This is a genomic window from Escherichia sp. E2586 (assembly GCF_005781105.1).
Lineage (GTDB): Bacteria > Pseudomonadota > Gammaproteobacteria > Enterobacterales > Enterobacteriaceae > Escherichia.
Genome location: NZ_VATN01000002.1, coordinates 1 through 57,671 on the forward strand (window position 1 = coordinate 1; position 57,671 = coordinate 57,671).

Annotated in this window: 50 protein-coding genes, 7 tRNA genes and 3 pseudogenes (1 of these 60 running past the window's edge); 43 read left to right on the forward strand and 17 right to left on the reverse strand. The window is 51.0% G+C overall.

Annotation, left to right across the window (positions count from 1 at the left end; genetic code table 11):
• Window positions 1-72: 72 nt before the first annotated feature.
• Window positions 73-273, reverse strand: a pseudogene (locus FEK50_RS01295) (DcrB-related protein); the annotation flags it as partial.
• An 811-nt stretch (window positions 274-1,084) separates the two neighbouring features.
• Entirely contained in the window at window positions 1,085-1,291 is a 207-nt protein-coding gene (locus FEK50_RS01300) for a YbfA family protein (protein WP_000424924.1), read from the reverse strand.
• A gap of 312 nt (window positions 1,292-1,603) precedes the next feature.
• Between FEK50_RS01300 and kdpF the strand changes: the two genes are divergently transcribed.
• The 7 genes and pseudogenes from kdpF to FEK50_RS24675 form a co-directional block, all read left to right on the forward strand.
• Window positions 1,604-1,693, forward strand: coding sequence for a K(+)-transporting ATPase subunit F (kdpF, locus tag FEK50_RS01305; protein ID WP_131162595.1), 90 nt, complete (start codon window positions 1,604-1,606; stop codon window positions 1,691-1,693).
• Window positions 1,693-3,366 (forward strand): potassium-transporting ATPase subunit KdpA, encoded by a 1,674-nt coding sequence (kdpA, locus tag FEK50_RS01310; protein WP_131162594.1) that lies wholly within the window; start codon window positions 1,693-1,695, stop codon window positions 3,364-3,366. Before kdpF ends, kdpA begins: the two co-directional genes overlap by 1 nt.
• Before the next feature lie 22 nt (window positions 3,367-3,388).
• Window positions 3,389-5,437 carry a potassium-transporting ATPase subunit KdpB gene (kdpB, locus tag FEK50_RS01315; protein WP_131162593.1) on the forward strand — a complete coding sequence of 683 codons (2,049 nt, stop codon included), beginning with the start codon at window positions 3,389-3,391 and terminating at the stop codon, window positions 5,435-5,437.
• Between the two features lie 8 nt (window positions 5,438-5,445).
• A complete protein-coding gene (kdpC, locus tag FEK50_RS01320) occupies window positions 5,446-6,018 on the forward strand; it encodes a K(+)-transporting ATPase subunit C (protein ID WP_131162592.1) in 573 nt (190 codons plus the stop codon).
• Window positions 6,011-8,695, forward strand: a complete 2,685-nt coding sequence (kdpD, locus tag FEK50_RS01325) for a two-component system sensor histidine kinase KdpD (RefSeq protein WP_131162591.1) — start codon at window positions 6,011-6,013, stop codon at window positions 8,693-8,695. Before kdpC ends, kdpD begins: the two co-directional genes overlap by 8 nt.
• Window positions 8,692-9,369: a two-component system response regulator KdpE gene (gene kdpE, locus FEK50_RS01330; RefSeq protein WP_000186067.1), complete on the forward strand. Its 678-nt coding sequence runs from the start codon at window positions 8,692-8,694 to the stop codon at window positions 9,367-9,369. The genes kdpD and kdpE overlap by 4 nt, the downstream gene beginning before the upstream one ends.
• A 2-nt stretch (window positions 9,370-9,371) precedes the next feature.
• Window positions 9,372-9,479: pseudogene (locus FEK50_RS24675) on the forward strand (hypothetical protein); the annotation flags it as partial.
• 54 nt (window positions 9,480-9,533) lie between these two features.
• Here FEK50_RS24675 and pgm read toward each other — a convergent pair.
• Together pgm and seqA are read right to left on the reverse strand one after the other, a co-directional pair.
• Window positions 9,534-11,174, reverse strand: coding sequence for a phosphoglucomutase (alpha-D-glucose-1,6-bisphosphate-dependent) (gene pgm, locus FEK50_RS01335; RefSeq protein WP_001295675.1), 1,641 nt, complete (start codon window positions 11,172-11,174; stop codon window positions 9,534-9,536).
• A 28-nt stretch (window positions 11,175-11,202) separates the two neighbouring features.
• Window positions 11,203-11,748 (reverse strand): replication initiation negative regulator SeqA, encoded by a 546-nt coding sequence (gene seqA, locus FEK50_RS01340; RefSeq protein WP_130209830.1) that lies wholly within the window; start codon window positions 11,746-11,748, stop codon window positions 11,203-11,205.
• A 184-nt stretch (window positions 11,749-11,932) separates the two neighbouring features.
• Here seqA and ybfF point away from each other — a divergent pair, with 184 nt between their 5' ends.
• From ybfF to fur, 5 genes are all read left to right on the forward strand, one after another.
• Window positions 11,933-12,697, forward strand: coding sequence for an esterase (gene ybfF / locus FEK50_RS01345; protein WP_130209828.1), 765 nt, complete (start codon window positions 11,933-11,935; stop codon window positions 12,695-12,697).
• Window positions 12,698-12,836: 139 nt separating this feature from the next.
• Window positions 12,837-13,130, forward strand: a complete 294-nt coding sequence (gene ybfE, locus FEK50_RS01350; RefSeq protein ID WP_064528940.1) for a LexA regulated protein — start codon at window positions 12,837-12,839, stop codon at window positions 13,128-13,130.
• Between the two features lie 139 nt (window positions 13,131-13,269).
• On the forward strand, window positions 13,270-13,800 hold the full coding sequence (gene fldA / locus FEK50_RS01355) for a flavodoxin FldA (protein ID WP_010346538.1): 531 nt from the start codon (window positions 13,270-13,272) through the stop codon (window positions 13,798-13,800).
• A gap of 209 nt (window positions 13,801-14,009) precedes the next feature.
• Entirely contained in the window at window positions 14,010-14,096 is an 87-nt protein-coding gene (uof, locus tag FEK50_RS01360; RefSeq protein WP_010380762.1) for a fur leader peptide, read from the forward strand.
• The gene (gene fur / locus FEK50_RS01365) at window positions 14,089-14,535 is read left to right on the forward strand and encodes a ferric iron uptake transcriptional regulator (protein WP_000131706.1); all 447 of its coding nucleotides are present in this window, start codon (window positions 14,089-14,091) and stop codon (window positions 14,533-14,535) included. The genes uof and fur overlap by 8 nt, the downstream gene beginning before the upstream one ends.
• Before the next feature lie 256 nt (window positions 14,536-14,791).
• On the opposite strand, the gene chiQ is transcribed toward fur, so the two are convergent.
• The 4 genes from chiQ to nagE form a co-directional block, all read right to left on the reverse strand.
• Window positions 14,792-15,118 (reverse strand): ChiQ/YbfN family lipoprotein, encoded by a 327-nt coding sequence (gene chiQ / locus FEK50_RS01370; protein ID WP_131162590.1) that lies wholly within the window; start codon window positions 15,116-15,118, stop codon window positions 14,792-14,794.
• Window positions 15,119-15,167: 49 nt separating this feature from the next.
• Window positions 15,168-16,574: a chitoporin gene (chiP, locus tag FEK50_RS01375; protein WP_131162589.1), complete on the reverse strand. Its 1,407-nt coding sequence runs from the start codon at window positions 16,572-16,574 to the stop codon at window positions 15,168-15,170.
• Between the two features lie 578 nt (window positions 16,575-17,152).
• A complete protein-coding gene (glnS, locus tag FEK50_RS01380; protein WP_130209822.1) occupies window positions 17,153-18,817 on the reverse strand; it encodes a glutamine--tRNA ligase in 1,665 nt (554 codons plus the stop codon).
• Window positions 18,818-19,020: 203 nt separating this feature from the next.
• On the reverse strand, window positions 19,021-20,967 hold the full coding sequence (gene nagE / locus FEK50_RS01385; RefSeq protein WP_131162588.1) for a PTS N-acetyl glucosamine transporter subunit IIABC: 1,947 nt from the start codon (window positions 20,965-20,967) through the stop codon (window positions 19,021-19,023).
• A 333-nt stretch (window positions 20,968-21,300) separates the two neighbouring features.
• Here nagE and nagB point away from each other — a divergent pair, with 333 nt between their 5' ends.
• From nagB to nagD, 4 genes are all read left to right on the forward strand, one after another.
• On the forward strand, window positions 21,301-22,101 hold the full coding sequence (gene nagB, locus FEK50_RS01390) for a glucosamine-6-phosphate deaminase (RefSeq protein WP_001237072.1): 801 nt from the start codon (window positions 21,301-21,303) through the stop codon (window positions 22,099-22,101).
• 61 nt (window positions 22,102-22,162) lie between these two features.
• Window positions 22,163-23,311 (forward strand): N-acetylglucosamine-6-phosphate deacetylase, encoded by a 1,149-nt coding sequence (nagA, locus tag FEK50_RS01395; protein WP_131162587.1) that lies wholly within the window; start codon window positions 22,163-22,165, stop codon window positions 23,309-23,311.
• 8 nt (window positions 23,312-23,319) lie between these two features.
• Window positions 23,320-24,540, forward strand: coding sequence for a DNA-binding transcriptional regulator NagC (nagC, locus tag FEK50_RS01400; RefSeq protein ID WP_130260227.1), 1,221 nt, complete (start codon window positions 23,320-23,322; stop codon window positions 24,538-24,540).
• Window positions 24,541-24,587: 47 nt separating this feature from the next.
• Window positions 24,588-25,340 carry a ribonucleotide monophosphatase NagD gene (nagD, locus tag FEK50_RS01405; RefSeq protein ID WP_000153129.1) on the forward strand — a complete coding sequence of 251 codons (753 nt, stop codon included), beginning with the start codon at window positions 24,588-24,590 and terminating at the stop codon, window positions 25,338-25,340.
• Window positions 25,341-25,390: 50 nt separating this feature from the next.
• Here the strand turns inward: nagD and FEK50_RS24680 are convergent.
• A pseudogene (locus FEK50_RS24680) lies at window positions 25,391-25,489 on the reverse strand (hypothetical protein); the annotation flags it as partial.
• Window positions 25,490-25,745: 256 nt separating this feature from the next.
• Here FEK50_RS24680 and asnB point away from each other — a divergent pair.
• Window positions 25,746-27,410: an asparagine synthase B gene (gene asnB / locus FEK50_RS01410; protein WP_131162586.1), complete on the forward strand. Its 1,665-nt coding sequence runs from the start codon at window positions 25,746-25,748 to the stop codon at window positions 27,408-27,410.
• Between the two features lie 41 nt (window positions 27,411-27,451).
• Here the strand turns inward: asnB and FEK50_RS01415 are convergent, their stop codons facing one another.
• Window positions 27,452-27,889, reverse strand: coding sequence for a hypothetical protein (locus tag FEK50_RS01415; protein WP_131162585.1), 438 nt, complete (start codon window positions 27,887-27,889; stop codon window positions 27,452-27,454).
• A 331-nt stretch (window positions 27,890-28,220) separates the two neighbouring features.
• Between FEK50_RS01415 and FEK50_RS01425 the strand changes: the two genes are divergently transcribed.
• The 7 genes from FEK50_RS01425 (at window position 28,221) to FEK50_RS01455 (ending at window position 28,923) form a co-directional block, all read left to right on the forward strand.
• Window positions 28,221-28,297: transfer RNA gene (locus FEK50_RS01425), tRNA-Met, on the forward strand.
• A gap of 7 nt (window positions 28,298-28,304) precedes the next feature.
• A tRNA-Leu gene (locus FEK50_RS01430) sits at window positions 28,305-28,389 on the forward strand.
• 23 nt (window positions 28,390-28,412) lie between these two features.
• Window positions 28,413-28,487 (forward strand) — tRNA-Gln (locus FEK50_RS01435).
• 34 nt (window positions 28,488-28,521) lie between these two features.
• A tRNA-Gln gene (locus tag FEK50_RS01440) sits at window positions 28,522-28,596 on the forward strand.
• A gap of 15 nt (window positions 28,597-28,611) precedes the next feature.
• Window positions 28,612-28,688, forward strand: a tRNA-Met gene (locus tag FEK50_RS01445).
• A 48-nt stretch (window positions 28,689-28,736) separates the two neighbouring features.
• Window positions 28,737-28,811 (forward strand) — tRNA-Gln (locus tag FEK50_RS01450).
• Between the two features lie 37 nt (window positions 28,812-28,848).
• Window positions 28,849-28,923, forward strand: a tRNA-Gln gene (locus tag FEK50_RS01455).
• Window positions 28,924-29,076: 153 nt separating this feature from the next.
• On the opposite strand, the gene ubiF is transcribed toward FEK50_RS01455, so the two are convergent.
• Window positions 29,077-30,252: a 3-demethoxyubiquinol 3-hydroxylase gene (gene ubiF / locus FEK50_RS01460; RefSeq protein ID WP_130260229.1), complete on the reverse strand. Its 1,176-nt coding sequence runs from the start codon at window positions 30,250-30,252 to the stop codon at window positions 29,077-29,079.
• Between the two features lie 145 nt (window positions 30,253-30,397).
• Here ubiF and miaB point away from each other — a divergent pair, with 145 nt between their 5' ends.
• From miaB to lnt, 5 genes are all read left to right on the forward strand, one after another.
• The gene (miaB, locus tag FEK50_RS01465; protein WP_000162740.1) at window positions 30,398-31,822 is read left to right on the forward strand and encodes a tRNA (N6-isopentenyl adenosine(37)-C2)-methylthiotransferase MiaB; all 1,425 of its coding nucleotides are present in this window, start codon (window positions 30,398-30,400) and stop codon (window positions 31,820-31,822) included.
• Window positions 31,823-32,149: 327 nt separating this feature from the next.
• Window positions 32,150-33,190 (forward strand): PhoH family protein, encoded by a 1,041-nt coding sequence (locus FEK50_RS01470; RefSeq protein ID WP_001018040.1) that lies wholly within the window; start codon window positions 32,150-32,152, stop codon window positions 33,188-33,190.
• The gene (ybeY, locus tag FEK50_RS01475) at window positions 33,187-33,654 is read left to right on the forward strand and encodes an rRNA maturation RNase YbeY (protein WP_130206518.1); all 468 of its coding nucleotides are present in this window, start codon (window positions 33,187-33,189) and stop codon (window positions 33,652-33,654) included. The genes FEK50_RS01470 and ybeY overlap by 4 nt, the downstream gene beginning before the upstream one ends.
• Before the next feature lie 89 nt (window positions 33,655-33,743).
• Window positions 33,744-34,622 (forward strand): CNNM family magnesium/cobalt transport protein CorC, encoded by an 879-nt coding sequence (gene corC / locus FEK50_RS01480; protein ID WP_001278605.1) that lies wholly within the window; start codon window positions 33,744-33,746, stop codon window positions 34,620-34,622.
• A gap of 24 nt (window positions 34,623-34,646) precedes the next feature.
• The gene (lnt, locus tag FEK50_RS01485) at window positions 34,647-36,185 is read left to right on the forward strand and encodes an apolipoprotein N-acyltransferase (protein ID WP_131161046.1); all 1,539 of its coding nucleotides are present in this window, start codon (window positions 34,647-34,649) and stop codon (window positions 36,183-36,185) included.
• 126 nt (window positions 36,186-36,311) lie between these two features.
• On the opposite strand, the gene FEK50_RS01490 is transcribed toward lnt, so the two are convergent.
• Window positions 36,312-38,189 (reverse strand): rhomboid family intramembrane serine protease, encoded by a 1,878-nt coding sequence (locus FEK50_RS01490; RefSeq protein ID WP_131161045.1) that lies wholly within the window; start codon window positions 38,187-38,189, stop codon window positions 36,312-36,314.
• A 454-nt stretch (window positions 38,190-38,643) separates the two neighbouring features.
• Between FEK50_RS01490 and gltI the strand changes: the two genes are divergently transcribed.
• The 6 genes from gltI (at window position 38,644) to hscC (ending at window position 44,668) form a co-directional block, all read left to right on the forward strand.
• Window positions 38,644-39,552 carry a glutamate/aspartate ABC transporter substrate-binding protein GltI gene (gltI, locus tag FEK50_RS01495; RefSeq protein ID WP_001177085.1) on the forward strand — a complete coding sequence of 303 codons (909 nt, stop codon included), beginning with the start codon at window positions 38,644-38,646 and terminating at the stop codon, window positions 39,550-39,552.
• 169 nt (window positions 39,553-39,721) lie between these two features.
• Entirely contained in the window at window positions 39,722-40,462 is a 741-nt protein-coding gene (gltJ, locus tag FEK50_RS01500) for a glutamate/aspartate ABC transporter permease GltJ (RefSeq protein ID WP_000020950.1), read from the forward strand.
• Window positions 40,462-41,136, forward strand: coding sequence for a glutamate/aspartate ABC transporter permease GltK (gene gltK, locus FEK50_RS01505; protein ID WP_000272828.1), 675 nt, complete (start codon window positions 40,462-40,464; stop codon window positions 41,134-41,136). Before gltJ ends, gltK begins: the two co-directional genes overlap by 1 nt.
• Window positions 41,136-41,861, forward strand: a complete 726-nt coding sequence (gltL, locus tag FEK50_RS01510; protein ID WP_000631384.1) for a glutamate/aspartate ABC transporter ATP-binding protein GltL — start codon at window positions 41,136-41,138, stop codon at window positions 41,859-41,861. The genes gltK and gltL overlap by 1 nt, the downstream gene beginning before the upstream one ends.
• 117 nt (window positions 41,862-41,978) lie before the next feature.
• Complete coding sequence (rihA, locus tag FEK50_RS01515; protein WP_131161044.1) at window positions 41,979-42,914, forward strand: pyrimidine-specific ribonucleoside hydrolase RihA; 936 nt, start codon at window positions 41,979-41,981, stop codon at window positions 42,912-42,914.
• Window positions 42,915-42,997: 83 nt separating this feature from the next.
• Entirely contained in the window at window positions 42,998-44,668 is a 1,671-nt protein-coding gene (hscC, locus tag FEK50_RS01520; protein WP_131161043.1) for a molecular chaperone HscC, read from the forward strand.
• Between the two features lie 75 nt (window positions 44,669-44,743).
• On the opposite strand, the gene FEK50_RS01525 is transcribed toward hscC, so the two are convergent.
• Entirely contained in the window at window positions 44,744-46,195 is a 1,452-nt protein-coding gene (locus FEK50_RS01525; RefSeq protein WP_131161042.1) for a J domain-containing protein, read from the reverse strand.
• Window positions 46,192-46,899: a DUF1266 domain-containing protein gene (locus tag FEK50_RS01530; protein WP_131161041.1), complete on the reverse strand. Its 708-nt coding sequence runs from the start codon at window positions 46,897-46,899 to the stop codon at window positions 46,192-46,194. Before FEK50_RS01530 ends, FEK50_RS01525 begins: the two co-directional genes overlap by 4 nt.
• 101 nt (window positions 46,900-47,000) lie before the next feature.
• Here FEK50_RS01530 and FEK50_RS01535 point away from each other — a divergent pair, with 101 nt between their 5' ends.
• Window positions 47,001-47,555, forward strand: a complete 555-nt coding sequence (locus FEK50_RS01535; RefSeq protein WP_130206501.1) for a tetratricopeptide repeat protein — start codon at window positions 47,001-47,003, stop codon at window positions 47,553-47,555.
• A 9-nt stretch (window positions 47,556-47,564) separates the two neighbouring features.
• Here the strand turns inward: FEK50_RS01535 and FEK50_RS01540 are convergent, their stop codons facing one another.
• Together FEK50_RS01540 and FEK50_RS01545 are read right to left on the reverse strand one after the other, a co-directional pair.
• Complete coding sequence (locus tag FEK50_RS01540) at window positions 47,565-48,992, reverse strand: J domain-containing protein (protein ID WP_131161040.1); 1,428 nt, start codon at window positions 48,990-48,992, stop codon at window positions 47,565-47,567.
• Window positions 48,989-49,696: a DUF1266 domain-containing protein gene (locus FEK50_RS01545; RefSeq protein ID WP_131161039.1), complete on the reverse strand. Its 708-nt coding sequence runs from the start codon at window positions 49,694-49,696 to the stop codon at window positions 48,989-48,991. The genes FEK50_RS01540 and FEK50_RS01545 overlap by 4 nt, the downstream gene beginning before the upstream one ends.
• Window positions 49,697-49,859: 163 nt before the next feature.
• On the opposite strand from FEK50_RS01545, the gene FEK50_RS01550 reads away from it, so the two are divergent.
• Window positions 49,860-50,837, forward strand: coding sequence for a tetratricopeptide repeat protein (locus FEK50_RS01550; RefSeq protein ID WP_131161038.1), 978 nt, complete (start codon window positions 49,860-49,862; stop codon window positions 50,835-50,837).
• Window positions 50,838-50,906: 69 nt separating this feature from the next.
• Here FEK50_RS01550 and FEK50_RS01555 read toward each other — a convergent pair whose 3' ends face one another.
• Window positions 50,907-51,389 carry a zinc ribbon-containing protein gene (locus tag FEK50_RS01555; protein ID WP_001044880.1) on the reverse strand — a complete coding sequence of 161 codons (483 nt, stop codon included), beginning with the start codon at window positions 51,387-51,389 and terminating at the stop codon, window positions 50,907-50,909.
• A gap of 235 nt (window positions 51,390-51,624) precedes the next feature.
• Between FEK50_RS01555 and leuS the strand changes: the two genes are divergently transcribed.
• The 6 genes from leuS to rsfS all read left to right on the forward strand — a co-directional run.
• The gene (gene leuS, locus FEK50_RS01560; protein ID WP_131161037.1) at window positions 51,625-54,207 is read left to right on the forward strand and encodes a leucine--tRNA ligase; all 2,583 of its coding nucleotides are present in this window, start codon (window positions 51,625-51,627) and stop codon (window positions 54,205-54,207) included.
• Between the two features lie 14 nt (window positions 54,208-54,221).
• Window positions 54,222-54,800, forward strand: coding sequence for an LPS assembly lipoprotein LptE (gene lptE / locus FEK50_RS01565; protein WP_130206491.1), 579 nt, complete (start codon window positions 54,222-54,224; stop codon window positions 54,798-54,800).
• A complete protein-coding gene (gene holA / locus FEK50_RS01570) occupies window positions 54,800-55,831 on the forward strand; it encodes a DNA polymerase III subunit delta (protein ID WP_131161036.1) in 1,032 nt (343 codons plus the stop codon). The genes lptE and holA overlap by 1 nt, the downstream gene beginning before the upstream one ends.
• 1 nt (window position 55,832) lies before the next feature.
• Entirely contained in the window at window positions 55,833-56,474 is a 642-nt protein-coding gene (gene nadD, locus FEK50_RS01575) for a nicotinate-nucleotide adenylyltransferase (protein ID WP_064528967.1), read from the forward strand.
• Window positions 56,475-56,497: 23 nt separating this feature from the next.
• Window positions 56,498-57,109: an adenosylcobalamin/alpha-ribazole phosphatase gene (locus FEK50_RS01580; RefSeq protein WP_131161051.1), complete on the forward strand. Its 612-nt coding sequence runs from the start codon at window positions 56,498-56,500 to the stop codon at window positions 57,107-57,109.
• Window positions 57,110-57,368: 259 nt separating this feature from the next.
• Window positions 57,369-57,671: the 5' portion of a ribosome silencing factor gene (rsfS, locus tag FEK50_RS01585; RefSeq protein WP_001161662.1), read on the forward strand. 15 nt of this gene lie beyond the right edge of the window; the window shows 303 of its 318 coding nt (coding positions 1-303); its start codon is at window positions 57,369-57,371; its stop codon lies off the right edge, out of view.

Sequence of the window (57,671 nt, forward strand, 5' to 3'; positions counted from 1 at the left end):
CGACGTATGCAGCAGGGCATCACCCTGTCTTGCCGCCCAGAATGCATCTTCCATGTCCCGTTCCCTGTGTGATTAATTCGTCCTGGCTTCCTGCCGCATCCTGAAGCGCAGATTCTTTTTAATTTCAGCCCAGCGCGTCATATCTGCCGGGGTCAGCGGTGTGGTTCTGGCGTAGGTGAAGGCCATCATGACCCGCTCACCCGGCAATACAAATGCCACCTGACACTGGTATACATGCTCGTTACCCCGGAGAAACTGGCTCTGTATTTCCAAACAGTCCCATTGAGATAATATTCCGTCATAATGGAAATAGTCCGTTTTAATAAATGAATTATTTATTGACAGGTTCTGTTTTTTTAATCATGAATGTAATACCCATCACCGCTTTACAGCACACTTTATCTTTCCAGCCATAATCACTAATAATATTAAGCGATCACCAATATTTACAACGCCCAGAACGGATACATAGTTATGTATTTAACAATTCCAACATATTCACCATACCAATAAAATTAAGAGTAACATCCACGCTACCGCCTCCATATAAAAAATGGACAGCTTATAAAATTGCATCTTGCATAGAAAGGGCTGAGATATCGGATGTATTATAATTATCAACTATAAATCTTGAATATTTTCATTAACAGCAACATATCTTATCCCATTAGATATGTTAACAATCAATTATTCTTAACATATCACTAAAGTATATATTACTCTCTTTACTATCTGTTTTTATTGCGGTAGCGATACTAATAGCAAAATTCGGAATTTATTTAGATGCTGGAATGAGAAAAAGGGATGGCGACTTTATCACCTTACCCTGAAGTTTCAGGAAAGTGTGTAAGGAAGTATGCAACCTAACTGGAGATTTCTGATGATCTAGTCGCTTAGAGCGACAATGAAGGTGACCGCATCCTGGATTGTCCTTTGAAAGGATACTATCGAAACTTGATGCTAAAACAGTGATGAAATGAATAACACGATGGAAACGTCTTCCATGTTAATTATCATGGAAGACGTTGATGTAAAACACCTAAACCAGCCCCCTGATACGAGGCTGGCTTAAGCGCGCAGGCAATCAGTAAAAATCGCCGGTTGCCTTTTCGGCCTGATCCATCCACACCGGTTTATCGCTGGTTTTCGACCAGACGCGATGCAGGTAGCTGTAAAAGCGGGCGCGGTCTTTCCAGAAAAGCATGAAAGGCAGCGCCAGAACGCCCGCTGCAACCGCATAAGTACGGCGTAAAAAGATAAGCCATGCAGGATATTCTCTGTAGAGTTCCATACTTTTCTCCCCCTTTTGTATCTACCCGGTGAATGGCACCGGAAAAATGAATTTGTTTATCTGATGAAAATAGTACCGCCTTTTGTGTAATTTTGCTACTCATCCGACCACTTATTTTTGCTTATTGATGGTTTATTTACATTCACCATGTAATTAAGTTACATAAAAGTTAAATTAATACTAATCATTAGTTAAGTCATGGCTTTTGCCATTTTTATACTTTTTTTACACCCCGTCCGCAGATTTTTGCGAAATCTTTGCAGCCAGAATTCTACCCTTCCGGTATCACTTTTAGGCCACTGGAGGTGCACTGTGAGTGCAGGCATGATAGCTGGCGTGTTGCTGGTGTTTTTATTACTGGGTTATTTAGTTTATGCCCTGATCAATGCGGAGGCGTTCTGATGGCTGCGCAAGGGTTCTTACTGATCGCCACATTTTTACTGGTGTTAATGGTGCTGGCGCGCCCTTTAGGCAGCGGGCTGGCACGATTGATTAATGACATACCTCTTCCCGGTACAGCGGGTGTTGAACGCGTACTCTTTCGTGTACTTGGCGTCTCTGACCGTGAGATGAACTGGAAGCAGTATCTCTGTGCCATTCTCGGCCTGAACATGCTGGGACTGGTAGTGCTGTTTTTTATGTTGCTCGGTCAGCACTATCTGCCACTTAATCCACTGCAGCTGCCGGGGCTGTCGTGGGATCTGGCGCTGAATACCGCCGTCAGCTTTGTCACTAACACCAACTGGCAATCTTATAGCGGTGAAACCACGTTGAGCTATTTCAGCCAGATGGCGGGCTTAACGGTGCAAAACTTTCTTTCTGCCGCCAGCGGGATTGCGGTGATTTTTGCCCTCATCCGTGCATTTACCCGCCAGAGCATGAGCACACTTGGGAATGCCTGGGTCGATCTGCTACGCATCACGTTATGGGTGTTAGCCCCTGTGGCGTTGTTGATCGCGCTGTTTTTTATTCAACAAGGTGCGTTGCAAAACTTTCAGCCTTATCAGGCCGTAACGACCATTGAAGGAGCACAACAGCTGTTACCAATGGGTCCGGTGGCTTCTCAGGAAGCGATCAAGATGCTCGGTACTAACGGCGGTGGCTTCTTTAATGCCAACTCGTCGCATCCGTTTGAAAACCCAACCGCACTGACCAACTTCGTGCAGATGCTGGCGATCTTCTTGATCCCAACAGCACTGTGTTTTGCCTTTGGCGAAGTGGCGGGCGATCGCCGTCAGGGGCGCATGTTGCTGTGGGCGATGTCGGTGATTTTTGTCATCTGCGTAGGCGTGGTGATGTGGGCAGAAGTTCAGGGTAATCCTCATCTGCTGGCACTGGGCGCGGACAGCAGCATCAATATGGAAGGTAAAGAGAGCCGTTTCGGCGTGCTGGTCAGTAGCCTGTTTGCGGTTGTGACCACGGCGGCTTCCTGCGGCGCGGTGATTGCGATGCATGATTCGTTTACCGCTCTCGGTGGCATGGTGCCGATGTGGTTGATGCAAATTGGTGAAGTGGTATTCGGCGGTGTCGGTTCTGGCCTTTACGGCATGATGCTGTTTGTCCTGCTGGCGGTGTTTATTGCCGGGCTGATGATTGGTCGTACACCGGAATATCTGGGTAAAAAAATCGATGTACGCGAGATGAAATTGACCGCGCTGGCGATTCTGGTCACCCCGACGCTGGTGCTGATGGGCGCGGCGCTGGCAATGATAACCGACGCCGGACGTAGCGCCATGCTCAACCCTGGCCCGCATGGTTTTAGCGAAGTGCTGTACGCCGTGTCGTCCGCCGCTAACAACAACGGCAGCGCCTTTGCCGGATTAAGCGCCAACTCTCCGTTCTGGAACTGTTTGCTGGCGTTCTGCATGTTTGTCGGTCGCTTCGGGGTGATTATCCCGGTGATGGCAATTGCCGGTTCGCTGGTGAGTAAAAAGAGCCAACCCGCCAGCTCCGGCACGCTGCCAACGCACGGCCCGCTGTTTGTTGGACTATTAATCGGCACCGTGTTGCTGGTTGGCGCACTGACCTTTATCCCTGCCCTGGCGCTTGGTCCGGTGGCGGAATATCTCTCCTGATGATATTGAGTGAGCACTGAATATGAGTCGTAAACAACTGGCGCTATTCGAACCAACACTTGTCGTTCAGGCGCTGAAAGAAGCGGTGAAAAAATTAAACCCGCAAGCGCAATGGCGCAATCCGGTGATGTTTATCGTCTGGATCGGCAGTTTGCTGACCACCTGTATTAGCATCGCGATGGCAAGCGGCGCGATGCCTGGCAATGCGCTGTTTAGCGCGGCAATTAGCGGCTGGCTGTGGGTCACCGTACTGTTCGCTAATTTCGCCGAGGCGCTGGCTGAAGGCCGCAGTAAAGCGCAGGCCAACAGTCTGAAAGGGGTGAAAAAAACTGCCTTTGCCCGCAAGCTGCGTGAGCCGAAATATGGCGCTGCGGCGGACAAAGTTCCCGCCGATCAACTGCGTAAAGGCGATATCGTGCTAGTAGAGGCAGGCGATATTATCCCCTGCGATGGTGAAGTCATTGAAGGGGGCGCATCGGTCGATGAAAGCGCCATCACCGGGGAATCGGCACCGGTGATCCGTGAATCTGGCGGTGATTTTGCCTCCGTCACCGGCGGCACGCGTATTCTTTCTGACTGGCTGGTGATTGAGTGCAGCGTTAACCCCGGCGAGACGTTTCTGGATCGGATGATCGCGATGGTGGAAGGCGCACAGCGACGTAAAACGCCGAACGAGATTGCCCTGACCATTCTGCTGATTGCCCTGACTATCGTCTTTTTACTGGCAACCGCCACGCTGTGGCCGTTTTCCGCGTGGGGCGGTAATGCAGTCAGTGTTACGGTACTGGTAGCGCTGCTGGTCTGTCTGATCCCAACCACTATTGGCGGCCTGTTGTCAGCGATCGGCGTCGCCGGGATGAGTCGGATGCTGGGCGCGAATGTGATTGCCACCAGCGGACGTGCAGTTGAAGCGGCAGGTGACGTTGACGTCCTGTTGCTGGATAAAACCGGCACCATCACGCTGGGTAACCGTCAGGCATCGGAGTTTATCCCCGCGCAGGGCGTAGAGGAAAAAACGCTGGCTGACGCCGCACAACTGGCTTCGCTGGCTGATGAAACGCCGGAAGGCCGCAGTATTGTGATCCTCGCCAAGCAGCGTTTTAACCTGCGCGAGCGCGATGTGCAGTCGCTCCATGCCACCTTTGTACCGTTTACTGCGCAAAGCCGGATGAGCGGGATCAACATCGACAACCGCATGATCCGTAAAGGTTCTGTCGATGCCATTCGCCGCCATGTTGAGGCTAACGGTGGTCACTTCCCTGCCGATGTCGATCAAAAAGTCGATCAGGTTGCGCGTCAGGGAGCCACGCCGCTGGTGGTGGTGGAAGGTTCTCATGTGCTGGGCGTTATTGCGCTGAAAGATATCGTCAAAGGCGGTATTAAAGAGCGCTTCGCCCAGCTGCGTAAAATGGGCATTAAAACGGTGATGATTACCGGCGATAACCGTCTGACTGCCGCCGCGATAGCTGCGGAAGCGGGTGTCGATGATTTTCTCGCCGAAGCGACACCGGAGGCCAAGCTGGCATTGATTCGTCAATATCAGGCGGAAGGTCGTTTGGTAGCGATGACCGGCGACGGCACCAACGATGCTCCAGCGCTGGCGCAGGCAGATGTCGCGGTGGCGATGAACTCCGGTACTCAGGCGGCGAAAGAAGCGGGCAATATGGTGGATCTCGACTCTAACCCGACCAAGTTGATCGAGGTGGTGCATATTGGCAAACAGATGCTGATGACCCGTGGCTCGCTGACCACCTTCAGCATTGCCAACGATGTGGCGAAATACTTCGCCATTATTCCGGCGGCGTTCGCGGCAACGTATCCGCAGTTAAATGCGCTGAATATCATGCGCCTGCATTCGCCCGACTCCGCCATTCTCAGTGCGGTCATTTTCAACGCCTTGATTATCGTCTTTTTGATTCCCCTGGCGTTAAAAGGCGTGAGTTATAAACCGCTTACCGCTTCTGCCATGTTGCGCCGTAACTTATGGATTTACGGTCTGGGTGGGCTGCTGGTGCCGTTTATTGGTATCAAAGTCATTGATTTACTGCTGACCGTTTGCGGTCTGGTGTGAGGTTTACCATGCGTGGATTACGTCCGGCATTATCGACATTTCTCTTTCTGTTATTGATTACTGGCGGCGTTTACCCGCTGCTGACTACTGCGCTGGGGCAATGGTGGTTTCCCTGGCAGGCCAACGGTTCGTTGATCCGTGAAGGTGATATGGTGCGTGGCTCGGCATTAATCGGGCAGAATTTTACCGGCAACGGCTATTTTCAGGGTCGCCCGTCGGCAACGGCAGAAATGCCCTATAATCCACAGGCTTCTGGCGGGAGCAATCTGGCAGTCAGTAACCCGGAGCTGGATAAACAGATAGCCACACGCGTTGCTGCATTACGGGCCGCTAACCCGGATGCCAGCACGAACGTTCCGGTTGAACTGGTGACGGCGTCGGCAAGCGGGCTGGACAATAACATCACCCCGCAAGCGGCGGCCTGGCAGATCCCACGTATCGCGAAAGCGCGTAATCTCAGCGTTGAACAGCTCACTCAGCTGATCGCAAAATACAGCCAACAACCGCTGGTGAAATATATCGGCCAGCCGGTCGTCAACATTGTCGAACTCAATCTGGCACTGGATAAGCTTGATGAATAACGAACCCTTACGTCCCGACCCCGATCGTCTGCTGGAACAAACTGCCGCGCCGCATCGGGGGAAGCTGAAAGTTTTCTTCGGTGCCTGTGCTGGCGTTGGGAAGACCTGGGCGATGCTGGCAGAAGCCCAGCGACTGCGGGCGCAAGGGCTGGATATTGTGGTTGGCGTGGTAGAAACCCACGGGCGGAAAGATACCGCCGCAATGCTGGAAGGGCTGGCTGTTCTGCCGTTAAAACGCCAGGCGTACCGTGGGCGGCATATCAGCGAGTTTGATCTCGATGCCGCCCTCGCCCGCCGTCCGGCGCTGATCTTAATGGACGAACTGGCGCACAGTAATGCGCCAGGTTCCCGTCATCCTAAACGCTGGCAGGACATCGAAGAGCTGCTGGAAGCGGGCATTGATGTTTTCACAACAGTCAACGTTCAGCATCTGGAAAGCCTGAACGATGTGGTCAGCGGCGTCACCGGAATTCAGGTACGGGAAACCGTGCCCGATCCTTTTTTCGATGCCGCCGACGACGTGGTTCTGGTGGACTTGCCCCCGGACGATCTGCGCCAGCGGCTGAAAGAAGGCAAAGTCTATATTGCCGGGCAGGCGGAGCGCGCCATTGAACATTTTTTCCGCAAAGGCAATCTAATCGCCCTGCGCGAGCTGGCACTGCGCCGTACTGCCGATCGCGTAGATGAACAAATGCGCGCCTGGCGGGGGCATCCTGGCGAAGAGAAAGTCTGGCACACGCGCGACGCGATCCTTTTATGCATCGGGCATAACACCGGCAGCGAAAAACTGGTCCGCGCGGCGGCGCGGCTGGCGTCACGGCTGGGAAGCGTCTGGCACGCGGTGTATGTTGAAACCCCTGCCCTGCACCGCTTACCGGAGAAAAAACGTCGGGCAATTCTCAGCGCCTTACGTCTGGCGCAGGAGCTGGGCGCAGAGACGGCAACACTCTCTGATCCAGCGGAAGAAAAAGCGGTAGTGCGTTATGCCCGTGAACATAATCTCGGCAAGATTATTCTCGGTCGCCCGGCCTCGCGCCGCTGGTGGCGTCGGGAAACGTTTGCTGACCGACTGGCGCGCATCGCCCCCGATCTCGATCAGGTTCTGGTCGCACTTGATGAGCCACCCGCCCGCACGATTAACAACGCGCCGGATAGCCGCTCTTTTAAAGACAAGTGGCGGGTACAGATTCAGGGATGCGTGGTTGCCGCCGCGTTATGCGCCGTTATCACCTTAATTGCCATGCAGTGGCTGATGACGTTTGATGCCGCCAACCTGGTGATGCTGTATCTGCTTGGCGTGGTGGTGGTGGCGCTATTTTATGGACGCTGGCCTTCGGTGGTTGCCACCGTCATTAATGTGGTGAGTTTTGATCTCTTTTTTATCGCCCCACGCGGCACGCTCGCCGTCTCTGATGTGCAATATCTACTGACCTTCGCGGTGATGTTAACCGTCGGGCTGGTGATCGGGAATCTTACTGCTGGCGTGCGTTATCAGGCGCGGGTAGCCCGTTACCGCGAACAACGCACACGGCACTTATATGAAATGTCCAAAGCTCTGGCTGTGGGCCGCAGTCCGCAGGACATCGCCGCCACCAGCGAACAATTTATTGCCTCCACGTTTCATGCCCGCAGTCAGGTGTTGTTGCCCGATGACAACGGTAAATTGCAGCCGTTAACACATCCGCAAGGAATGACGCCGTGGGACGATGCCATCGCGCAGTGGAGTTTTGATAAGGGCCTGCCCGCGGGCGCGGGCACCGACACGTTACCCGGCGTACCGTACCAGATTTTGCCGTTAAAAAGCGGCGAGAAAACCTACGGACTGGTGGTGGTGGAACCGGGGAATCTGCGCCAGTTGATGATCCCGGAACAACAGCGCCTGCTGGAGACATTTACGTTGTTAGTCGCCAATGCCCTTGAGCGGCTGACGCTGACCGCCAGCGAAGAACAGGCGCGGATGGCAAGCGAACGTGAACAGATCCGCAACGCCCTGCTGGCGGCGCTTTCGCATGATTTACGCACTCCGCTTACGGTGCTGTTCGGTCAGGCAGAAATCTTAACGCTCGATCTGGCAAGCGAAGGATCGCCTCACGCCCGCCAGGCCAGCGAAATTCGTCAGCATGTGCTGAACACTACCCGACTGGTGAATAATCTACTGGATATGGCGCGAATTCAGTCCGGCGGCTTTAATTTGAAGAAAGAGTGGTTAACGCTGGAAGAAGTGGTCGGCAGTGCGCTGCAAATGCTGGAACCAGGTTTATCGTCGCCCATCAATCTTTCTCTGCCAGAACCGCTGACCTTAATCCACGTTGACGGGCCACTCTTTGAACGGGTGCTGATTAATCTGCTGGAGAACGCGGTGAAATACGCGGGTGCGCAGGCCGAAATTGGTATTGATGCCCACGTTGAGGGCGAAAATCTACAACTGGATGTCTGGGATAACGGCCCCGGTCTTCCACCAGGCCAGGAGCAGACGATTTTCGATAAGTTTGCTCGCGGGAATAAAGAGTCGGCGGTACCAGGTGTAGGGCTTGGACTGGCAATTTGTCGGGCGATTGTGGATGTACACGGCGGCACCATTACCGCGTTCAACCGACCGGAAGGTGGTGCTTGTTTTCGTGTTACACTTCCCCAGCAAACTGCCCCTGAACTTGAAGAATTTCATGAGGATATGTGACAAACGTTCTGATTGTTGAAGATGAACAGGCTATTCGTCGCTTTCTGCGCACGGCGCTGGAGGGCGACGGTATGCGCGTCTTTGAAGCCGAAACGCTGCAACGGGGGCTGCTGGAAGCGGCGACTCGTAAGCCAGATTTGATTATTCTCGATCTCGGCCTGCCCGATGGCGATGGAATTGAGTTTATCCGCGACCTGCGCCAGTGGAGCGCGGTGCCGGTGATTGTGCTTTCCGCACGTAGCGAAGAGAGCGACAAAATCGCCGCGCTGGATGCCGGAGCGGATGATTATCTGAGTAAGCCGTTTGGCATTGGCGAATTGCAGGCCCGTCTGCGCGTCGCTTTACGCCGCCACTCCGCCACCGCCGCGCCCGATCCGCTGGTGAAATTTTCCGATGTTACCGTCGATTTAGCCGCCCGCGTGATTCACCGGGGTGAGGAAGAGGTGCATCTCACCCCGATTGAATTCCGCCTGCTGGCGGTGCTGCTCAACAATGCCGGAAAAGTGCTCACCCAGCGCCAGCTTCTTAACCAGGTGTGGGGGCCAAACGCGGTCGAACACAGTCATTATTTGCGTATTTATATGGGACATCTGCGACAAAAACTGGAACAGGATCCCGCTCGCCCCCGCCATTTCATTACTGAAACCGGGATTGGGTATCGGTTTATGCTTTAGGGGTCTGAATTGCCGGATGCGGCGTAAACGCTTTATATGGCCTACAAAATCGCGCAAATTCAATACATTGTACCATCCGCGTAGGCCTGATAAGCGTAGCGCATCAGGCAGTCATAAGTAAAAAAGGGCGATCATCCGACCGCCCTTTTTCTTATTTAATGTGATTACGCGTTTTTCAGAACTTCGCTAACAATCTCAACCGCTTCTTTCTCGATCTGCTTGCGATGTTCTTCACCGAGGAAGCTTTCACAGTAGATCTTGTATGCGTCTTCCGTGCCTGACGGACGCGCGGCGAACCAGCCGTTGTCAGTCATCACTTTCAGGCCGCCGATAGAAGCACCGTTGCCAGGCGCTGCGGTCAAGCGCGCTGTGATCGGGTCGCCTGCCAGGGTGCTGGCGCTCACCATTTCCGGAGACAGCTTAGACAATGCCGCTTTTTGTGCGGAAGTCGCAGCTGCCTGCAAACGGTTGTAGCTCGGCGCACCAAAGCGTTTTGCCAGTTCGTTGTAGTGTTCCTGCGGGTTCTTACCGGTGACAGCGGTGATTTCCGCCGCCAGCAGACACATAATGATGCCGTCTTTATCGGTGGACCACGGCGTGCCGTCGAAACGCAGGAAGGAAGCGCCTGCACTCTCTTCGCCGCCAAAGCCGAAGCTGCCATCAAACAGACCATCAACAAACCATTTGAAACCTACCGGCACTTCTACCAGCTTACGGCCCAAGTCATTGACCACACGGTCGATCATCGCAGATGAAACCAGCGTTTTACCGACGGCAACATCTTTGCCCCACTGCGGACGATGCTGGAACAGGTAGTTGATCGCCACCGCCAGGTAGTGGTTCGGGTTCATCAAACCAGCCGGAGTGACGATACCGTGACGGTCATAATCCGGGTCATTGGCAAACGCCAGATCAAACTTATCACGCAGCGCCAGCAGGCCCGCCATCGCACACTCGGAGGAACAGTCCATACGGATTGCGCCGTCTTTATCGAGGTGCATAAAGCGGAAGGTTTGATCGACCTGATCGTTAACAATGGTCAGGTTGAGGTTGTAATACTCGCCAATGCGCTTCCAGTATTCGATACCGGAACCGCCCAACGGATCAACACCCAGCGTCAGGCCAGCTTTCTGAATCGCTGCCATATCAACGATATCGGCCAGACCTTCTACGAACGGTTGCACAAGATCTTGCTCTTTCACATGACCAGATGCCATCGCTTCGTCGAGGGAGATACGCTTCACGCCTTTCAGGCCATCGGCCATCAGCGCGTTGGCCCTGTCTTCCACCACTTTAGTGACATTGGTATCAGCCGGGCCGCCATTTGGCGGGTTGTACTTGATACCACCGTCTTCCGGCGGGTTATGGGACGGCGTAATCACGATACCATCTGCCAGCGGTCCACCTTTTTTATTGTGAACCAGAATGGCATTAGAGACGGCCGGTGTTGGAGTGAAGCCATTGTTTTCCTGCACAATAACGTCTACCCCGTTCGCTGCCAGCACTTCCAGTACAGAAATAAACGCAGGTTCGGACAGGGCGTGAGTATCTTTACCCACATAGCAAGGGCCAGTGATGCCGTTTTTCGCCCGTTCTTCGGCAATCGCCTGAGCAATAGCCAGAATATGCGGCTCGTTAAAGCTATGGCGCGCTGCACTGCCACGGTGACCGGAAGTACCGAATTTCACCGCGTGCTCCGCATTCCCTGCTTCTGGTTTCAGTACATAATATTGCGCCGTCAGTTGGGCGACGTTTATCAAATCACTCTGCTGTGCAGGTTGGCCTGCACGATTGTGGATTGCCATTGCTTTGTCCTTTATCTGCAACGTTGTTTTAAATTGTCCCGCAAACCTTTTCAATCAATTCCGCCGGGAATTGCATCGATTGCATGATGTGTTCAATCATGCTGCATTTACGGCCAGTGTTAGTGTTGGTGATCACCCAATACGGCGTGCCTGGCACATGCTTCGGCTTGGTCTGATTACCATTTTTCAGCAGCGTCTGTTCATCTGCTGCAAAGTAAACGCGCGTGCGGCCGTGCAACGATTCCGTTGCCTCGGCAAACGCCTGGGCGTCAAGAGAATATAGTGTAGACAACAGCAGCATAAAGCGATTGACCGCTCGCTTTTGCTCTGCGTATTCATCGGAAAGCAAAAGTTCACGCATCGCGCGCACTTTGTCTTTCACCGTTTTGATCGGCTTCGCTTCGACGATAGCAGGCGACGCAATGCGAACCTCTTTCGTCACCGGAGCAACAGGCTGTGATGCGGCGGAAAACTTCAACATACGCCGTAAAATGTCGGATGCGCTCTCGCCGATATGCTTAGTGTGGCTGGCAATATAGCTGTAGAGTTCATCATCAACTTCAATCGTTTTCATCTTAATCCAGTGCGGTGTCTTAGCTGAATACAAGTCGCCAGGAGTATATGAATAAATCCCGGCAGCGGATAGCGTCAAGCCTGGCTTGCAGAAAAAATCGGATTAAACCTTATTTGTTGCAGCCCTGTGGCACAATGGTCAACATAATACCCTAACCCAACTACACGAAAAAAAGAACTTTGCCATGAAATTGAATATCCGCGCGCAATCTGCACAAAATCAGCATAATAATTCTCCCATCGTCCTCGTCCACGGGTTGTTTGGTAGCCTTGACAACCTCGGCGTGCTGGCGCGCGACCTGGTAAACGATCACAATATCATCCAGGTTGATATGCGTAACCACGGACTTTCGCCACGAGATCCACACATGAATTACCCGGCGATGGCCCAGGATCTTGTTGATACTCTGAATGCGCTGCAGATCGATAAGGCGACATTTATTGGTCACTCAATGGGTGGTAAAGCTGTGATGGCACTGACCGCGTTGGCGCCCGATCGCATCGAGAAACTGGTAGCGATCGATATCGCGCCGGTGGACTATCACGTACGCCGTCATGATGAAATTTTCGCAGCTATCAACGCGGTCAGTGGATCCGACGCGCAAACGCGCCAACAGGCCGCTGTAGTGATGCGCCAATATATTAATGAAGAGGGCGTGATTCAATTCCTGCTGAAATCTTTTGTTGACGGTGAGTGGCGTTTTAACGTGCCAGTATTATGGGATCAGTATCCACATATTGTTGGCTGGGAGAAGATTCCGGCATGGAACCACCCTGCTCTGTTTATTCCTGGCGGCAATTCCCCGTATGTTACTGAACAGTATCGTGATGATTTGCTGGCACAATTCCCACAAGCACGGGCGCATGTCATTGCAGGCGCGGGGCATTGGGTACACGCAGAAAAACCGGATGCTGTGCTGCGGGCTATCCGTCGCTATCTTAATGATTAACGCAACTGATTAAAAACCCAGCGTCCGCGCGGCATTCCGCGCGTGGGCGTTGGCGAGATTCCTCACGCTGTTGTATTATGGCGGGCTATCCATCCGGGCAGGCGCCTGGCTGATTGTTTCCCCCGAAGTCACCAAGATCATGGCCAAAGAACAAACGGACCGTACGACATTAGATCTGTTCGCGCACGAGCGTCGACCGGGACGACCGAAAACCAATCCGCTTTCGCGCGATGAACAGCTGCGTATTAATAAACGCAACCAGCTAAAACGCGACAAAGTACGTGGCCTTAAGCGTGTCGAACTGAAGCTGAACGCGGAAGCTGTCGAGGCGCTGAACGAGCTGGCGGAGTCGCGCAATATGAGCCGTAGCGAACTGATCGAAGAGATATTGATGCAGCAACTGGCGGCGCTGCGTAATCAGGGCATCGTTTAAATATCCACTTTCGTGTAGCACAGTGTGCAGTCCTGCTCGTTTGCTGATTCCGCAAGACTGCCTGTTCTGCTATGATTGCCTTTATCCGTGGGCAATTTGCCACCCCCATTTCAATAAGTTTCAAGAGGTTATTTCACTCATGGCTATCACTGGCATCTTTTTCGGCAGCGACACCGGTAATACCGAAAATATCGCAAAAATGATTCAAAAACAGCTTGGTAAAGACGTTGCCGATGTCCATGACATTGCAAAAAGCAGCAAAGAAGATCTGGAAGCTTATGACATTCTTCTGCTGGGCATCCCAACCTGGTACTATGGCGAAGCACAGTGTGACTGGGACGACTTCTTCCCGACTCTCGAAGAGATTGATTTCAATGGTAAACTGGTTGCGCTGTTTGGCTGTGGCGACCAGGAAGATTACGCAGAATATTTCTGCGACGCCTTAGGCACCATTCGTGACATCATTGAACCGCGCGGCGCGACCATCGTCGGTCACTGGCCAACTGCGGGCTATCATTTCGAAGCATCAAAAGGTCTGGCGGATGATGACCACTTTGTCGGCCTGGCTATCGACGAAGACCGTCAGCCAGAACTGACCGCCGAACGTGTAGAAAAATGGGTAAAACAAATTTCTGAAGAACTGCATCTCGACGAAATTATCAATGCCTGATGTACTGCGGCGTAGACTCATGTCTACGCCGTATTAATAGATAATGCCAATCAAAATAATTGCTACAAATTTGTAACTTTTGCCGTAGTACCTGTACAATGTTCCAGTATTGAAGTGGCCTTACCGATGTAAATGTAAGCTAAGCCACGTTTTTATTAACAATATTTGCCAGGGACTTGTAGTTTTCATTTAGGCATGGCAAATCTATAATGATACGCATTATCTCAAGAGCAAATTCTGTCACTTCTTTTAATGAAGTGAACCGCTTAGTAACAGGACAGATTCCGCATGACTGATAACAATACCGCCCTAAAGAAAGCTGGCCTGAAAGTAACGCTTCCTCGCTTAAAAATCCTGGAAGTTCTTCAGGAGCCGGACAACCATCACGTCAGTGCGGAAGATTTATACAAACGTCTGATCGATATGGGTGAAGAAATTGGTCTGGCTACGGTATATCGTGTACTGAACCAGTTTGACGACGCCGGTATCGTCACCCGCCACAATTTTGAAGGCGGTAAATCCGTATTTGAACTGACTCAACAACATCACCACGATCACCTGATCTGCCTCGACTGCGGAAAGGTTATCGAATTTAGTGATGAATCTATCGAAGCGCGTCAGCGTGAAATTGCCGCGAAGCATGGCATTCGCCTGACTAACCATAGTCTCTATCTTTACGGTCACTGTGCCGAAGGCGATTGCCGCGAAGATGAGCACGCGCACGAAGGCAAATAAGCCAGCCTGAACGAAAAAAACCAACCTGCGGGTTGGCTTTATATTGTTGGCATAATGCGCTTTGTTCGTGCCGGATGCGGCGTGAAAGTCTTATCCGGCCTACAAATCATCTCAAATTCAATATATTGCATAAAAAGGTAGGCCTGATAAGCGCAGCGCATCAGGCAAATTGGCGTTTGCCATAAGTATCAAGCCAACCTTCAGGTTGGCTTTTTTATACAAGGGAAATAAGAAAAGTAAGAGTTACAGCCCTCACTTATTTGTTATTACTGCGAATTTCCTGCCAGACCTTATCACAATCGGCTTTCACTGCCTGGTCATTACCGGTTTGCGTTGCCTGGATGCACTGCTGATAATCCAGCACGCGGACACTTTCCTGTTCGGCAAATTGCTGATGTTGTTTCTCTTTCTTCAGCACGTTTAACACGCTCTGACAGGCTTCAATTTTTTCCGGCGAACCTTGCGCGGTATTGATACAGGCGCTGTACGCCTCTTTCAGGCGGCTGTCTTCCTGTGGTGCGGTTGATTGCGCACAAGCCACCAGCACCGATGCCATCATGGCGATGAGAATCAGTTTTTTCATAGCGAATTCCTCAAATGTGCGGCAGGCACAAAACCTGCCGCGTCGGGCATCAGAAGATGGTGAATGGTGCGATTACCATGAATTTCACGTCGCGCTCATCCTGGAAGATGTTACCGTAACCGCCGCCCCAGCTTGGGATGTCGGAGTGGTTGTCGTATTCGGTGAAGTGCAGTTTGAACATCGTGCCCTTGGCACGACCGTCCTGAATGGTGTAGACCGCATCCAGGCTGTATGCAGACTCTTCAATAGTCCGGTTCTTGTCGTAGTACGCATCCGGATTGCTCTGCCAGGTCGCAGGTTTAGCATCCCATGCGTAAACGTAGGAAGCGCCGATGGCGAAGCCTGGAAGATTCCAGTTTTTCAGGTCATACATCGCGCCGAAGAAGACCGCTTTTTCGCCGTTGGCGTTAAAGTCAGAACGGTTATCCCACCAGATATCCAGGCGACCGTTCGAGGAAGCGTAGGTTGGCGTCATACGTTGCAGGAAGTATCCCTGCTGACCGTCAGCTTTAACCCAGGTGCCTTCCAGACGCAAATCCACCACGTCAGCCGCCCGGTAACCAAAGGTCAACGCTTGCAGCCAAGCAGTGCCATCGTAAAGATCGTTGACGCTGCGATCGTCAACTTTATCGCGCGTACCGTAGAACTGGTAGCTGGTGGTTAACGGGCTACCGGCGATATCAAATTTGTAGCTAGCTTTGGCAAAATACTGATCGATATACCCTTCCGCCTGACCAAACGCCGCTTCCAGCACGAAGTTATTTTTGAAGTCGTATTTCGCACCGATGGAGTGCAGATAATCAACTTTAGTGGTTTTATCGTTCTGATAAAACTCATCCATTTCCAGATGCCACGGCGCTTTGTATTCGTTGGTCCACATGTAGGAGAAACTCAACGCACCAGCATCGCCGTAATCAAAATTGGCCCCGGCTTCCGCGCCCTGATAGGTACCCGGCATAAAGCTCCAGTGCGGCGCTAACAGCGTTTGACCAGTTGGCTGAATGTAACCTGCCCTCGCCCACACAGGACCGTATTTAAATTTGGCCGCTGCTTTATACAGGCTTATACCGCTTTTATCGCCGGACCAGTCTTCGTCATAGGCTTTATTACTTTTCGAAAACGCGATTTCGTTCGGGTGTGAGCTGTCGCCGTTTTCCGCCATTTCAATCGCCGTAAACGCGGCAATATCAAGGCCGAACATATCAGCAGCATAACCGGACTGAAAATCGAGGTTGGCATTCCAGGTGGAGTGAGAAAGGTTGGTTTTGTATTTGTCGCCGTCGGTAACATCTTTACGGTCGCGTTCACGCTGCCAGTAATAGATACCGCCGGTTAAGGTTGAATCGTCGATGAATCCTTCGGCGCGAGCCTCCGGCATTGCCACCAGGCCCGACATTGCTGTAACACCGGCGATAGCCAGCGCCAGCGTACTACGTTTGCCACTAAACGTACGCATGGGTTAATCCTCTTTGACGTATAAATTGCTGCACCACAGGTGAACAGCGAAAAAAATAAAAATTAAAAAAGTAGCGTTGAGAAAAGTCTCGCTGACTACAGGAATAGACTATTTTTCGCGACGCGAATTATCAATCTCTTTCTGTAACGAGAATGTAAGAACATGAGCAACCGCACATATTTTGATGATTTTTGTTACAAGGTTTAAATGTGTACCAGGCGAGCGGGTAGAAGAAAAAATATGTGGCTTTCCAGTAAGATGAAAGGGGTTACATTTAAATTAATTATAATTTGTGATTTTAAATTTGTTGCATGAATAAATTGCGAAGCGAAATTAATTCGCGAAGAAAAGCAGAAAAAACGCCGCTGAACGCGGCGTTTTGAATTGTTTGCATGTTTCTTGCCGGATGCGGCATGAACGCCTTATCCGGCCTACAAAAGCACGCAAGTTCAATATATTGCAGAGATCACGTAGGCCTGATAAGCGTAGCGCATCAGGCAGTTTAGCGTTTGAAACTGTTTGTCTGTTCCTTGCCGGATGCGGTGTAAACGCCTCACCCGGCCTGGTAGAACTTAAAATTACTCGCCTACTTTCGCCCAGGTATCACGCAGCCCAACGGTGCGGTTAAATACCGGTTTTTCCGCTGTGGAATGGCGGCTGTCGAGGCAGAAGTAGCCTTCACGCTCAAACTGGAATGCTTTACCTGCCACCGCATCTTTCAGAGACGGTTCAGCAAAGCCCTGTTTGATGACCAGAGAATCCTGGTTAATCACCGACAGGAAATCATCCGCAGCGCCTGGATTCGGCACACTGAACAGACGATCGTACAGGCGGATTTCAACCGGCAGCGCATGTGCCGCGCTTACCCAGTGAATAACGCCTTTGACTTTACGACCATCAGCCGGATCTTTGCTTAAGGTGTCGGCGTCATAAGTACAGAAGATAGTGGTGATATTGCCTTCGGCATCTTTCTCCACGCGTTCCGCTTTAATCACGTAAGCATTACGCAGACGCACTTCTTTACCCAGCACCAGACGTTTGTACTGCTTGTTAGCTTCTTCGCGGAAATCGGCGCGATCGATCCAAATCTCACCGCTAAACGGTACCTGACGGCTGCCCATTTCCGGTTTATTCGGATGGTTCGGCATGGTAACCATTTCGCCTTCGCCCTGATAGTTTTCGATAACCAGTTTCACCGGATCGATAACTGCCATTGCACGCGGCGCGTTCTCGTTGAGGTCTTCACGAATGCAGGATTCCAGCGACGCCATCTCAATGGTGTTGTCCTGCTTGGTCACGCCAATGCGTTTACAGAACTCACGAATAGAAGCCGCAGTGTAACCACGACGACGCAGACCGGAAATGGTCGGCATACGTGGATCATCCCAACCTTCTACGTGCTTGTCGGTGACCAGTTGGTTCAGCTTACGCTTGGACATCACGGTGTATTCCAGATTCAGGCGCGAGAATTCGTACTGGCGCGGATGAACAGGAATGGTGATGTTGTCCAGTACCCAGTCGTACAGACGACGGTTATCCTGGAACTCCAGCGTACACAGAGAGTGCGTAATGCCTTCCAGCGCATCGCTGATGCAGTGGGTGAAGTCGTACATCGGGTAGATGCACCACTTGTTGCCGGTCTGGTGGTGTTCAGCAAACTTAATGCGGTACAGCACCGGATCGCGCATCACGATAAACGGCGAAGCCATGTCGATTTTCGCGCGCAGGCAGGCTTTACCTTCTTCAAAACCACCGGTACGCATTTTTTCGAACAGCGCCAGGTTCTCTTCAACGCTGCGGTCGCGGTACGGGCTGTTTTTACCCGGCTGCGTCAGAGTGCCACGATATTCGCGGATCTGTTCCGGCGTCAGCTCATCGACATACGCCAGGCCTTTATTGATCAGTTCAACAGCATAGGCGTGGAGCTGATCAAAATAATCGGAGGAGTAACGGACGTTACCAGACCAGTGAAAACCTAACCACTCTACGTCGTTTTTGATCGACTCGACGTACTCAATATCTTCTTTTACCGGGTTAGTGTCGTCGAAACGCAGGTTGCACTGGCCTTTATAGTCCTGGGCGATCCCGAAGTTCAGGCAGATAGATTTCGCATGGCCAATATGCAGATAGCCATTCGGCTCCGGCGGGAAACGGGTGTGTACTGTGGTGTGCTTACCACTGGCCAGATCTTCATCGATGATCTGACGAATAAAGTTAGTCGGGCGGGCTTCTGCCTCACTCATCGTGGATTCCTCAAAGCGTAAACAACGTATAACGGCGTATGATCTTATAAGCGGGACAGGCTGACAACTGTTAGTTAGAGAAAATCGAAAAATCTAACAGAGATTATGGGGATGATTGATGAAAAAAAAAGCGGCAGAGAAGATCTCCACCGCTTGTCATTGTTGGATGCGACGCTCAAGCGTCGCATCAGGCATAAAGCAGATTACTTTTTGATTTCATACAGCGGTGTTTGACCCGCCACAACATGGCCCTGAGCTTTAATGATCAAGCCACTGAAATCGTCGATATTGCTGCAAACCACCGGGCTAATCATCGAACGGGCGTTAGCGTTCAGGTAATCCAGATCCATTTCCAGAATCGGTTGCCCTGCGCTTACCTGCGCGCCCTCTTCCACCAAACGTTTAAAGCCTTTACCTTCCAGCGCTACGGTGTCGATACCCATGTGGACGACAATCTCCGCGCCTTTTTCGGTTTCCAGGCAGAACGCGTGGTTGGTGTTGAAGATTTTCACGATGGTTCCCGCCGCTGGTGCTACAACGATCTTATCCGTCGGTTTCACCGCCACACCGTCGCCCACAGCTTTGCTGGCGAACGCTTCGTCTGGCACCTGATCCAGTGCGACAACATCACCGGTAATTGGCGATACCAGCTCAGCGATAGACACTGCGTTTGGTACAGCCTGCGGTTTCGCTACCGGAGCGGCAGTTGCCGGAGCAGCTTCAGCAGAAGCAGCAGCTACCGGGCCACGAGCAACGACTTTCTTCATCGCATCGCCGATGGATTCTGCTTTCGCGCCGACAATCACCTGGATGGTCTGTTTGTTCAGTTTCACCACACCAGAAGCACCCAGACGTTTACACATCGCATCGTTGACACGTGCTGAGTCAGCCACAGTCAAGCGCAGACGAGTAATACAGGCGTCAATCGCTTTTAGATTGTCACTACCACCAACTGCCGCAATGTAGTTGGTTGCCAGTTGAGTTAAGCCTTCTTCGGTATTGCTGTTCGCTTCTTCAGTAACGATCTCGTCATCTTTATCTTCACGACCTGGCGTTTTCAGGTTGAACATACGGATAACCGCACTGAACACCACAAAGTAGATAACGAAGAAAACAACGCCCATCACCAGCAGCATCCAGACGTTCTGGCTGGCTGCTGGCAGGTTGTACATCAACGCGTAGTCGATAGCGCCCGCAGAGAAGGAGAAGCCCGCGTGGATCCCCAGCAGCGTTGCCACAAACAGACTGATACCGGTCAGCAGTGCGTGCAGGAGGTACAGCAACGGCGCAAGGAACATGAACAGGAATTCCAGCGGCTCAGTCACACCTGTCAGGAACGCGGTGATAGCAACAGAAAGCAGCATCCCGCCAACCATCGGGCGACGCTCTTTCGGTGCTGCGAAGTACATCGCCAGCGCCGCACCTGGCAGACCGAACATCATGATCGGGAAGAAGCCAGACATGAACATCCCCGCAGTGCCGTCGCCCGCATAGAAGCGGTTGATGTCACCGTGGAAAACCGTACCCGCAGAGTTGGTGAATTCACCAATCTGGAACCAGGCGATGGTGTTCAGTACCTGATGCAGACCGGTTGGGATCAGCAGACGGTTGATGAAGCCAAAGATACCGGAACCCAGCGCGCCCGCAGAAACGATCCACTCGCCGCCTGCATGGATAGCGTGCTGTACCGGCGGCCAGACGTAACCAAAAATGGCTGCCAGCACCAGGCAGAAGAAGCCGGTGGCGATCGGCACAAAACGTTTGCCGCCGAAGAAGCTCAGGAAGTCCGGCAGTTTAATATCAGACCAACGGTTATAGGCTGCACCACCGACCAGACCGGTAATGATACCTGCCAGAACCCCCATGTTAATTTCTGGGTTGATGGTCACCATCGCTTTAGTTAACACAAAGTAACCAACCGCACCCGCCAACGCAGCTGCACCTGCACTGTCTTTGGACCAGCTGGAGGCCACGCCGATCGCAAAGATCAACGCCAGGTTATCAAAAATCGCGCCGCCTGCCTGGGCAATAAACGCAACATTAAGTAAATCTGGCTGGCCGAATCGCAGCAACAGTGCCGCCACCGGCAGCACCGCGATAGGGAGCTGTAACGCCCTACCGAGTCGCTGGAAAAAACCTAAAATATTCATCTTATTCCCCCTACGAGAACCCTATTTGGCTCGTTTAAAGCCGTATCTTTATTTTGCAGCAAATTGTACTGCCGATGTTCTGTAATCATATTGTTAGATCATCTGCTACAGAGTTTGTGAAAATTTAATTCGTACCGCAAATTAAACGCGCGTCTTTTGTGAGTTTTGTCACCAAATATCGTTATCATTACTCCCTTTTACTGGCTAAACCAGAAAACTTATTTTATCATTCAAAAAATCAGGTCGGATTGACGCCTGTCTGCGCAAAACCAGGTTACGCTTAAAGATGCCTAATCCGCCAACGGCTTACTTTTTACTTACTTGAGGTGAATAATGAGACTGATCCCCCTGACTACCGCTGAACAGGTCGGCAAATGGGCTGCTCGCCATATCGTTAATCGTATTAATGCGTTCAAACCGACTGCCGATCGTCCGTTTGTGCTTGGCCTGCCGACTGGCGGCACGCCGATGACCACCTATAAAGCGTTAGTCGAAATGCATAAAGCAGGCCAGGTCAGCTTTAAGCATGTTGTCACCTTCAACATGGACGAATATGTCGGTCTGCCGAAAGAGCATCCGGAAAGCTACTACAGTTTTATGCACCGTAACTTCTTCGATCACGTTGATATTCCAGCAGAAAATATCAACCTTCTCAACGGCAATGCCCCAGATATCGACGCCGAATGCCGCCAGTATGAAGAAAAAATCCGCTCTTACGGTAAAATCCACCTGTTTATGGGCGGTGTAGGTAACGACGGTCACATTGCATTTAACGAACCGGCCTCTTCTCTTGCCTCTCGCACCCGTATCAAAACCCTGACACATGACACTCGCGTCGCAAACTCTCGTTTCTTTGATAACGATGTTAATCAGGTGCCAAAATATGCGCTGACCGTAGGTGTGGGTACACTGCTGGATGCCGAAGAAGTGATGATTCTGGTGCTGGGCAGCCAGAAAGCACTGGCACTGCAGGCTGCCGTTGAAGGTTGCGTTAACCACATGTGGACCATCAGCTGTCTGCAACTGCATCCGAAAGCCATCATGGTGTGCGATGAACCTTCCACCATGGAGCTGAAAGTTAAGACTTTAAGATATTTCAACGAATTAGAAGCAGAAAATATCAAAGGTCTGTAATTGTTATCCCTGCCCTGACGCCTTGCTCAGGGCATTATTATTTTTGAAATCGGGGGTCGGAATGTATGCATTAACCCAGGGCCGGATCTTTACCGGTCATGAATTTCTTGATGACCATGCAGTTGTTATCGCTGATGGCCTGATTAAAAGCGTCTGCCCAATAGCGGAACTGCCGCCAGAGATTGAACAACGTTCACTGAACGGGGCCATTCTCTCCCCCGGTTTTATCGATGTGCAGTTAAACGGCTGCGGCGGCGTACAGTTCAACGATACCGCTGAAGCGGTCAGCGTGGAAACGCTGGAAATCATGCAGAAAGCCAATGAGAAATCAGGCTGCACTAACTATTTGCCGACGCTTATCACCACCAGCGATGAGCTGATGAAACAGGGCGTTCGCGTGATGCGTGAGTACCTGGCAAAACATCCGAATCAGGCATTAGGTTTACACCTGGAAGGCCCGTGGCTGAATCTGGTAAAAAAAGGCACCCATAATCCGAATTTTGTGCGCAAACCTGATGCCGCGCTGGTCGATTTCCTGTGTGAAAATGCCGATGTCATTACCAAAGTGACGCTGGCACCGGAAATGGTTCCAGCAGAAGTGATCAGCAAACTGGCAAATGCCGGGATTGTGGTGTCTGCCGGTCACTCCAATGCAACGTTGAAAGAAGCGAAAGCCGGTTTCCGCGCGGGGATTACCTTTGCCACCCATCTGTACAACGCGATGCCGTATATTACGGGCCGTGAACCGGGCCTGGCGGGCGCGATCCTCGACGAAGCTGACATTTATTGCGGTATTATCGCTGATGGCCTGCATGTTGATTACGCTAACATTCGCAACGCCAAGCGTCTGAAAGGCGACAAACTATGTCTGGTTACCGACGCCACCGCGCCAGCCGGGGCCAACATTGAACAGTTCATTTTTGCGGGTAAAACAATATACTACCGCAACGGACTTTGTGTGGATGAGAATGGCACGTTAAGTGGTTCATCCTTAACCATGATTGAAGGCGTGCGTAATCTGGTTGAACATTGCGGTATCGCACTGGATGAAGTGCTGCGTATGGCGACGCTCTATCCGGCTCGTGCGATTGGCGTTGAAAAACTTCTCGGCACGCTCGCCGCAGGTAAAGTGGCCAACCTGACCGCATTCACACCTGATTTTAAAATCACCAGGACCATCGTTAACGGTAACGAGGTCGTAACCCAATAAGAGAAAGTATGACACCAGGCGGACAAGCTCAGATAGGTAATGTTGATCTCGTAAAACAGCTTAACAGCGCGGCGGTTTATCGCCTGATTGACCAGCATGGGCCAATCTCGCGAATTCAGATTGCTGAGCAAAGCCAGCTTGCCCCCGCCAGCGTAACCAAAATTACGCGTCAGCTTATCGAACGCGGGCTGATCAAAGAAGTTGATCAGCAGGCCTCCACCGGAGGCCGCCGCGCTATCTCTATCGTCACCGAAACCCGCAATTTCCACGCAATTGGCGTACGTCTCGGTCGCCACGACGCCACCATCACCCTGTTTGATCTCAGCAGCAAAGTTCTGGCAGAAGAACATTACCCGCTACCGGAACGTACCCAGCAGACGCTGGAACATGCCCTGCTGAATGCCATTACTCAGTTTATTGATAACCACCAGCGCAAGCTGCGGGAGCTGATCGCCATTTCAGTGATCCTGCCAGGGCTGGTCGATCCGGACAGCGGCAAAATTCACTACATGCCGCACATTCAGGTGGAAAACTGGGGGCTGGTTGAAGCACTGGAAGAACGTTTTAAAGTGACCTGTTATGTCGGCCACGATATCCGCAGTCTGGCGCTGGCAGAGCACTACTTCGGTGCAAGTCAGGATTGCGAAGACTTCATTCTAGTGCGTGTCCATCGCGGAACGGGGGCCGGAATCATCTCTAATGGGCGCATTTTTATTGGCCGCAACGGCAACGTCGGTGAAATTGGCCATATTCAGGTCGAACCGCTGGGTGAACGCTGCCACTGCGGTAACTTTGGCTGCCTGGAAACTATCGCTGCCAACGCTGCCATTGAACAACGGGTGTTGAATTTATTAAAGCAGGGCTACCAGAGCCGTGTACCACTGGACGATTGCACCATCAAAACAATCTGCAAAGCCGCGAACAAAGGCGATAGCCTGGCCTCGGAAGTGATCGAGTATGTCGGTCGTCATCTGGGCAAAACCATCGCCATTGCTATCAACTTATTTAATCCGCAAAAAATTGTTATCGCTGGTGAGATCACCGAAGCCGATAAAGTGCTGCTCCCTGCTATCGAAAGCTGCATTAATACTCAGGCACTGAAGGCGTTTCGCACTAATCTACCGGTGGTACGTTCTGAGCTGGATCACCGCTCGGCAATCGGCGCTTTTGCGCTGGTAAAACGCGCCATGCTCAACGGTATTTTGCTCCAGCATTTGCTGGAAAATTAATGTGCTTTTATAGTGGCGCTTATTGTTGTCAATATTCTGGGTAGTCCATGACCATTAAAAATGTAATTTGCGATATCGACGGCGTGCTGATGCACGATAACGTCGCCGTACCGGGTGCAGCGGAATTTTTGCACGGGATTATGGATAAAGGCCTGCCGCTGGTGTTGCTGACCAACTATCCTTCGCAGACCGGGCAAGATCTGGCGAACCGCTTTGCCACTGCCGGTGTCGATGTGCCGGACAGCGTGTTTTATACCTCCGCGATGGCAACCGCCGATTTCCTGCGTCGCCAGGAAGGCAAGAAAGCGTATGTGGTGGGCGAAGGCGCGCTGATTCATGAGCTGTACAAAGCTGGTTTTACGATTACCGATGTGAACCCTGATTTTGTGATTGTTGGCGAAACACGCTCCTACAACTGGGACATGATGCATAAAGCGGCCTATTTTGTCGCTAATGGTGCACGCTTTATCGCCACCAACCCGGATACTCACGGACGCGGTTTTTATCCCGCCTGTGGCGCGCTGTGCGCGGGCATTGAGAAAATCTCCGGACGTAAACCGTTCTATGTTGGTAAGCCGAGTCCGTGGATCATCCGCGCGGCATTAAACAAAATGCAGGCGCATTCGGAAGAAACGGTGATTGTCGGCGATAACCTGCGTACCGATATTCTGGCGGGCTTCCAGGCCGGTCTGGAGACGATTCTTGTGCTCTCCGGCGTTTCGTCGCTCGACGATATCGACAGTATGCCGTTCCGCCCAAGCTGGATTTACCCGTCAGTCGCTGAAATCGACGTTATCTGAATAGCAACCACGTCTCAGGGCGTGGTTGATATTGATGACAAACGCCAAACTGCCTGATGCGCTACGCTTATCAGACCCACGCAGCTCCTGCAATATATTGAATTTTCATGATTTTGTAGGCCGGATAAGGTGTTAACGCCGCATCCGGCATGAACAAATCTCACTTTGTAAGCGATTTGGTTTCTTATCCCCCCACAAAATATATCCATTCAATAAAACCTGCCAAAAATTATCGATCCATCAATAAACACATCACTACACCAGACCTTTTTTCACTAATCGACAATCACCATTACGTTTTTTATTTTTTCACCGTCAAATCGCTTGCGCACAGTGCTGCTTTGCGGCATTTTTTTAAACAAGCAAACACAACAAGCAACAAATACCAGGTTAACGGAGAAGGTTATGTGTTCAATTTTTGGCGTATTCGATATCAAAACAGACGCAGTTGAGCTGCGGAAGAAAGCACTCGAGCTGTCACGCCTGATGCGTCATCGCGGCCCGGACTGGTCCGGTATTTATGCCAGCGATAACGCCATTCTCGCCCACGAACGTCTGTCAATTGTTGACGTTAACGCGGGGGCGCAACCTCTCTACAACCAACAAAAAACCCACGCACTGGCGGTAAACGGTGAAATCTACAACCACCAGGCATTGCGCGCCGAATATGGCGATCGTTACCAATTCCAGACCGGGTCTGACTGCGAAGTGATCCTCGCGCTGTATCAGGAAAAAGGGCCGGAATTTCTCGACGACTTGCAGGGCATGTTTGCCTTTGCCCTGTACGACAGCGAAAAAGATGCATATCTGATTGGTCGCGACCATCTGGGGATCATCCCACTGTATATGGGGTATGACGAACACGGTCAGCTGTATGTGGCCTCAGAAATGAAAGCCCTGGTGCCAGTATGCCGCACGATTAAAGAGTTCCCGGCGGGGAGCTATTTATGGAGTCAGGACGGCGAAATCCGTTCTTATTATCATCGCGACTGGTTCGACTACGATGCGGTGAAAGATAACGTGACCGACAAAAACGAGCTGCGTCAGGCGCTGGAAGATTCCGTTAAAAGCCATCTGATGTCAGACGTGCCTTACGGCGTGCTGCTCTCGGGTGGTCTGGATTCCTCAATTATTTCCGCGATCACCAAGAAATACGCCGCCCGTCGCGTGGAAGATCAGGAACGCTCTGAAGCCTGGTGGCCGCAGTTGCACTCCTTTGCTGTAGGTCTGCCGGGTTCACCGGATCTGAAAGCAGCCCAGGAAGTGGCAAACCATCTGGGCACTGTACATCACGAAATTCACTTCACTGTACAGGAAGGTCTGGATGCCATCCGCGACGTGATTTACCACATCGAAACTTATGATGTGACCACTATTCGCGCTTCAACACCGATGTATTTAATGTCGCGTAAGATCAAGGCGATGGGCATTAAAATGGTGTTGTCCGGTGAAGGTTCTGACGAAGTGTTTGGCGGTTATCTTTACTTCCACAAAGCGCCGAACGCTAAAGAACTGCATGAAGAGACGGTGCGTAAACTGCTGGCCCTGCATATGTATGACTGCGCGCGTGCCAACAAAGCGATGTCAGCCTGGGGCGTGGAAGCACGCGTTCCGTTCCTCGACAAGAAATTCCTCGACGTGGCGATGCGTATCAACCCGCAGGATAAAATGTGCGGCAACGGTAAGATGGAAAAACACATCCTGCGTGAATGTTTTGAGTCGTACCTGCCTGCAAGTGTTGCCTGGCGGCAGAAAGAGCAGTTCTCCGATGGCGTCGGTTACAGTTGGATTGACACACTGAAAGAAGTGGCGGCACAGCAGGTTTCTGATCAGCAACTGGAAACAGCCCGCTTCCGCTTCCCATACAACACGCCGACCTCAAAAGAAGCGTATCTGTACCGGGAGATTTTTGAAGAACTGTTCCCGCTTCCGAGCGCCGCTGAGTGCGTACCGGGCGGTCCTTCCGTCGCTTGTTCTTCCGCTAAAGCGATCGAGTGGGATGAGGCGTTCAAGAAAATGGACGATCCTTCTGGTCGCGCGGTTGGTGTTCACCAGTCTGCATATAAATAAGACGTGTAATATTGCCCCGGAGAAATCCGGGGCAATTTCAGTTACTGGGGAGCTTGTTGATTCTGATACGCAGTGAGGAAATGTTCCGGATTTGCTACATCGCTGTCAGATAACTCATTATTGTAAACGACTGACCAGGTTGCCGATTCCTCCGGGATATGCAGGCTTCCATTTCCCTCTTTCAGGCGTAATAACTCAAAAGATTCACCCTTGATTATAGCGGTATAAGATTTCTCACCTTCCTGCAATACTTTTACTTTGCAGCGAAAAATCTGACCATCGATATCATTATCAACATGCGATACCTGAACGAGTGCCTCATTAGACGCTTTCGGCCCGATTCGCATCATCCACACCACAGCGCCTTCCTGCCCACGATAGCCAAAAACATATTTACCGATTTCCGGTTTGACCGTATCGGCAAACGCGGATTGCATAAGTAATAAGACACCCATCAACATCGTCATAAAACGCAGCATAGTATTCCCTCAATAAATCGCCTGAAGTGATAGCAGAGATGCAGGCGTAGCGATCCCTGCCCTGTCCTGTTGCAACGGGCCAGTATTTCATAGATTAATTTCCCACCACTATTGTTGAATTCCGAATTTCATCCTGTATGACAAAAGAATGGCTGTAGGGCGGGGGAAAAACACAAAGTAAACAATAATTGACGAATATAGCGCCACGCTGTTCGCAACCTAACCAAACAGTCACTTTCGAGCAATTTTCCTTGAAAAAGAGGTTGACGCTGCAAGGCTCTATACGCATAATGCGCCCCGCAACGCCGATAAGGTATCGCGAAAAAAAGATGGCTACGTAGCTCAGTTGGTTAGAGCACATCACTCATAATGATGGGGTCACAGGTTCGAATCCCGTCGTAGCCACCATCTTTTTGCGGGAGTGGCGAAATTGGTAGACGCACCAGATTTAGGTTCTGGCGCCGCAAGGTGTGCGAGTTCAAGTCTCGCCTCCCGCACCATTCACCAGAAAGCGTTGTACGGATGGGGTATCGCCAAGCGGTAAGGCACCGGTTTTTGATACCGGCATTCCCTGGTTCGAATCCAGGTACCCCAGCCATCTTCTTCGAGTAAGCGGTTCACCGCCCGGTTATTGGGGTATCGCCAAGCGGTAAGGCACCGGTTTTTGATACCGGCATTCCCTGGTTCGAATCCAGGTACCCCAGCCATCGAAGAAATAATCTGGCTACGTAGCTCAGTTGGTTAGAGCACATCACTCATAATGATGGGGTCACAGGTTCGAATCCCGTCGTAGCCACCAAATTCTGAATCTGTCGAATAGATTCGGCAAATTCAAAAACAAATTTGTTGGGGTATCGCCAAGCGGTAAGGCACCGGATTCTGATTCCGGCATTCCGAGGTTCGAATCCTCGTACCCCAGCCAATTTATTCAAGACGCTTACTTTGTAAGTGCACCCAGTTGGGGTATCGCCAAGCGGTAAGGCACCGGATTCTGATTCCGGCATTCCGAGGTTCGAATCCTCGTACCCCAGCCACATTAAAAAAGCTCGCTTCGGCGAGCTTTTTGCTTTTCTGCGTACATTCAATGTCGAATGCGATGTTGATACGTCTTATCCTTCAATGTCGGATGCGACGCTGGCGCGTCTTATCCGACCTACGGTTGGCATGCATCCGGCAATGTTGTAAGGCTACAACCCTAACGCATATTTCAGCGCCTGACGTTTCAACACGCCAGCACGCTCCGCAGCCATTAATCCGAGATTACGCACAAAACGCAGCGGCGGCAGATTATTGCTGAATCCGGCATAAAACAGATCCATACCGCTTTGCATAATGAAGTTATCCGCCATGCGCCGCATCTGGTAACGCTTGAGCACAGGATAACTGGCCCACGCTTCGCCATAGCTGCGGGCGTTGACCAGAACATCAATCAGGGCATCAACATCACGATAACCAAGATTCACTCCCTGCCCCGCCAGCGGATGGATGGTATGCGCGGCATCGCCCACCAGCGCAAGCCCTGGTTGCACATACTGCAACGCATGGCGTCGCGTCAGCGGAAACGCACCTGCGGCAAGCGGCGTCACGTAACCCAGACGCGACGGGAAATGTTTCTCGATTTCCGCCTGTAACTGCACCATATTCATATTCTGCAACTGGCGAATGCGCGCCGGAGAGTCATACCACACCAGCGATGCCCAGTTATCAAACAGCGGCAGAAACGCACGCGGTCCGTCCGGGGTAAATTGCTGCCAGGTGCTGTCGCCGGGATCGTTCTCACACTGTACGCTAATCAACATACACGACTGCGCATACTGCCAGGCATGAACGCCAATTCCCGCCATCTGCCGCACCTGCGAATTTGCGCCGTCGGCACCAATCACCAGTTTCGCGCGGATCACTTCGCCGCCCTTCAGTTCCAGCTCCTGAAGATCATTATGGCGATGCAGCGCAATCAGCGAGGTTGGCACACGTAACGTCACGTTCGGATGCGCTTCCAGCGCCTGCCACAGCGCCTGTTGCAGGACAGTGTTTTCTACCATATAGCCCAGCAACGGTAACTTAAGTTCAGCGGCGTCAAACGCCACATGCGCCGTTTCCCACTCCCAGGTTTCCAGTCTGCGGTAAGGATGGCAACGCATAGCCTGTACTGCATCCCAGACGCCTAAACCTTTAAGCAATGATACCGAAGCCGCACTAATCGCCGAGATCCGCACATCCGGCTGGCTGTCAGCGACAAACGGCGCAGGTTCTGCGTGCTCGATTACCGTTACCGAAAATCCGTGCTGTGCCAGTCCCAGCGCCAGTGCACCGCCGACCATTCCTCCGCCGACAATGGCAATTTCCGTTGGTTGATTTGTCATGGTCAATCATCCTGTTAGCAATATGCTTTAAGTTTACAGGATTTTTACCCCCAAGGGCTGATAACGCTCATACTGGTCACAACGGCAGCAAAGCATTACACTATGCGCCCTGCATTCCTGGCTACTATTTCGCAAGAGCAAGTCGATGACCAAAAAACTCCATATTAAAACCTGGGGCTGTCAGATGAACGAGTACGATTCATCGAAGATGGCCGATCTGCTGGATGCCACCCACGGCTATCAACTGACCGACGTGGCGGAAGAAGCGGATGTGCTGCTGCTGAACACCTGCTCAATCCGCGAGAAGGCTCAGGAAAAAGTCTTCCATCAGTTGGGTCGCTGGAAACTGTTAAAAGAGAAGAATCCAGACCTGATTATCGGCGTCGGTGGCTGCGTGGCATCGCAAGAAGGCGAGCACATTCGCCAGCGCGCCCACTATGTCGATATTATTTTTGGGCCGCAAACGCTGCACCGTCTGCCGGAGATGATCAACTCCGTGCGCGGCGACCGCAGCCCGGTTGTAGATATCAGCTTCCCGGAAATCGAGAAGTTTGACCGTCTGCCGGAACCGCGCGCCGAAGGGCCAACCGCGTTTGTCTCCATCATGGAAGGCTGCAATAAATATTGCACCTACTGCGTGGTGCCTTACACCCGTGGTGAAGAGGTAAGCCGTCCGTCCGACGATATTCTGTTTGAAATTGCCCAGCTTGCGGCTCAGGGCGTGCGTGAAGTCAACCTGCTCGGTCAGAACGTGAACGCCTGGCGTGGTGAAAACTACGACGGCACCACCGGATCGTTTGCCGATCTGCTGCGTCTGGTTGCTGCGATCGACGGGATCGATCGTATTCGCTTTACCACCAGCCATCCAATCGAATTCACCGACGATATCATCGAAGTGTATCGCGACACGCCGGAGCTGGTGAGCTTCCTGCACCTGCCGGTACAGAGCGGTTCCGATCGTATTCTGAACCTGATGGGACGTACTCATACGGCGCTGGAGTACAAAGCGATCATCCGTAAACTGCGTGCGGCGCGTCCGGATATTCAGATCAGTTCTGACTTCATCGTTGGCTTCCCTGGCGAAACCACCGAAGACTTCGAGAAAACGATGAAGCTGATTGCCGACGTCAATTTCGACATGAGCTACAGCTTTATCTTCTCTGCACGTCCGGGTACGCCAGCCGCCGATATGGTTGATGATGTTCCGGAAGAAGAGAAGAAGCAGCGTCTGTATATTCTGCAAGAACGTATCAATCAGCAAGCGATGGCATGGAGCCGCCGGATGCTCGGCACCACCCAGCGTATTCTGGTAGAAGGTACATCGCGTAAGAGCATCATGGAACTTTCCGGGCGTACCGAAAATAACCGCGTGGTCAACTTCGAGGGCACACCGGATATGATCGGTAAATTCGTCGATGTAGAAATTACCGACGTCTACCCGAACTCTCTGCGCGGTAAAGTGGTGCGTACTGAAGATGAAATGGGTCTGCGCGTGGCAGAAACACCGGAATCGGTGATTGCCCGTACCCGCAAAGAAAACGACCTGGGCGTGGGTTATTATCAGCCGTAATTCTCAGGCCCGCCGGTCTGGTAAGTTTTGAGACTGACGACAAACGCAAATTGCCTGATGCGCTACGCTTATCATGCCTACATGATTCCAGCAATATATTGAATTTGCATGAATTTGTAGGCCGGATAAGGCGTTTACGCCGCATCCGGCATGAACAACACGCACTTCGTCAATAATCACTGGCCCGCCGTTCCGGTGGGCCTTGTTTTTTCTCTCTTTATCCCCATCTTTATCGCAATGCTTGCGCCTTTTTCCTGTGGCGTGAATAATTTCGTTATAGGCCGGTGAATGTTCAGCTTCCGGCGGCATACAGATAAGAGGAACAGTTTGAACATAGACACTCGCGAAATCACCCTGGAGCCAGCAGACAACGCGCGTCTGTTGAGCCTGTGCGGCCCGTTTGATGACAACATCAAACAACTCGAACGCCGTCTCGGCATCGAAATCAATCGCCGCGATAACCACTTTAAACTGACCGGCCGCCCGATTTGCGTCACCGCCGCGGCAGACATTCTGCGCAGCCTGTATGTCGATACCGCCCCAATGCGCGGTCAGATTCAGGATATCGAACCAGAACAGATCCACCTTGCGATTAAAGAAGCGCGCGTGCTGGAGCAAAGCGCGGAGAGCGTGCCGGAGTACGGCAAAGCGGTCAATATCAAAACCAAACGCGGCGTAATTAAGCCGCGCACGCCAAACCAGGCGCAGTACATCGCCAATATTCTCGACCATGACATCACCTTCGGCGTTGGGCCGGCGGGTACGGGTAAAACCTACCTGGCAGTAGCTGCGGCAGTTGATGCCCTGGAACGTCAGGAAATCCGCCGTATTCTGCTGACTCGTCCGGCGGTAGAAGCCGGTGAGAAACTGGGCTTCCTGCCTGGCGATTTAAGCCAGAAAGTAGACCCGTATCTGCGCCCGCTGTACGACGCGCTATTTGAAATGCTCGGCTTTGAGAAAGTCGAGAAACTGATTGAGCGCAACGTTATTGAAGTCGCGCCGCTGGCCTATATGCGTGGTCGTACGCTGAACGACGCGTTTATCATTCTTGATGAGAGCCAGAACACCACCATCGAACAGATGAAGATGTTCCTGACCCGTATCGGTTTTAACTCAAAAGCGGTTATCACCGGCGACGTCACGCAGATCGACCTGCCGCGTAATACCAAGTCTGGTTTGCGTCACGCCATCGAAGTGCTGGCCGATGTCGAAGAGATCAGCTTTAACTTCTTCCACAGCGAAGACGTGGTTCGTCACCCGGTGGTGGCGCGTATCGTTAACGCCTATGAAGCCTGGGAAGAAGCTGAACAAAAACGTAAAGCGGCGCTGGCGGCAGAACGCAAGCGCGAAGAACAGGAACAAAAATGAGTCAGGTGATCCTCGATTTACAACTGGCATGTGAAGATAATTCCGGGTTACCGGAAGAGAGCCAGTTTCAGACATGGCTGAATGCGGTGATCCCGCAGTTTCAGGAAGAGTCGGAAGTGACTATTCGCGTGGTCGACACCGCCGAAAGCCACAGTCTGAATATGACCTATCGCGGTAAGGATAAGCCGACCAACGTGCTCTCCTTCCCGTTTGAAGTGCCGCCTGGCATGGAGATGTCGCTACTGGGCGATCTGGTTATCTGCCGTCAGGTGGTTGAGAAGGAAGCTCAGGAGCAAGGCAAACCACTGGAGGCGCACTGGGCGCATATGGTGGTGCATGGCAGTCTGCATTTGTTAGGTTACGATCACATCGAAGATGACGAAGCAGAAGAAATGGAAGCCCTCGAAACAGAGATTATGCTTGCTCTGGGCTATGAGGATCCGTACATTGCCGAGAAAGAATAATTTGCCAGGCATTTGACTGGCAGATGTCCCCGCCGTTGGTGATTAACGACGGCGTTTTGATTAACTAACATGAGAACCCATACGACGCCATGAGCGACGACAATTCACACAGTAGTGACACGATAAGCAACAAGAAGGGATTTTTCTCCCTGTTACTCAGCCAACTTTTCCACGGTGAACCGAAAAACCGTGACGAACTGCTGGCGCTGATCCGTGATTCCGGGCAGAACGACCTTATCGACGAAGATACGCGCGATATGCTCGAAGGGGTAATGGACATCGCAGACCAACGCGTTCGCGACATCATGATCCCCCGCTCCCAGATGATTACCCTGAAACGCAACCAGACGCTGGACGAATGCCTTGATGTCATCATCGAGTCCGCCCACTCACGTTTCCCGGTGATTAGCGAAGACAAAGATCACATTGAAGGGATTCTGATGGCGAAAGACTTGCTGCCGTTTATGCGCAGCGATGCTGAAGCCTTCAGCATGGACAAAGTGTTACGTCAGGCGGTTGTCGTTCCTGAAAGTAAGCGCGTAGACCGGATGCTGAAAGAGTTTCGCTCTCAGCGTTACCACATGGCGATCGTCATTGACGAATTCGGTGGGGTTTCCGGTCTGGTGACCATTGAAGACATCCTGGAACTGATTGTTGGTGAGATTGAAGACGAGTATGACGAAGAAGATGATATCGACTTCCGTCAGCTGAGTCGTCATACCTGGACTGTGCGCGCGCTGGCTTCCATTGAAGACTTCAACGAAGCGTTCGGCACTCACTTTAGCGATGAAGAAGTCGACACTATCGGTGGTCTGGTGATGCAGGCATTTGGGCATCTTCCGGCGCGTGGCGAAACCATCGACATCGACGGTTACCAGTTCAAAGTGGCGATGGCTGACAGTCGGCGTATTATTCAGGTTCATGTCAAAATCCCGGATGACTCACCCCAGCCGAAGCTGGATGAATAAAACCGAAACTGGATAGATAACTACATGGCTTTTGCCTCATTAATTGAACGCCAGCGCATTCGCCTGCTGCTGGCGTTATTATTCGGTGCCTGCGGAACGCTGGCCTTCTCTCCTTACGACGTCTGGCCTGCGGCGATTATTTCGCTGATGGGGCTTCAGGCGTTGACCTTTAACCGTCGTCCACTCCAGTCTGCCGCGATTGGCTTTTGCTGGGGATTTGGCCTCTTTGGCAGCGGTATTAACTGGGTCTATGTCAGCATCGCGACCTTTGGCGGAATGCCTGGCCCGGTTAACATCTTCCTGGTGGTACTGCTGGCGGCGTATCTGTCGCTGTATACCGGACTGTTTGCTGGCGTGCTGTCGCGCCTTTGGCCGAAAACCACCTGGCTGCGTGTGGCGATTGCCGCCCCTGCTCTCTGGCAAGTGACCGAGTTTCTGCGCGGTTGGGTACTGACAGGCTTCCCGTGGTTACAGTTCGGCTATAGCCAGATTGATGGCCCGTTAAAAGGGCTGGCACCGATAATAGGCGTGGAAGCCATTAACTTCCTGCTAATGATGGTTAGCGGCCTGCTGGCACTGGCGTTGGTCAAACGCAACTGGCGTCCGCTGGCGGTGGCCGTCGTGCTGTTTGCCCTTCCCTTCCCGCTGCGTTACATCCAGTGGTTTACCCCGCAACCGGAGAAAACCATTCAGGTTTCGATGGTTCAAGGCGATATTCCGCAATCGCTGAAATGGGACGAAGGCCAGCTTCTTAATACGCTGAAGATTTACTACAACGCAACGGCACCGCTGATGGGCAAATCATCGTTGATTATCTGGCCGGAGTCAGCGATAACCGATCTGGAAATTAATCAGCAACCGTTCCTCAAAGAGCTGGATGGCGTTCTGCGTGAGAAAGGTAGCTCGTTGATCACCGGGATTGTCGACGCGCGTCTCAATAAGCAGAACCGCTACGATACCTACAACACCATCATCACGCTGGGTAAAGGTGCACCGTACAGCTACGAATCAGCCGATCGCTATAACAAAAACCATCTGGTGCCGTTTGGCGAGTTTGTCCCGCTGGAGTCGATTCTGCGTCCGTTAGCACCGTTCTTTGATCTGCCGATGTCGTCGTTCAGCCGTGGGCCATATATCCAGCCGCCGCTGTCGGTAAATGGTATTGAGCTTACTGCGGCTATTTGCTACGAGATCATTCTTGGAGAACAAGTGCGCGATAACTTCCGCCCGGATACCGACTATCTGCTGACTATCTCCAACGATGCGTGGTTTGGTAAGTCTATTGGTCCATGGCAGCACTTCCAGATGGCGCGAATGCGTGCGCTGGAGCTGGCGCGCCCATTGCTGCGTAGCACCAACAACGGCATTACGGCGGTGATTGGCCCGCAAGGTGAGATTCAGGCGATGATCCCGCAATTCACCCGCGAGGTGTTAACCACTAACGTGACGCCGACGACCGGACTCACACCGTACGCACGAACCGGCAACTGGCCGCTGTGGGTGCTGACGGCACTGTTTGGTTTTGCCGCTGTGCTGATGAGTCTGCGAGCACGTAAACGTTGATGTGCCTGATGCGCTACGCTTATCAGGCCTACGCGATTTTTGCAATATGTTGAATTTACGTTATTTTGTAGGATAAAGCGTACTTTCTCAACACGCTGTGGGGCATGATTATCATGCCCCTTTTTCTTACGGTTCAGGGATACAAGCCACATTGCCATATTGGGGATGACGAATAACTGCCTGCGGATCAAGCGAGAGCGTCCTGTCCATTTGGTTTAACCCGTTCTTCGCCATAACAAATATCTTTCTACCATCCGCTGAAAAACGAAGGTGATTAACGTAGCTGGCAGGATAAACGCCAACAATCTGCCCGGCATTAATATTGAGCAGGATGACATAACCTTGCAAGCCATATGACACCAACGCTAAATACTGACCGTCCGGGCTAATACCCTCAACGGAATAAACGCTCCTGCTACACCATTGCGTCATAATGCTGGCTTGCTGATCCCCAACTCTTATACGTGAAATCCCCTGGCTGTCGGCAAAAATTACATCCCCGTTTTCAGGTCGAAAACGCATCGCCGATATCGTTCCACGCGCATCACCTGCGGGAAAGTCTTCTTTCTGATGCGTGATGGTATTGATGCGTACAATGTCACCTCTGACCATACCGGGTATCAACAATGTTTTTTCATCCGGGGAAAGTGCCATAACCCAGGCGCCAGGTTTATTACTCGTCCCCGTCCCGTCGTATTTCTCCAGCGAGATATCCGCCACATGCTGATAAGTCACCAGATCAATCGCTGACACACTATTACTGGTGCGATTCATCACCCAGGCTTTTTTGCCATCACGCGAGAGGATAAGGCTGTCAGGATGTGCACCGGTGGTAATCGACTGAATAATCTCTCCCGTCGCCACGTTAATGACCGATAACGCATTCGCTTCAAATGAAGTCGCATAAAGCAACTTTTCATCCGGGCTTAACGCCAGCGATCTGACGCCCTGATCTTTACAGCCACCACAATGTTTGACTGACTTTTCTTTCGCTATGGGCGCTGTAAAGGTATGCAGGATTTTCTTTTGTCCGAGGTCGAACACAACAATGCTGTTCGTGTTTTCAATTGCGGTATACAACGTATTACCATCCCGACTGATCGCCATATCATGGATATCGGCAATCTCAGCGAGCAAATCACCACTGGCCTGTTCACGACTTACCGGAGCGGATAATGTTTCCCTGAGGGCGTTGCGTTCCTCCGCTAACTGTTGCTTTTTTTGCCGTCGCTCTTGTTCAATCTCCTGCAGATAAAACTCTTCACGCAGGCTTTGCCTGACCTGTAAAACTGATTCATCAATCTGCTGCTGCGCAAGCCAGATAGCCCCGGTCAGAAGAAGACTGCCCGCAACAATAATCCCGCCTTCCGTAACAAGCCGGTTTTGCCCAGATAAACGCGCACTCAGCCACCCCAACGCGCCACCCGCAATCAGGCCGCCAATGTGGCAAGCATTATCTATTCCTGTTTGCCGGGCACCATACAACAGTGTCAGCGCCACCATACCCAACAGAGAAAATACTCGCCGCTGGTTTTTATGGTGTGTAGCCGCACCTGAAGCAAGCTGTGTTGCTATCGCAGCGCCAGCTATCCCCATAATTGCCCCGGATGCCCCAACGCTGATGACTATCTGCTCACTTTCGCGTAACGCATAACAGGCGCTGATGAGTCCACCAATGACGCCGGAGAGCAACCAGATAATCAGGAGTCGCCATTTCCCCAGAATCCGTTCCGCCACAGCCCCCACCACCAGGAGTGCAAACATATTCATCAGCAAATGGGAAAAACTACTGTGCAGAAAGACACTGCTCAATAAGCGCCAGGGTTCACCCAACAACGTGAGAGAAGCAACGTTTGCGCCGAGATGGATAAGTGCGGATTGATCGACTTCTTCATAACTCATCCATTGTGCGAGGTAACAAAATATCCCAACACAAAACGCAAAAAGGATAAGGGTTATTGCGGGTAATTGAACATTTAACGGCTTAACCGTAGATGCAGACATAAGGTGATTCTTCCTTGAAAAGACAGGTAAAAAGCATTTTTCCCGTGCGCAGTTATCATCCCGGCAAACGTCCCATACCGAAAAGTTAACACTGTCCGAAATATGACTTTTTCAGCCTAAAATTACAACCGTAATTAATTCACCCCTAAGTATTTTTTGGCATGTAAGTTGCTTTATTTACTGTGTAAGCAATGAAATCAGCCGCGACGCAACCCGGTTGCACCACAACAATCCACCGGTAGCACCAAAAAGGTGCGGTTTAAGAATTTTGCTTCGGAATGGTGCGGTGCATCTCGCAAAAACAAACAATAAAACAGCAATATCTTTACATTTAGCCAAACTAAATGTTACCTAACAAGCACAACACTGCACAATAAAGTTGCAGATGATAACAACACAAACACTCACAACGGGTATCCATGCGTTTTTAACGCAGAAGATAAAGGAGTTGGATATGCAATTACGTAAACCTGCCACAGCAATCCTGGCCCTGGCGCTTTCCGCAGGACTGGCACAGGCAGATGACGCCGCCCCGGCAGCGGGCAGTACATTGGACAAAATCGCCAAAAACGGTGTGATTGTCGTCGGTCACCGTGAATCTTCAGTACCTTTTTCTTATTACGACAATCAGCAAAAAGTGGTGGGTTACTCGCAGGATTACTCCAACGCCATTGTTGAAGCAGTGAAAAAGAAACTCAACAAACCGGACTTGCAGGTAAAACTGATTCCGATTACCTCACAAAACCGTATTCCACTGCTGCAAAACGGCACTTTTGATTTTGAATGTGGTTCTACCACCAACAACGTCGAACGCCAAAAACAGGCGGCTTTCTCTGACACTATTTTCGTGGTCGGTACGCGCCTGTTGACCAAAAAGGGTGGTGATATCAAAGATTTTGCCGATCTGAAAGGCAAAGCCGTAGTCGTTACTTCCGGCACTACCTCTGAAGTTTTGCTCAACAAACTGAATGAAGAGCAAAAAATGAATATGCGAATTATCAGCGCCAAAGATCACGGTGACTCTTTCCGCACCCTGGAAAGCGGTCGTGCCGTTGCCTTTATGATGGATGATGCTCTGCTGGCTGGTGAACGTGCGAAAGCGAAGAAACCAGACAACTGGGAAATCGTCGGCAAGCCGCAGTCTCAGGAAGCTTACGGTTGCATGTTGCGTAAAGACGATCCGCAGTTCAAAAAGCTGATGGATGACACCATCGCTCAGGTCCAGACCTCCGGTGAAGCGGAAAAATGGTTTGATAAATGGTTCAAAAATCCAATTCCGCCGAAAAACCTGAACATGAATTTCGAACTGTCGGACGAAATGAAAGCACTGTTCAAAGAACCGAATGACAAAGCACTGAACTAATTACAAGAACCAGGGGCGGAAATTCCAGCCCTCTCGATTGTTACGTAGCACGGACAGACTATACGCCTGATGGTCGTTCCCCATCGGGCCTGAAAACCGCAATACGCTGGGTAACAATCTTCGAGGGTAGCAGTTAACGCTGCTACCCTCTTTTTTCTGGAGTAGATTTATGTCTATAGACTGGAACTGGGGTATTTTTTTACAACAAGCCCCGTTCGGCAACACCACCTATCTTGGTTGGATCTGGAGTGGTTTTCAGGTGACGATCGCTTTGTCGATCTGCGCCTGGATTATCGCTTTCCTCGTCGGCTCGTTATTCGGCATTTTGCGCACCGTTCCTAACCGTTTTCTCTCCGGTCTGGGTACGTTGTATGTCGAACTGTTCCGCAACGTGCCATTGATTGTGCAATTCTTTACCTGGTATCTGGTGATCCCAGAGCTGCTGCCGGAGAAAATCGGCATGTGGTTTAAGGCGGAACTGGACCCAAATATTCAGTTTTTCCTCTCCTCTATGCTCTGCCTGGGGCTGTTTACTGCGGCTCGCGTTTGCGAACAAGTACGCGCCGCAATCCAGTCACTACCGCGCGGGCAGAAGAATGCCGCGCTGGCAATGGGGCTGACGCTGCCGCAGGCTTACCGCTACGTACTGCTGCCTAACGCTTATCGCGTTATCGTCCCGCCGATGACCTCCGAGATGATGAACCTGGTGAAAAACTCCGCCATCGCCTCGACTATCGGTCTGGTGGATATGGCGGCGCAGGCGGGTAAATTACTCGATTACTCCGCTCACGCCTGGGAGTCGTTTACCGCCATCACGCTGGCGTATGTGTTGATTAACGCGGTTATCATGCTGGTGATGACGCTGGTTGAACGTAAAGTTCGCCTGCCCGGCAATATGGGGGGCAAATAATGTACGAGTTTGACTGGAGTTCCATTGTCCCTTCCCTGCCATATCTGCTGGACGGGCTGGTGATCACCCTGAAAATCACCGTCACGGCAGTCGTGATTGGTATTTTGTGGGGCACCATGCTGGCGGTGATGCGTTTATCGAGCTTTGCGCCCGTTGCCTGGTTTGCCAAAGCCTACGTTAACGTGTTCCGTTCGATCCCACTGGTAATGGTACTGTTGTGGTTTTACCTGATTGTGCCGGGTTTTCTGCAAAACGTGCTGGGATTATCGCCGAAAACCGATATTCGTTTAATTTCTGCGATGGTGGCGTTTTCGATGTTTGAAGCGGCCTACTATTCAGAGATTATCCGCGCCGGTATTCAAAGTATTTCTCGTGGTCAGTCAAGCGCCGCGCTGGCGTTGGGGATGACTCACTGGCAGTCGATGAAACTGATTATTCTGCCGCAGGCGTTCCGCGCGATGGTGCCGCTGCTGCTCACTCAGGGTATCGTACTGTTCCAGGATACCTCACTGGTGTATGTGTTATCTCTGGCCGATTTCTTCCGTACCGCCTCAACCATTGGTGAGCGTGATGGTACGCAGGTCGAGATGATCCTGTTTGCCGGATTTGTTTATTTCGTTATTAGCCTTAGCGCGTCGTTGTTGGTCAGCTACTTGAAAAGAAGGACAGCATAATGATTACCCTGAAAAATGTTTCAAAATGGTATGGTCACTTTCAGGTGCTGACCGACTGCTCAACCGAAGTGAAAAAAGGCGAAGTGGTGGTGGTTTGCGGCCCGTCTGGTTCTGGCAAATCAACGCTGATTAAAACCGTCAACGGCCTCGAACCGGTGCAGCAAGGTGAAATCACCGTTGATGGTATCGTGGTTAACGACAAGAAAACCGATCTGGCAAAGCTGCGTTCCCGCGTCGGGATGGTGTTCCAGCATTTCGAGCTGTTCCCTCATCTGTCGATTATCGAAAACCTGACCCTGGCGCAGGTGAAAGTGCTTAAACGCGATAAAGCGCCGGCTCGTGAAAAAGCATTGAAATTGCTGGAGCGCGTGGGACTTTCTGCACATGCCAATAAGTTTCCGGCGCAGCTTTCCGGCGGTCAGCAGCAGCGTGTGGCGATCGCTCGCGCATTGTGCATGGATCCTATTGCGATGCTGTTCGACGAACCGACATCGGCGCTGGATCCGGAGATGATCAACGAAGTGCTGGACGTGATGGTGGAACTGGCGAACGAGGGGATGACCATGATGGTGGTGACCCACGAAATGGGCTTTGCCCGTAAAGTGGCGAATAGAGTGATCTTTATGGACGAGGGAAAAATTGTCGAAGACTCGCCGAAAGACGCTTTCTTCGATGATCCGAAATCGGACCGCGCAAAAGACTTCCTCGCGAAAATCCTGCACTAATCCTTCTGGCGCGCATACCCAGGTGCGCGCCATCTCACGCTTTATCGTTTCGGTCCTCGTATCTGTTACATTCCGGCGTTACCCTTGTCGCAAAGAAACACACAACAAGGAGCAACAATGGCACTGCCAATTCTGTTAGATTGCGACCCAGGTCATGACGACGCTATCGCAATAGTTCTCGCCCTCGCCTCACCAGAGCTTGATGTCAAAGCCATCACATCTTCAGCCGGAAACCAGACACCCGATAAAACATTACGCAATGTTCTGCGTATGCTGACCTTGCTTAATCGCACCGATATTCCGGTAGCAGGCGGCGCGGTGAAACCGTTAATGCGTGAGTTGATTATCGCGGACAACGTACACGGCGAAAGCGGTCTGGATGGTCCGGCATTACCGGAACCGACGTTTGCACCGCAAAACTGTACGGCGGTAGAGCTGATGGCGAAAACGCTGCGTGAAAGTGCGGAACCTGTCACCATTGTTTCTACCGGACCGCAAACTAACGTCGCCTTGCTGCTCAATAGCCATCCGGAACTGCACAGCAAAATCGCCCGTATCGTGATTATGGGCGGTGCAATGGGGCTTGGTAACTGGACGCCAGCCGCCGAGTTTAATATTTACGTTGACCCGGAAGCAGCGGAGATTGTCTTCCAGTCAGGGATTCCGGTGGTGATGGCCGGTCTGGATGTCACTCACAAAGCACAAATCCACGTTGAAGACACCGAGCGTTTCCGCGCGATTGGTAACCCGATTTCAACCATTGTTGCCGAACTGCTGGATTTCTTCCTCGAATATCATAAAGACGAAAAATGGGGCTTTGTCGGCGCGCCGCTGCACGATCCGTGCACCATTGCCTGGCTATTGAAACCCGAGTTGTTTACCACCGTAGAGCGCTGGGTCGGCGTTGAAACACAGGGGAAATATACCCAGGGGATGACAGTTGTTGATTATTACTATCTGACCGGTAACAAACCGAATGCCACTGTAATGGTCGATGTTGATCGTCAGGGCTTTGTTGATTTACTGGCTGAACGTCTGAAATTTTACGCTTAATACTCCTTATTGATTAAGATCACCACGTTTTACCAGGGTGGTCTTAATCTGGTTATCTCTTTTTCTTTCAAGATATAAATGCAATGGATAATGCAGAACTCGCCATTGGTATCGATCTCGGTACTACCAATAGTTTAATTGCTGTCTGGAAAGACGGTGCCGCACAATTAATTCCAAATAAATTCGGTGAATATTTAACACCATCCATAATTAGCATGGATGAAAATAACCATATTCTGGTCGGTAAACCGGCAGTGTCCAGGCGCACATCGCATCCTGATAAAACCGCAGCGTTATTTAAACGCGCGATGGGCAGTAATACCAACTGGCGTTTAGGCGGTGACACATTTAATGCACCGGAATTGTCCTCTTTGGTATTGCGTTCATTAAAAGAAGATGCTGAAGAATTTCTGCAACAACCGATTAAAGATGTGGTGATCTCTGTTCCTGCTTATTTCAGTGATGAACAACGCAAGCATACCCGTTTAGCAGCAGAGTTAGCCGGGCTAAATGCAGTGCGCCTGATTAATGAGCCAACGGCAGCCGCGATGGCGTATGGCCTGCATACGCAGCAAAATACCCGCTCGCTGGTTTTTGATCTCGGTGGCGGCACGTTTGACGTCACGGTGCTTGAATACGCTACGCCGGTGATTGAAGTGCACGCCTCCGCGGGTGATAACTTTCTTGGTGGCGAAGATTTTACTCATATGCTGGTCGATGAAGTTTTAAGACGCGCGGACGTTGCCAAAACCACGCTTAACGAGAGCGAACTGGCAGCCTTATACGCCTGCGTGGAAGCTGCAAAATGTAGCAATCAATCGCCAATGCACATTCGCTGGCAGTACCAGGATGAAACGCAGGAGTGCGAATTTTACGAGAACGAACTGGAAGATTTGTGGTTACCGCTACTCAACCGCTTGCGTGTGCCGATTGAACAGGCGTTGCGCGATGCACGTCTGAAGCCGAGTCAAATCGACAGCCTGGTACTGGTCGGCGGTGCGTCGCAAATGCCACTGGTGCAGCGAATCGCCGTGCGTCTGTTTGGCAAACTACCGTATCAAAGTTACGACCCGAGCACCATTGTCGCGCTGGGCGCAGCGATCCAGGCCGCTTGCCGCTTACGCAGCGAAGATATTGAAGAAGTGATCCTCACCGATATTTGCCCCTACTCGTTGGGCGTTGAAGTTAACCGCCAGGGCGTTTCCGGCATTTTCTCGCCAATTATTGAACGAAACACCACTGTGCCTGTATCGCGTGTAGAAACTTACTCAACCATGCACCCGGAACAGGATTCAATTACGGTTAACGTCTATCAGGGAGAAAACCACAAAGTTAAAAATAACATTCTGGTGGAATCATTCGATGTGCCGTTGAAGAAAACCGGGGTTTATCAGTCGATTGATATTCGCTTTAGTTATGATATCAACGGGTTGCTTGAAGTTGACGTGCTTCTGGAAGACGGCAGCGTTAAGTCCAGAGTCATTAATCACAGTCCGGTAACATTGAGCGCTCAGCAGATTGAAGAGAGTCGGGCGCGGTTATCCGCATTGAAAATTTATCCGCGCGATATGCTCATCAACCGTACCTTTAAAGCCAAACTGGAAGAGTTGTGGGCGCGTGCGCTGGGTGACGAGCGAGAAGAGATTGGCCGGGTGATCACCGATTTTGATGAGGCGTTGCAGTCAAACGATATGGCCCGCGTCGATGAGGTTAGGCGGCGGGCGAGCGGTTATTTGGCCATTGAGATCCCATAAACACGGCTGCCGGATGCGGCGTAAACGCCTTATCCGGCCTACTCGTAGGTCGGATAAGATGCGTCAGCATCGCATCTAACTGAGCAACATCGCGATTTTGCCGAGAGCATAACCTATCACCAGCACCGTTAAGCTGATTTTAATAATGCTGGTAATGCTCTGTGGTTTTTCATCCTCATCATTTTTTTCTTCATGGTTTTCAGGTGTTGGCTCATCGACATCTTCATCCTCCGGCTCGAGTTTCACTTTTGTCAACAGCATCCGGGTGATAATGGCCTCTAATGGATGAGCGTCTCCGCCTTCCAGCCTTGTATTAAGACGGGCCAGCATCTCTTGTTTCGGAAACGCTTCCAGTACTACCTGTTCCGCTACCCGATACAGATCCAGTAACGGTGAATCTTGCCCTGTCTCGCTACCGACTCTCGATTTCCACCACGCCCATGCTTTACGTTTGAAGAATAACGACTCGATAAACGATTGACCTAACGGCGATAATTTTCCGCTATGTAAAATTTCCGCCCATAACAGCCGCGTCCGGGCGCTCTCGCCAGGTACATATTTCAGCGGCTTACCTTGTGCATCAATCATGCTTCGCGCTTCGATAACCATCACTAATAACGCGAAATAATCCGGGCAATGACGCTTGCTCCACTGCAACAACAAATAATCCGCTAGTGTAGATGGGTAACTCTCCCAGTATGCGCAGAGATCGGCAAGCAGACTTTCCCCCTCACCGCAGTACAACCGTTGTGCACACGAGTAATATCGGGCATCTTCGCTTTCAGGTTCTTCCGTTTGCCACTGTTGGGCAACAGGAATGAGTTCCGCCATACCTGTTTGTACCGAGCTATACCAGCGCAACAATTTGCGATGCAACTTCTCATCATCAGGAATTAACCACGGACCTGCCATCGCCAAAAATGCAGTGACATAGTCAGGATGGTAACGACCGCAACGTTCCAGCGCGAAGTAATAATCAACAGTCTGGTTCTGTAACGCGACGGGATATTCCAGAAGGCTAAGGAAATCGAAACAATCCCCAGCCTGAATGGCCTCAAGAAAAGCCTCCCGCTCTTCTTCATCCATTCCTTCGCTGTCACTAAACGAATGCCAGTTCAAACGCTCTGCCAACAAAGATGCACAATTCAATGAAAGATATCGCGCCTTCATAGCGATTGCACACAGCGGCCAGCGTAATTGTTCGACATCCTCCATGTTCCAGGTATTTAATTGCTGAATAAATTTCTGCCAGGCGGAGGGCTGAAAACGATCACTTTCCGAAGCCAGTAAGGTTCTGAACGCTTTCAGTGCTTCGTGCTCTTCTGCAAGATCTTTCTCGTTATCAGCATTTTTTTCGTCTGGATTGACCGCAAGTCGCAGCGCCTCTTCATAGGCCTGGCGTAACGCTTTAAACCCCTGCGGATCGGTTTCTGGATGGTACAACGGTAAACGAGCAAGATAAGCCTGACGGATAATATCAACTTGTGTTGTGCTTTCGATTTCGAGGATTTGCCAACATGTTTTCATAGGTCGCTCACATCCTTAAGCGTTGCCGGGCATTCAGGCTGGGCAGTTAATGGCTGCCAGGGAAGCGTGGCATAGAAACGATCGCTTCCCGCTGCCAGCTCTTCGAACATCCGACTCCCGGCGCTATCGTATTTGTACAAGGTCAGCGCCTCGCGTAGCGAAGCGTTGTCTTCGCACTGAGCGGATTGCCAGTAGAGACGTCCTAACGAATAGGCGGAAAAATAGTGCATCCAACTGTGATAGTAATGGTGTGCTCGTTCATAGACACGCGATTGCAGCCATAAACTCTCGTCTTCCGTCAGCCACTTGTTGAGCACACCGACCCGTGACAGAAACCCCATTCGAACATAATCCCAGGCTTTGATTCCCCCTTCCCCGCAGCACATAGCGGTTTGTGCAACAAATTGGGTATAAATCAGCCCTCTGTCAGAGCCACCAGCTATTAATGCTTTCCACTCTTCAGGTGAAGAGCGATGCCATGCCAGATATAACCCGGCTAAATCATTTGCGTGACCATCATCGGTCATTTGGTAAATAGTCTGAATTAAATCATCACGATTATTTATTCCCCAGGATGATGACAGATCAAATTCTTTTACTCCGGTATACATTTTTGGCGAGTCATGTGCAGGCTTGCATCCCTTATTAAGAATCTCCATTGGCGTAGAAATCGCAAATAGAAGGCGTTGTTCTTCCTTATCCATATATTAACAATCCTTTAAGTACATTAACTGACTACTTTTTTATTAATGATGAGTATAAACTTGACGCTTTCAAAATAAAAAGAAAATCGAAGTATTGATAAATGAACAAAAAAATATATTTTATATTCGCAATATTTATAGTTGCGGCTATCACTTGTATTAGCCAACCTAAGAAAACGACCTTGCGCGATAAAGCTATGGCGAATTATGTCTTTGATTATTTAAGATCACCAGGCAGTCTTCCGTTTACCACGGCAGCAACGGAGCTTTCCGCGATTCATGGTCACTCAACGTCGCAATATCGCCTTGGCGAATTTTATCTTCATGGTAGCGACGGTAAACCACTGGATTATACACAGGCGAGATACTGGTATGAGCAATCAGCAGAACAGGAAAATCCGCGCGCACAAAGCAAACTGGGGTGGATCTACCTGAAAGGTCTGGGAGTCAAACCAGATACCCGTAAAGCAATTCTCTGGTATAAGGAAGCAGCTGAACAAGGGTATGCTCATGCTCAATATACTTTGGGTTTGATCTACAGAAATGGCTCAGGTGTTAATGTTAACCATTATGAATCTCAAAAATGGTTAAAACTGGCCGCCAAACAACATTACAAAAATGCGGAAAGATTGCTTGCCGGGCTTCCCGCACATTAACGTCGACTGTCACCCGAAGAGATGGAGTATTTTCCCTATCAAACCAGCAAAAATAAAAATATAGAAAATAATTTTAATGATGCCCAGACAGCCCGGCCCACCATCATCAACAGGCATTGGCTGCGGTTGCGGCTCCGGTTCGACGGTTTGCTTCTCGGTAAAATTCGCCGACTGAATTAATAATCGACGAATAATTAATGCTTCCAGTGGGCAACGATCTTCTGCATCAAGACGAGCGACGATCGGCATTAATGATTCTTCTGTAGGCTGGTTCGCCAGCACTAATTGTTTAGCAACTAAATATAATGGCCATAAGGGATGCTCTGTATCACGCGTGAGTGAGATTCGCGGCTTACGCCCTTTGTGCAAAACCATCTCGACCAGAGAACGCCCCAGCGCAGAGAGTTTTTCATGACTGAGTATTTCGTATAATTGAAAACGCGTACTGGCGCTGTCGCCAGGAACATAAAGTAGCGGTTTTCCCTGATCGTTAACCAGTTCACGTGCTTCAATCATCATCACCACTAACGGGTAATAATCGACCCGATGCTGACGGCACCATTGCAACATTAATGCATCCGTCTGGGTGGAGGGATACTCGCGCCAGTAGTCACAAAGTTCTACCAGAAGGCTTTCACCTTCTCCACAATAGACGCGTTGCGCGTATTCATAATAACGCGCATCTTCATTATCAGGTTCAGCTTCCCGCCACGACCGAGCATAATCCAGGAGTTCGGGTATTCCCACGCGGCTTGAGGTATACCAGCACAGTAAATTTCTGTGCAGTTTTGCATCATCGGGGATAATCACTGCGCGATGTTGCGCTAAATACAGTGTCAGCCATTCTGGATGCGATGACCAAATCCGAGCGAACATTTGGTAAAAATCAATGGTTTCATTTTGCACGGCAACGGACAGATGCAGAATGGTCTGGAAGTTAAAAATATCCCCCTTCGCAATGGCATATAAAAAGGATTCCAGTTCTTCTTCGTCTATTTCCCCAGTGTTTTCCTCCTGCAACCACCGCAATCTTTCAGCTAATAACGCCACGCACTCGAAGGATAAATGGGCAGTGTTCATAGCTATCGCGCACAACAACCAGCGTAATTCATCAATCTCTTCCATCGAGCAATAATTTAATTGCTGAATGAATCGCTGCCAGGCTGAGGGCAGAAAACGTTCGCTATCAGAGGCAAGTAACGCACGAAAGGCGAGCAGAATTTCATGTTCTGCAACTTCATGTTCTTCTGCTTGCCAAACAGATTTAGCAGGCGACTGCGCAATCCGTAGCGCGTCTTCATACGCCTGACGCAGTTGTTTAAAGCCCTGTGGATCGGTTTCTGGATGAAAGGACGGTAACAGCGCCAGATAAGCGCGACGGATAATATCGACATCAGTCGTTTCCTCTATTTCGAGGATCTTCCAGCAATTTTTCATAGGTCGCTCATATCCTTAAGCGTTTCCGGGCATGCGGGGTAGTCAGCCAGTGGTTGCCAGGGTAAGGTCGCGTAATATGCATCGTCACTGGCAAATAATTGATAAAACATATCATTGCCGGAATCGTCGTATTCTTTACGCGCTAAGAATTCATGTAATAAAGGCAGATTATCATCCTCGGGAGACTGCCAATATTGCCGACCAAAGGTATAACCGGCAAAGTATTGCCGCCAGTTACTATAATAACGTAGCGCCCGTAAATGAATGCGCGACTGGATCCATAGACTTTCTTCTTCACTCAACCAGTTATTAAGTACGCCCATCCGGCTTAAAAAACCCATCCGGACATAATCCCAGGCTTTGATTCCCCCTTCGCCACAGCATTCGGCGGTGCTGGCGACAAATTGCGCATAAGCCTGACCTTGCTCATTTAATTCAGCAAGATAGCCACGCCATTCACGTGGCGAATAACGAAACCAGCGGTGATAAAATCCAGCCAACCGTGCAGCATGACCGTTATCGATCATTCGGTGAATTGTGCGCAGCAGGTCATCACGGCCATCAATTCCCCAGGAAGAAGAAAGGTCAAAAAAGCGTGTACCTAAATACATTTTGGGAGATGAATGCGAAGGTAAACAGCATTCATTGCGTATTTCCATCGGAGTGGAAAGTGCAAACAATATTTTTTGCGACTCCATGTCCATATAATTTGTCCTTAAATATTCATTTAATGAATATCAACCACATTGCGAGGCTCATTTATTTATACTTTTCTGACGCAGTATAATACGCATAAAATAAGGCTTACGCAAAAATGGAACATATAAAAATATAATATGCTTTATCTGCAACCATAAGGAAATGATAATGATTTTTACGTCAAGTTGCTGCGATAATTTATCAATAGATGAGATTATCGAACGTGCTGAACAAGGCGATAGTGAGGCACAATATATTGTTGGGTTTTATTACAATCGCGATAGTGCAATTGACTCTCCGGACGACGAAAAGGCCTTTTACTGGCTCAAACTTGCCGCTGAACAAGGGCATTGTGAAGCACAATATTCTTTAGGTCGAAAATATAACGAGAATAAAAGCCGCTATAAAGATAATGCGCAAGCTATCTTCTGGTTGAAGAAAGCCGCCTTGCAAGAACAGGCATTAGCAGCCAATTTGCTGGGTTGCATACTCGACGAAGCGGCACCGCCTAACTATGAAGATGCGGTTGAGTGGTATCGGAAGGCAGCAGAGCAGGGGTTGAAATATGCACAAAATAATCTGGGGTTAATGTACCAAAATGGCACTGGGGTGACGCAAGACTATGAACAGGCTTTCTATTGGTACAAACAAGCCGCGCTCCAGGGGCATAATCCCGCACAGGATAACCTTGCTGACCTTTATGAAAAAGGTACAGGTGTTCCCCAAAACAAGACTCTCGCCGCATTCTGGTATTTGAAAAGCGCCCTGCAAGGTAATCAGCACGCTCAATTTCAAATAGCGTGGGATTATGATTTGGGCGAAGGAGTGGACCAGGACTATAAACAAGCGATGTACTGGTATCTGAAGGCTGCCGCTCAGGGAAGCATCGGCGCTTACGTTAACATCGGCTATATGTATAAACATGGGCAAGGCGTTGAGAAAGATTATAACGCTGCCTTTGAATGGTTTACGAAAGCCGCTGAATGCAATGACGCCACTGCCTGGTATAACCTGGCCATTATGTATCACTACGGAGAAGGAGGACCTGTCGATCTCCTACAGGCTCTCGACCTGTATCGTAAAGTTCAGTCATCCGGTACCAGAGATGTCAGTCAAGAAATCCGTGAGATTGAAGATTTACTGTAGAGATAAAAACAAAGGCCGGGGAATTTCATTCGGCCCAAATTCTCTTTATTGGTGTGCGAAATCAAACTATTACGGCTCGAACGGGCGTCTCTGGAACTGATCATGACCACATTTCGGGCATAGCGTCAGCACTTCCGGCGTGTAGATCGGGAGATGGAAGTGACATTTCTCGCAGACCAGATTCCCAAGCCCTACCACTTCTCCGCTGTGATAAACCCCGTGATGATTGAGATCCTGGAAAACTTCACGCCATTCAAGCTGCGTTTTATCGGTGATGTCCGCCAGTTCCTGCCAGAGGCTTTCTTTAATCACCCGCATAAAAACGCTGTCGGATTCTTCCTTCAGGCTCTCTTCATAACTCATGGCGAACTCTTCCAGGTCACGTCTGACGGCCCGAGTCAGTTCATCGACCTCGGTCCGCGTTAACTCCCCTGTTTTTATTACACGCTCACGCGCCTGTTCTACCAGTGCATCGATATCGCGTTCGCCATTACGCAGTCGCTCGCTTAATGACGCCACCAGTTCACGGTAATATTGAGCAACCTTGTTCATCATTTCATCTCCCGTGTCGTTAACTGGCTATAATAATAGACGTTATTTACGCTCAACTTTGCAAGACTGCCCACAGAGTGTGTAAATTCGTGCAAGGATTACCGCTGTGCGATTTCAACGTCGAGTGCGCGAAAGGCTGTTTTGACGCGGACGTTTGGGCTATGCTATGCGGATCTGAAAAACCACCTCTAACGCTACTTTTGTAGCCGTAATGAAAACAGGACCACTGGCTGCCATGCAAGAGCAATACCGCCCGGAAGAGATAGAATCCAAAGTACAGCTTCATTGGGATGAGAAGCGCACATTTGAAGTAACCGAAGACGAGAGCAAAGAGAAGTATTACTGCCTGTCTATGCTTCCCTATCCTTCTGGTCGACTACACATGGGCCACGTACGTAACTACACCATCGGTGACGTGATCGCCCGTTACCAGCGCATGCTGGGCAAAAACGTTCTGCAGCCGATCGGCTGGGACGCGTTTGGTCTGCCTGCGGAAGGCGCGGCGGTAAAAAACAACACCGCGCCAGCACCGTGGACGTACGACAACATCACGTACATGAAAAACCAGCTCAAAATGCTGGGCTTTGGTTATGACTGGAGCCGCGAGCTGGCAACCTGCACGCCGGAATACTACCGTTGGGAACAGAAATTCTTCACCGAGCTATATAAAAAAGGCCTGGTGTATAAGAAGACCTCTGCGGTCAACTGGTGCCCGAACGACCAGACCGTACTGGCGAACGAACAGGTTATCGACGGCTGCTGCTGGCGCTGCGATACCAAAGTTGAGCGTAAAGAGATCCCGCAGTGGTTTATCAAAATCACCGCTTACGCTGACGAGCTGCTCAACGATCTGGATAAACTGGATCACTGGCCAGACACCGTTAAAACCATGCAGCGTAACTGGATCGGTCGTTCCGAAGGCGTAGAAATCACCTTCAACGTTAACGACTATGACAACACGCTGACTGTTTATACTACTCGCCCGGACACCTTTATGGGTTGTACCTATCTGGCGGTAGCGGCAGGTCATCCGCTGGCGCAGAAAGCGGCGGAAAATAATCCAGAACTGGCAGCCTTTATTGACGAATGCCGTAACACCAAAGTTGCCGAAGCTGAAATGGCAACAATGGAGAAAAAAGGCGTCGATACTGGCTTTAAAGCTGTTCACCCATTAACGGGCGAAGAAATTCCTGTTTGGGCAGCAAACTTCGTATTGATGGAATACGGCACGGGCGCAGTCATGGCGGTTCCGGGTCACGACCAGCGCGACTACGAGTTTGCCTCTAAATACGGCCTGAACATCAAGCCGGTTATCCTGGCGGCTGACGGTTCTGAACCAGACCTTTCTCAGCAGGCTCTGACTGAAAAAGGCGTGCTGTTCAACTCTGGCGAGTTTAATGGTCTTGACCATGAAGCAGCCTTTAACGCTATTGCCGACAAACTGACTGAAATGGGCGTTGGCGAGCGTAAAGTGAACTATCGCCTGCGCGACTGGGGTGTTTCCCGTCAGCGTTACTGGGGCGCACCGATTCCGATGGTGACGCTGGAAGACGGCACTGTGATGCCGACCCCGGACGACCAGCTGCCGGTGATCCTGCCGGAAGATGTGGTGATGGACGGCATTACCAGCCCGATTAAAGCAGATCCGGAGTGGGCGAAAACCACCGTTAACGGTATGCCAGCGCTGCGTGAAACCGACACTTTCGACACCTTTATGGAGTCCTCCTGGTACTATGCGCGCTACACTTGCCCGGAGTACAAAGAAGGTATGCTGGATTCCGAAGCGGCTAACTACTGGCTGCCGGTGGATATCTACATTGGTGGTATCGAACACGCCATCATGCACCTGCTCTACTTCCGCTTCTTCCACAAACTGATGCGTGATGCAGGCATGGTGAACTCTGACGAACCAGCGAAACAGTTGCTGTGTCAGGGTATGGTGCTGGCAGATGCCTTCTACTATGTTGGCGAAAACGGCGAACGTAACTGGGTTTCCCCGGTTGATGCTATCGTTGAACGTGACGAGAAAGGCCGTATCGTAAAAGCGAAAGACGCGGCAGGCCATGAGCTGGTTTATACCGGCATGAGCAAAATGTCCAAGTCGAAGAACAACGGTATCGACCCGCAGGTGATGGTTGAACGTTACGGCGCGGACACCGTTCGTCTGTTTATGATGTTCGCTTCTCCGGCGGATATGACTCTTGAATGGCAGGAGTCCGGCGTGGAAGGGGCTAACCGCTTCCTGAAACGTGTCTGGAAACTGGTGTACGAGCATACTACGAAAGGCGATGTTGCGGCACTGAACGTCGATGCACTGACTGAAGATCAGAAAGCGCTGCGTCGCGATGTGCATAAAACAATCGCTAAAGTGACCGATGATATCGGCCGTCGTCAGACCTTCAACACCGCAATTGCGGCGATTATGGAGCTGATGAACAAACTGGCGAAAGCACCGACCGATGGCGAGCAGGATCGCGCCCTGATGCAGGAAGCGCTGCTGGCGGTAGTTCGTATGCTTAACCCGTTCACCCCACACATCTGTTTCACGCTGTGGCAGGAACTGAAAGGCGAAGGCGATATCGACAACGCGCCGTGGCCGGTTGCTGATGAAAAAGCGATGGTGGAAGACTCCACGCTGGTCGTTGTTCAGGTTAACGGTAAAGTCCGTGCCAAAATCACCGTTCCGGTGGATGCAACGGAAGAACAGGTTCGCGAACGTGCTGGCCAGGAACATCTGGTAGCAAAATATCTTGATGGCGTTACCGTGCGTAAAGTGATTTACGTACCGGGTAAACTCCTCAATCTGGTCGTTGGCTAAGCGCGGGAGGAAGCGTGCGATATCTGGCAACATTGTTGTTATCTCTGGCGGTGTTAATCACCGCCGGGTGTGGCTGGCATCTGCGTGATACCACGCAGGTCCCTTCCACTATGAAGGTTATGATCCTGGATTCCGGTGACCCGAACGGGCCGTTAAGCCGTGCAGTGCGTAACCAGTTACGTCTGAACGGTGTCGAGTTGCTCGATAAAGAAACCACGCGTAAGGATGTTCCATCCCTGCGTCTGGGCGCTGTATCAATCTCACAGGATACCGCGTCGGTTTTCCGTAATGGTCAAACTGCGGAATATCAGATGGTGATGACTGTTAGCGCGTCGGTATTAATTCCTGGGCGAGATATCTACCCGATTAGCGCCAAAGTCTTCCGTTCGTTCTTCGATAACCCGCAAATGGCGTTAGCGAAAGATAACGAGCAGGACATGATCATTAAAGAGATGTACGACCGTGCCGCCGAACAGCTTATTCGTAAGCTGCCAAGCATTCGCGCTGCGGACGTCCGTTCCGACGAAGAAACGTCGGCAACAACGGATACCACAGCAACGCCTGCACGCGTCTCCACCACGCTGGGTAACTGATGATTCGGTTGTACCCGGAACAACTCCGCGCGCAGCTCACTGAAGGGCTGCGCGCGGCCTATCTTTTACTTGGTAACGATCCCCTGTTGTTGCAAGAAAGCCAGGACGCCATTCGTCAGGTAGCTGCGGCACAAGGATTCGAAGAACACCACACTTTTTCCATTGATCCCAACACGGACTGGAACGCAATATTTTCGCTATGCCAGGCAATGAGCCTGTTTGCCAGTCGACAAACGCTATTGCTGTTGTTACCAGAAAACGGACCGAATGCGGCGATCAATGAACAACTCCTCACGCTCACCGGATTGCTGCATGACGATCTGCTGTTGATCGTCCGCGGTAATAAATTGAGCAAAGCGCAGGAAAATGCCGCCTGGTTTACCGCGCTTGCAAACCGTAGCGTGCAGGTTACTTGCCAGACCCCAGAACAGGCCCAGCTTCCTCGCTGGGTTGCCGCGCGAGCAAAACAGCTCAATTTAGAACTGGATGACGCGGCGAATCAGGTGCTCTGCTACTGTTATGAAGGAAACCTGCTGGCGCTGGCACAGGCACTGGAGCGTTTATCGCTACTCTGGCCGGATGGCAAACTGACACTGCCGCGCGTTGAGCAAGCGGTGAATGATGCCGCACATTTCACCCCTTTTCATTGGGTTGACGCTTTGTTGAGCGGCAAAAGCAAGCGCGCATTGCATATTCTGCAGCAGCTGCGCCTGGAAGGCAGTGAACCGGTGATTTTGTTGCGTACTTTGCAACGTGAGCTATTGCTACTGGTTAATCTGAAGCGTCAGTCTGCTCATACTCCGCTGCGTACGCTGTTTGACAAGCATCGGGTATGGCAGAACCGTCGTAACATGATTAGCGAAGCGCTAAATCGCCTGAGTCAGCCACAGTTACGTCAGGCTGTACAACTCCTGACACGAACGGAACTTACTCTCAAACAAGATTACGGTCAGTCCGTGTGGGCAGAGCTGGAGGGATTATCTCTTCTTTTGTGTCATAAACCACTGGCAGACGTATTTATCGACGGTTGATATGAAATCTTTACAAGCTCTGTTTGGCGGCACCTTCGACCCGGTGCATTATGGCCATCTAAAACCCGTGGAAACGCTGGCGAATCTGATTGGCCTGACGCGGGTAACGATTATCCCTAACAACGTTCCTCCGCATCGCCCCCAGCCTGAAGCGAACAGCGTGCAGCGAAAACACATGCTTGAACTGGCGATTGCCGACAAGTCGCTGTTTACCCTTGATGAACGCGAGTTAAAGCGTAATGCCCCCTCTTACACGTCGCAGACGTTAAAAGAGTGGCGACAGGAGCAAGGCCCAGATGTGCCGCTGGCGTTTATTATCGGTCAGGACTCGCTGCTGAACTTTCCGACCTGGTATGAATACGAAACGATTCTCGACAATGCACATTTGATAGTCTGTCGACGTCCAGGTTATCCGCTGGAAATGGCACAACCGCAGTACCAGCAGTGGCTGGAAGATCATTTGACGCATAATCCGGAAGATCTGCATCTTCAGCCTGCTGGTAAAATTTATCTCGCCGAAACGCCGTGGTTCAACATCTCGGCGACAATCATCCGCGAACGTTTGCAAAACGGCGAATCTTGTGAGGAATTGTTACCAGAATCGGTACTGACTTACATTAACCAACAAGGCTTGTATCGCTGATATCTGCCGTCACGGAGGGAATGATGCGACTGTGGTTAATTCGTCACGGTGAAACGCAAGCGAATGTCGACGGGTTATACAGCGGTCATGCGCCTACACCACTTACGGAGCGCGGTATCGCGCAGGCGAAAAGCTTGCATACACTGCTACGTGATGTTCCCTTCGATAAGGTTTTATGCAGTGAACTGGAACGGGCGCAGCACACCGCGCGCCTGGTTCTTGATGCCCGTCAACTCCCCATGCAAATCATCCCTGAACTCAACGAAATGTTTTTTGGTGACTGGGAAATGCGGCATCATCGCGAGCTGATGCAAGAAGATGCCGAAAACTATAGTGCCTGGTGCAATGACTGGCAGCATACCGTCCCTACTCGCGGTGAAGGCTTTCAGGCATTTTCACAGCGGATAGAAAGGTTTATTGCCGGACTTGGTGAGTATCAGCAGCACAAAAACATATTAATCGTTAGCCACCAGGGTGTGTTGAGCCTGTTGATTGCCCGCTTAATCGGCATGCCTCCCGAGGCAATGTGGCATTTTCGTGTAGACCAGGGCTGCTGGAGCGTCATTGATATCAATGACGAGTTCGCAACACTACGCGTCCTCAATAGCCGCGCCATCTGGTGCGAAGAAGCATGACTTTTCTGTTTTTTTACAGGTAAGCCGCAACGGACATTGACAGGCCCGGGCAGGCTGATATTCTCCGCAACCTGACTTTTCCGCCATACACGACTTTGTAGAAATTGTTTTACAAAAATGGCGATGCAATCTGTGACGCGGGGTGGGATGATAGCCCACTTTCAAGAGCCGATTTGCTGACATTTGTCCCGAAATCGCCTCTGCTTCAGGTATACTGACAGACCATTTTTATCTTTTTTATTTCACCCAGGGGGAAAACTTGCAGGGTAAAGCACTCCAGGATTTTGTTATCGACAAAATTGATGACCTCAAAGGTCAGGACATCATCGCCTTAGACGTTCAGGGCAAATCCAGTATCACCGACTGTATGATCATCTGTACGGGAACATCCAGCCGTCATGTTATGTCCATTGCTGACCACGTGGTTCAGGAATCTCGCGCTGCGGGTTTATTGCCTCTCGGCGTTGAAGGTGAAAACGGCGCCGACTGGATTGTGGTCGATCTAGGTGATGTGATTGTCCATGTTATGCAGGAAGAGAGCCGTCGCCTGTATGAGCTGGAA

What these genes read in the sequence shown, in the direction of transcription:
- FEK50_RS01535 (WP_130206501.1), top strand. Translation starts at nt 47,001, where the DNA reads ATGAACAAAAAAATATATTTTATATTCGCAATATTTATAGTTGCGGCT.
- kdpC (WP_131162592.1), top strand. Translation starts at nt 5,446, where the DNA reads ATGCGTGGATTACGTCCGGCATTATCGACATTTCTCTTTCTGTTATTG.
- ubiF (WP_130260229.1), bottom strand. Translation starts at nt 30,252, where the DNA reads ATGACAAATCAACCAACGGAAATTGCCATTGTCGGCGGAGGAATGGTC.
- uof (WP_010380762.1), top strand. Translation starts at nt 14,010, where the DNA reads ATGATACGCATTATCTCAAGAGCAAATTCTGTCACTTCTTTTAATGAA.
- FEK50_RS01580 (WP_131161051.1), top strand. Translation starts at nt 56,498, where the DNA reads ATGCGACTGTGGTTAATTCGTCACGGTGAAACGCAAGCGAATGTCGAC.
- gltI (WP_001177085.1), top strand. Translation starts at nt 38,644, where the DNA reads ATGCAATTACGTAAACCTGCCACAGCAATCCTGGCCCTGGCGCTTTCC.
- ybfF (WP_130209828.1), top strand. Translation starts at nt 11,933, where the DNA reads ATGAAATTGAATATCCGCGCGCAATCTGCACAAAATCAGCATAATAAT.
- FEK50_RS01545 (WP_131161039.1), bottom strand. Translation starts at nt 49,696, where the DNA reads ATGGACATGGAGTCGCAAAAAATATTGTTTGCACTTTCCACTCCGATG.
- leuS (WP_131161037.1), top strand. Translation starts at nt 51,625, where the DNA reads ATGCAAGAGCAATACCGCCCGGAAGAGATAGAATCCAAAGTACAGCTT.
- ybfE (WP_064528940.1), top strand. Translation starts at nt 12,837, where the DNA reads ATGGCCAAAGAACAAACGGACCGTACGACATTAGATCTGTTCGCGCAC.
- fldA (WP_010346538.1), top strand. Translation starts at nt 13,270, where the DNA reads ATGGCTATCACTGGCATCTTTTTCGGCAGCGACACCGGTAATACCGAA.
- nagC (WP_130260227.1), top strand. Translation starts at nt 23,320, where the DNA reads ATGACACCAGGCGGACAAGCTCAGATAGGTAATGTTGATCTCGTAAAA.
- FEK50_RS01540 (WP_131161040.1), bottom strand. Translation starts at nt 48,992, where the DNA reads ATGAAAAATTGCTGGAAGATCCTCGAAATAGAGGAAACGACTGATGTC.
- gltK (WP_000272828.1), top strand. Translation starts at nt 40,462, where the DNA reads ATGTACGAGTTTGACTGGAGTTCCATTGTCCCTTCCCTGCCATATCTG.
- kdpB (WP_131162593.1), top strand. Translation starts at nt 3,389, where the DNA reads ATGAGTCGTAAACAACTGGCGCTATTCGAACCAACACTTGTCGTTCAG.
- ybeY (WP_130206518.1), top strand. Translation starts at nt 33,187, where the DNA reads ATGAGTCAGGTGATCCTCGATTTACAACTGGCATGTGAAGATAATTCC.
- gltL (WP_000631384.1), top strand. Translation starts at nt 41,136, where the DNA reads ATGATTACCCTGAAAAATGTTTCAAAATGGTATGGTCACTTTCAGGTG.
- nagB (WP_001237072.1), top strand. Translation starts at nt 21,301, where the DNA reads ATGAGACTGATCCCCCTGACTACCGCTGAACAGGTCGGCAAATGGGCT.
- FEK50_RS01530 (WP_131161041.1), bottom strand. Translation starts at nt 46,899, where the DNA reads ATGGATAAGGAAGAACAACGCCTTCTATTTGCGATTTCTACGCCAATG.
- kdpA (WP_131162594.1), top strand. Translation starts at nt 1,693, where the DNA reads ATGGCTGCGCAAGGGTTCTTACTGATCGCCACATTTTTACTGGTGTTA.
- chiQ (WP_131162590.1), bottom strand. Translation starts at nt 15,118, where the DNA reads ATGAAAAAACTGATTCTCATCGCCATGATGGCATCGGTGCTGGTGGCT.
- glnS (WP_130209822.1), bottom strand. Translation starts at nt 18,817, where the DNA reads ATGAGTGAGGCAGAAGCCCGCCCGACTAACTTTATTCGTCAGATCATC.
- FEK50_RS01525 (WP_131161042.1), bottom strand. Translation starts at nt 46,195, where the DNA reads ATGAAAACATGTTGGCAAATCCTCGAAATCGAAAGCACAACACAAGTT.
- nadD (WP_064528967.1), top strand. Translation starts at nt 55,833, where the DNA reads ATGAAATCTTTACAAGCTCTGTTTGGCGGCACCTTCGACCCGGTGCAT.
- FEK50_RS01555 (WP_001044880.1), bottom strand. Translation starts at nt 51,389, where the DNA reads ATGAACAAGGTTGCTCAATATTACCGTGAACTGGTGGCGTCATTAAGC.
- nagA (WP_131162587.1), top strand. Translation starts at nt 22,163, where the DNA reads ATGTATGCATTAACCCAGGGCCGGATCTTTACCGGTCATGAATTTCTT.
- FEK50_RS01300 (WP_000424924.1), bottom strand. Translation starts at nt 1,291, where the DNA reads ATGGAACTCTACAGAGAATATCCTGCATGGCTTATCTTTTTACGCCGT.
- holA (WP_131161036.1), top strand. Translation starts at nt 54,800, where the DNA reads ATGATTCGGTTGTACCCGGAACAACTCCGCGCGCAGCTCACTGAAGGG.
- kdpD (WP_131162591.1), top strand. Translation starts at nt 6,011, where the DNA reads ATGAATAACGAACCCTTACGTCCCGACCCCGATCGTCTGCTGGAACAA.
- nagE (WP_131162588.1), bottom strand. Translation starts at nt 20,967, where the DNA reads ATGAATATTTTAGGTTTTTTCCAGCGACTCGGTAGGGCGTTACAGCTC.
- FEK50_RS01550 (WP_131161038.1), top strand. Translation starts at nt 49,860, where the DNA reads ATGATTTTTACGTCAAGTTGCTGCGATAATTTATCAATAGATGAGATT.
- seqA (WP_130209830.1), bottom strand. Translation starts at nt 11,748, where the DNA reads ATGAAAACGATTGAAGTTGATGATGAACTCTACAGCTATATTGCCAGC.
- rihA (WP_131161044.1), top strand. Translation starts at nt 41,979, where the DNA reads ATGGCACTGCCAATTCTGTTAGATTGCGACCCAGGTCATGACGACGCT.
- gltJ (WP_000020950.1), top strand. Translation starts at nt 39,722, where the DNA reads ATGTCTATAGACTGGAACTGGGGTATTTTTTTACAACAAGCCCCGTTC.
- fur (WP_000131706.1), top strand. Translation starts at nt 14,089, where the DNA reads ATGACTGATAACAATACCGCCCTAAAGAAAGCTGGCCTGAAAGTAACG.
- hscC (WP_131161043.1), top strand. Translation starts at nt 42,998, where the DNA reads ATGGATAATGCAGAACTCGCCATTGGTATCGATCTCGGTACTACCAAT.
- FEK50_RS01490 (WP_131161045.1), bottom strand. Translation starts at nt 38,189, where the DNA reads ATGTCTGCATCTACGGTTAAGCCGTTAAATGTTCAATTACCCGCAATA.
- pgm (WP_001295675.1), bottom strand. Translation starts at nt 11,174, where the DNA reads ATGGCAATCCACAATCGTGCAGGCCAACCTGCACAGCAGAGTGATTTG.
- FEK50_RS01415 (WP_131162585.1), bottom strand. Translation starts at nt 27,889, where the DNA reads ATGCTGCGTTTTATGACGATGTTGATGGGTGTCTTATTACTTATGCAA.
- nagD (WP_000153129.1), top strand. Translation starts at nt 24,588, where the DNA reads ATGACCATTAAAAATGTAATTTGCGATATCGACGGCGTGCTGATGCAC.
- lnt (WP_131161046.1), top strand. Translation starts at nt 34,647, where the DNA reads ATGGCTTTTGCCTCATTAATTGAACGCCAGCGCATTCGCCTGCTGCTG.
- asnB (WP_131162586.1), top strand. Translation starts at nt 25,746, where the DNA reads ATGTGTTCAATTTTTGGCGTATTCGATATCAAAACAGACGCAGTTGAG.
- corC (WP_001278605.1), top strand. Translation starts at nt 33,744, where the DNA reads ATGAGCGACGACAATTCACACAGTAGTGACACGATAAGCAACAAGAAG.
- miaB (WP_000162740.1), top strand. Translation starts at nt 30,398, where the DNA reads ATGACCAAAAAACTCCATATTAAAACCTGGGGCTGTCAGATGAACGAG.
- chiP (WP_131162589.1), bottom strand. Translation starts at nt 16,574, where the DNA reads ATGCGTACGTTTAGTGGCAAACGTAGTACGCTGGCGCTGGCTATCGCC.